A 50,498-nucleotide genomic window follows, 5' to 3' on the forward strand; every position below is an offset into this window, starting at 1 on the left:
GCCCGTTCCGCGCGCGAGGGCTTCCTCGAGGGATACGCCCTGGCCTCCGGCGCGGACCTGCGCAGCGAGGAGTCGGTCCTGGCGGCGCTCGAGCTCGACAAGGCCGTGTACGAGGCCATCTACGAGGCAAGGAACCGTCCCACGTGGGTCACGATCCCGCTGCGCGCGATCGCACGGCTCGTCGAGCGGCCGGCACCGGTCGCGTGACCGCGCGCCGTCAGGCGTCGTCGTCGAGCTCGGCCTCGTCGCCCTCGTCCGGGTCGTCCTCGTCGGACGACAGCGCGTACCACCGCCCCCACTCGTCCATGAGATGCCCGATGGCGGCGTGGAACCGGTTCGTGGCGGCGCCGGGCGAGGTGTCTCCGAAGTAGTGGCGCACCCAGTGCTCGAGGCGCGCAACCGCCTCGGGGTCGCCGAGGACGCGATCCGTCTCGGCGATGACGGATGCCGCGGCCGAGGCATCCAGCCACTCGCACGCCGAGAGGTAGCCGTGGGTGTCGATGGCGGCGGCCGGGTCGACGGGGCGGGTGACCAGCAGCGGCTTGTCGGCCGCGAGCCGGTCGTAGACCATCGCCGAGATGTCGACGACGGCCACGTCGGCGGCCGAGAGCTGCCACCCGAGGTCGGGCCCGTCGTCGTGAACGTGCCCCGCGGCAGGATCGGCCGCGTTCGCGGCGGCGATCGCGGCGACGATCCGGCGGTTCGCCGCGCCGTAGGCGGGATCGACCACGCCCGACCGCGGATGCGGGCGGTAGATCAGGCGGTGCCGCGGGGACGAGAGCACGGCAGCCGCCAGTGCCTCGCCGTGCGACGCGATCGAGCCGTAGTGGGCGGACGGGCGGTCGCCCTCCCACGTCGGGGCGTAGAGGACGACGATGCGGTCGTCGGGCGTGTACGGCAGCGAGCCCGAGTAGTGGTCGGCCTGCGGACGGCCGATCGCGATGGCGCGGCGGTCGACGTCGTAGTCCCACAGCACCCGCGAGAGCCGCTCGCGCGCGGCATCCCCCGCGATGAAGGCGAAGTCGTACGCCTTGTACTGATTGGTGGTCATGTACATCTTGTCGGACTCGCCGTGGTTGATGAAGACGTGCCAGCGACGCCCGTACCGGAACATCTGGAAGTTGCGGGTGTTCTGGTTGACGTAGAGCACCACGCGGATGTCCTGCTCGGCGAGAAAGGCCTCGAGGTCGCGCACGGTCGGGACGAACGCCACGGGCGGCGAATCCTCCGCGAGCAGAGCCCTCGCGCCGGTCGCGGAGCGGCTGAGCACGACGACGGGCCACGTCCGCGCGAGGTCCGCGAGCGGCTTGTACCACTGCCGCATCTGGTACATGTTCACGTTTCCGTCGGCGAAGTAGACGGCAACGCGGTAGTGGAAGCGTGGATGCTGCGGCCGGCCGGCGAGGGAGCGCCGGACATCGATGACGGCGCGGCGATTCTTCACCGCCTTGCGGACCAGTGCGACCGCCTTCTTGCCATCCGAGACCAGACCCACGCCTCCAGACTACCCAGGCGACACATGACATGATCGACGCGTGCAGGTCGATGAACGTGGGCGCCGTGATGCGCCGGACGTCCCTCCCGGGGCCGGCGTGACGTATGTCATGCCCGTCCTCAACGAGGCCGACTATCTCCAACGCGCCGTCGAGACCGTGATGGCGCAGGACGTGGACGGGCCGTTCGAGCTCATCATCGCCCTTGCCCCGTCCACGGACGGCACGACCGCACTCGCCCGCCGGCTCGCGGACGCCGACCCCCGCATCGTCCTCGTCGACAATCCCCGCGCCGACATCCCGGTCGGTCTGAATCTCGCCATCCGCGCCGGCCGGTTCCCGACGATCGTCCGCGTCGACGCCCACTCCGAGCTCGAGCCCGACTACACCCGCCGCGCACTGGAGACCCTCCGGCGGGTGCGCGCGGCCAACGTCGGCGGGGTGATGCGCGCCGACGGCCGCACACCGTTCCAGCGGGCCGTCGCGCGCGCGTACAACTCGCCGATCGGCCTCGGCGGCGGCGCCTACCACGGGGGCACCGAGGAGGGCGAAGCCGAATCGGCGTACCTCGGTGTGATCCGCCGTGCCGCCCTCGATGAGGTCGGCCTGTTCGACGAGTCGATCCGGCGGGGCGAGGACTGGGAGCTGAACCTGCGGATCCGCCGCGCCGGCTACCGCGTGTGGTTCGACCCGGCGCTGTCGGTGACGTACTGGCCGCGCGAGAGCTGGCCGCGCCTGGCCCGGCAGTTCTCGGCCACCGGTCGGTGGCGGGGAGAACTGGTTCGACGATTCGGGCGCGGCAACTCGCTGCGCTTCTTCGCACCTCCGCTCCTCGTGCTCGACATCTTCGTGGCCGCGGTCGTGGCCGTGCTCCAGCTGAGCGGCGTCCTGGGCGGCTGGTGGTCGGTGGCGGCCTCCCTCGTCTACCTGCCGGTGGCGGCTTACGCCGTCGTCATCGTCGGGGTGTCGCTCGGACCCGGCGGAGGCCGCGGATGGCGCGACAAGCTCTGGACGGCCGCCGTGCTGCCGACCATGCATCTCGCGTGGGGCTGGGGCTTCCTCGTCGGCGTGGTGCGCGGGGCGCACGACACCGTGGACACGTCGCGCCTCGGAGCCCGCAACACCCCGCTCCCCTGAGCCGCGTCCGCGGCCGCTCCTCACCCCGCGTCGACGAAACCCTGATCGAGGATGCGCGCGACGACCCGCTCGGCGGCGTGGCCGTCGTCCCGGGCGTTGAATGCGGCGCGCCAGGTCCGGTATCGCTCGTCGTAGTCGGAGGGCGGATCGGCGAGCGCGGCGACGAGCTCGTCCTGCGAGCGCACCACGGGTCCGGGTGCGCGCGCCACGAGGTCGAAGTAGAAGCCCCGCAGCTGACCGCGGTAGTGCTCCATGTCGGGCACCAGGAAGTACATCGGCTTCCCGGTGACGGAGAAGTCGAACATCACCGACGAGTAGTCCGTGACGAGTGCGTCCGCGGCCAGCAGCAGGAGCGAGGTGTCGGGGAACCCCGTGACGTCGATCACGCGCGGGCCTTCGGCATCCCTCCCCTCTCGCAGGGTGCGGGAGTGGCCGCGCACCAGCACGACCGCGTCGGCGGCGTCGGCCAGGGCCACGGGATCGACGAAGTCGACGATCTCGGAGCGGTCGTCGCGCCACGTCGGCGCGTACAGCAGCACCCGCTCGCCGGGGCGGATGCCGAGGGCCGCGCGCGTGGCGCCGCCGTCGCCGGTGACGAGCACATCGTTTCGGGGGTAGCCCTCGACCCACACGGGCCGGGAACCGAAGGCGTAGGCCTTGCGCAGGATGCCGGCGGCATACGGATTCTGCGCCAGCAGCACGTTCCACCGACGCGACTCCCGGAAGACCGCCGCCATGCGCCGCGGGTCGAATCCCGGGCGGTGCAACGCCAGCCGCTTGAGCGGCGTCCCGTGCCATGTCTGGAGCACGACCTGCCCGTTCCGGCGCGAGAACCGCCGTCGCAGCCAGTCGTTGACCACGAGGAGTCTGGCCGAGCCCCGCGCGCGCCACCACTCGGGGCTGCCCTCGACGATCGCGATGGCCCCGTCGGGCACCGCGACCGAGAGATCCACGACGCTCCAGTAGCGCGTGACGCCCGGCGCACGGCGGGCGAGTTCGCGATCGATCGCCAGCGGGTTGCAGCTGGCGTTGCGACCGTAGAAGCTCTCGAAGAACACGGCGTTCTCGGCGTTCGTGGAGCGGTGGGCGTAACGGCGCTCGAGCGCGTCCTGTCCCTCGCCCGAGTCGTACGCAGGATCGATCGGCGGCCCGACCCGCAGGGACCAGCCGGCGAGCTCTGCGCGCAGCGTGCCGAGCTGAGTCAGGGGCAGGTCGGGTGGCGCCGCGACCTCGCCCCCCTCGGCGCCGACGGCCTGCAGCGCATAGTCGCCGGCCGGCAGCGGCAGCTCCGGCCCACCCCAGCGCGCGGCCCGGAGCGGCACAACGGCCTTCCAGGTCTTTCCGCGACCGGTGAGCGCCGCGGCGACCCGTGCGCGCCGACCGACGAGCTCGATCGAGACCGGCCGGGGACCCGTGCCGGACAGGAGCAGGGCCGCACCGCCGTCCGAGGTGAAGCGTGCGTCGGTCATCGCGGTCCTCTCCCGGCGGCGTCGGCCGCACGCGTCGATCCCGCCAGAATCGCACGGTAAACGCGTCGCGCGCTGCCGCCGTCCCGGAATCGGTGCACTCTCGCGCTCAGTGCTCGCGCCGCATCGAGCCGGCGCGCGCGCTCCGCCTCGTCATCGAGGACCGCGTCCAGCTGCGCGAGCGCCTCACGCCAGCCGGTGGCCCAGTCCGTTCCCGCCACATCGGCATAGCGGCCGTAGAAGCCGCGGCGCCGGGCGTACTCGTCGACGTCCGGTGCGAGGTACACCACGGGGAGCGGCACGAGTGCCGAGTCGTACGCGAGCGACGAGTAGTCGGTCACGAGGACGTCGACGCCGGGGAGGAGCGGCGTGACGTCGGCGACCAGATCGCGTCCGAGCGGCCGCACGCGCTCGCTCGGACGCGGCGGGACGTACTCGCCGGCACCGAGGGGATGCGAGCGCACGAGGAGCACGGCATCCAGCCGCTCGAGAGCCTCGAGGATCCCCTCCCACTCGTCGCGGGACGGCACCGCCGGATCGGGGGCTCCGTCGCGCCACGTCGGCGCATACAGCACGAGGCGGGCGTCGGCCCCGAGCTCGCCGACCGCGCGCGAGATCTCCGCGCGGGCGAGCGTGCGACGGTCCTCCGCGCTGCCCCGCGACAGAACGTCCACGCGGGGCTCTCCCGTGACGGGAACCCGGTGATGGGGAAGCGAGAAGGCCGACTCGAGCCGCCCGCGGACGGCGTGCGATGCCGCCGGGACGATGTCGATGCGCCGGGCCGCGCCGCGGAACATCGCCCGCAGCAGGGTGCGCACGGGCTGCACGGCTCGCGACCGCGCGAGCGGACCGGGCAGCCGCAGCGTCTCGGGCGAATCGAGCCCGATCCGCTTGAGCGGGATGCCGTGCCACAACTGGACGATGAACGCCCCCGACACGGCGTAGCGGTTGACGTCGCCGAAGCCGTGGGTGACGACCACCACGCGCGCGCGGGCGGTGCGCCACAGGCCGTGCAGCGAGGACTTCGGGACGGTGGGGATGCCGCGGGCCGCGGCATCCGTCGCCTCCCGCCGCGACGAGACCAGCCAGACCGCTGGGCGCCCCTCGGCCGCAGCTTCCTGCCACACCGCGAGAGCTCCGTCGCCGATTCCCGCACCGCAGCCGAACACCCACTGGTCGCGGGATCGCGGGATCACGAGGGTCAGCAGGCGTCCGGCGGCGTAGAGCGGGAGCGCGGCCAGCTTGCGCGCGTTCCCCGCGCCGAACGAGAAGGACGCCACCCCGCGAGCCTAGCGCCCGCGGTTGCGGGCGAGCTGCGAGATGGCGTCCTCGTGCGTCAGTGGTCGTTACGGCTCGAGGGTTCCGAGCGTGACGTCGACGGTCTGGGTCTCGCCGTCGCGGACGAAGGTCACGGTCGCGTCGCTGCCGGCGGCTGCGGCGCGCACCTGAGCCGTCAGATCGACGGAGTCGGTCACCGGCACGTCGTTGAACGCCGTGACGATGTCGCCCTCGCGGAGACCGGCCGCGGCGGCTGCCCCGCCCTCCACGGCCTCCTGGATGTAGGCGCCGGCGATCGTCGAGCCCTCGACCTGGGCGGCCGACAGCACGTTCGCCCCCAGCAGACCGTGGGTCGCCTCGCCGTTCTCGATGATCTCTTCCGTGATGCGCTGAGCGATGTCGGACGGGATCGCGAAGCCGACCCCGATCGAGCCGGCTCCGCCGCCCGAGCCGCCGCCGGCGGTCGCGATGGCCACGTTGATGCCGATGAGCCGTCCCTCGGAGTCCACGAGCGCACCGCCGGAGTTGCCCGGGTTGATGGCGGCGTCGGTCTGGATCACGGCGATCTTGATCGACTCGCTCGGGGTCTGCTGCGACTGCCCCTGCCCGAAGTCGAACTGGAACGGGCTCCCCTGGTCCTGCGGGTCGGACGGCTGGTCCTCGTCGGCGTCGCCGGACTCGGGCGCCGCCGACGAGGCGATCTCGATGGACCGGTTCAGGGCGCTGACGATGCCGGTCGTCACGGTGTTGGAGAGCCCCAGCGGCGCGCCGACGGCGATCGTCTCGTCACCGACGTTCAGGTCGGCCGAGGACGCGAACTCGATGGGCGTGAGGCCCTCGGCGTCGGTGATCTTGATCACGGCGAGGTCGTACGTCGGGTCGGTTCCGACGACCTCGGCGTCGTACACATGACCGTCGGACGTGGTCACCCGGATCGACGCATCGCCGGTCGCGCCGTCGAGCGTGACCACGTGCGTGTTGGTGACGACGTAGCCGTCCTCGCTGAGCACGACGCCGGATCCCGTGCCGCTGCCGCTGTCGCTGGTGGCCGCGATCGTGACGACGCTCGGCACGACCTTCGCCGCGATCGCGGTGGTCTGGTTCACCGAGTCGGTGTCGTTGACGGTCACCGTGGTAGGACCGGCCGCGGGCGAGGTGCCGTCCGGGGCGAACAGCGTGACTCCCGCGTACGCGCCGCCGAGGCCGGCGGCCCCGCCGACGATCGCGGCAGCGAGGATGAGGCCGACGACCTTGCCCGAGCCGGACTTCTTCTTCTTCGCCGGCGCGGTGGGCGTGGTCCCTGTGGCGGCCGGACCGAATCCCGCGCCGGGAGCGGCCTGACCCGCGTACTGCGGGTACGGGGCCGTCTGGCCGGCGTAGCCCTGCGGACGGGCGTAGGCCTGCGCGTGAGACGGGTAGCCGGCGGGCGGGGCGGGCTGCGGGTTCAGCGGCGCCTGCTGCGCCGCCTGCCAGGCTGCGGTCGTGGGAGGTGCCGGCGGCACGGGAACGGTGGCCGCCTCGGCGGCGGGAGCCGTGGGGGCGGCCGGCGTTCCGGCGGCGGGAGCCGCCTCCGCGGCGGGAGCGGCGGGCGCGGTCTCGCCGCCCGGCGTGCTCACGATCGCCTCGTCGGGGGTGTGGTCTGCGGGGCCCGTGCCCTGGTTGTCGCTCATGTTCGCTCCTTCTTCAACGCACTGACCACACTGCCCACCGATGCTGTGCGTTTCTTATGCCGCGAATGGGACGCGTCTATGCAATCCACGTGAGGCGGTCGAGTACCGTGATCCGATGCGAGACATCCCTGGAGCATGGCGTCGCACCGCAGCGGGCGCCGGTCTGGTCGGCTCGGACGGATCCATCCACTCCACCATCTTCGCCGAGATGTCGGCTCTCGCGGCCGAAACGGGCGCGATCAACCTCGGCCAGGGATTTCCCGACGAGGACGGCCCGCCCGAAGTGCTCGAGGCGGCACGGGAGGCGATCGCCGCGGGCGCCAACCAGTACCCGCCGGGCCGAGGCATCCTGCAGCTGCGCAGTGCGATTTCCGAGCACCAGGAGCGCTTCTACGGACTCCGCCCCGACCCGGGCAGCGAGGTGCTCGTGACCGCGGGCGCCACCGAGGCGCTGGCGGCGACGCTCCTGGCACTGGTCGACGGTCCGGACGACGAGATCGTCGTGTTCGAGCCCCACTACGACTCCTATGCGGCCGTCGTCGCCCTGTCCGGAGCCCGGCTCGTGACTGTTCCGCTGCGCTGGCCCGACTTCCGACCCGACCTCGACGAGCTGCGCGATGCCGTGGGCGACCGCACCCGCGTCATCCTCGTGAACGACCCCCATAATCCGACCGGCGCCGTCTTCCCGCACGAAGTCCGCGAAGAGATCGTGCGGCTGGCGGAGCGCCACGACGCCGTCATCGTCACCGACGAGGTGTACGAACATCTCGTCTTCGACGAGCCTCACGTCCCGCTCGCGACCCTCCCCGGCGCGTGGGAGCGGACGCTCACCATCTCGTCCGCGGGCAAGACCTTCTCGGTCACGGGCTGGAAGATCGGCTGGGTGAGCGGCCCGGCCGCCCTCGTCGACGCCGTTCTGACGGTGAAGCAGTTCCTCACCTACGTCAACGGCAGCCCCTTCCAGCCCGCGGTCGCGGTCGGCCTGAGGATGGACGCCGGGTTCTTCCGCGGGATCGCGGACTCGCTGAGCGCGAAGCGGGACCTGCTCGGCGACGGGCTGCGCTCCGCCGGCTTCGACGTGTCGACTCCCGCCGGGTCCTACTTCACGGTCGCCGACGCCCGCGCCTTGGGAGCGACCGATGCCGGAGCGTTCTGTCGCGAGCTGCCCGCCCGCGCGGGGGTGGTCGCGATCCCGCTCACGGCCTTCACGACGTCGGAGCGTCGCGCCGAGTACGCGACTCTCGTGCGGTTCGCCGCGTGCAAGCGCGTCGACATCCTCACCGAAGCCGCCGCGCGGCTGGCCGGGGCCCGGTAGGCGGAGAGCTCAGTCCGTTCGCGGACCGACCGTGAACCGGCGCAGGCGCAGGGCCGGGTTGACGCGTCGGACGCGGGAGACGGCCGACGGATCGAGGTGCGCGACGACGACGTCGGTCGCGGTCCCGATGGACGCCACCTCCACCCCCTGGGGATCGATGACCGCCGAAAGCCCCACACCGAGGGGCGGCGGGTGGTCGGCGGCCGCGACGAACACCGTGTTCTCGATGGCCCGGGCGTGCAGCAGCGTGCGCCACTGGTGCTCCTTGAGCGGCCCGCGCACCCACTCGGCGGGCACCAGGAAAACGTCGGCGCCCGCGTCCACGAGAGTGCGCCCGACCTCGGGGAACCGCAGGTCGTAGCAGGTCATCAGCCCGAAAGTGAGCCCGGCGACGGCGAACGTCTGGGGCCGAGCCATCTCGCCCGGTTCGACCCAGTCCGACTCCCGCTGGCCGAACGCGTCGTACAGGTGGAGCTTGCGGTACGCGGCCACGACGCCGTCGTCGCCGACGGCGACCACCGTGTTGCGAACACGGCGTTCGTCGCCGGCGCGCTCGAGCAGTCCCGCGATCACGTGGACGCCGGACGCGCGCGCGATCGCGGTGAGCTCGGCGACGAACGGCCCGTCGATCGCCTGCGCGTTCTCTGCCAGCGTCGCATCGAACGGGTCGACGAAGTAGCTCGAATACTCCGGGAACACCACCACCCGCGCGGATCGGGCGGATGCCGTGGCCGTGAGCTGCCGGATGGTGTCCAGGTTCGCCCGGGTGTCGCCGGTCGGCGCGAACTGCGCGACCGCGACACCGACCCGTTCGACCCCGGTCATCGCGACCCACCGTTCCGCAGGCGCGCCCGCATGACCGCGGGTGCGACGATCCACAGCGCCACGATCAGCACAGACAGCGCTCCCAGCGCCCACCAAGCCGCCGACCCGCCGACGACGACGTCGAACACGAACGCCACGACACCGACGATCAGCACGGAGACGGTGAAGAGTGCGGTGATGAGGGCCGCGTGCCCGTAGGAGACCACTTCGGCTTTCGCGTGGTGCTGGAAGAGCACGCGGTGGAGCGCCACCGGCGCGAGCGCGATGATGGCGCTGAGGGCCGCGGCCACGACGAGCAGCAGGTAGATCGCCCGCTGCGACGCGCTCAGGTCGGCGAACGCGGGCTGGAACGCGAGCGCCAGGAGGAAGCCCGTCAGGATCTGCGTGCCCGTCTGCAGGACACGCAGTTCCTGCAGCACCTCGCTCCAGTTGCGGTCGGCTCGCTCCTCGGGCGTCTCGTCGCGTCCGCCTCGGCGTATGCTCGCCGGGTCGGCAACACCGCCTTCAACCATGCCCACATCCTCACCGCCCCGACCACTGCTCGGCAAGCGAACCGACCCGACGTGACGAACGCCTTCGAAAGCGTGCTAGGCTATCTTCTTGTGCCGCGGGGTGGAGCAGCTCGGTAGCTCGCTGGGCTCATAACCCAGAGGTCGCAGGTTCAAATCCTGTCCCCGCAACAAGAAGAAGAGGGTCCCCGCATCGCGGGGGCCCTCTTCTGCGTATGCGCTCCGTCGACGCGACGGGCCCAAGGTCCGCCCGTGTGGACACTGCCTCCCTTACCCTTGTACTATCGGACGCACCAGGTCGCTAGATAAACTAGCGAATGACACGGAGGATGCCGATGACTGATGCCGACCACGTAGTCCTCCTCGATGACGAGGGACGGGCGATCGGCACGGCCCCGAAGAGCAGCGTCCACGGCACCGACACGGCGCTTCACCTCGCCTTCTCGTGCCACGTCGTCAACGAGGAGGGGCAGGTTCTCGTCACCCGCCGCGCCCTCGACAAGAAGACGTGGCCGGGCGTGTGGAGCAACTCGTTCTGCGGGCACCCCAAGCCGGCCGAGCCGGTCCTGAGCGCGGTCCATCGGCGGGCGGAGTTCGAACTCGGGCTCACGCTGCACGAGATCGAGCTCGCACTGCCGCTGTTCCGGTACCGCGCGGTCGACGCGACCGGAATCGTGGAGCACGAGGTGTGCCCCGTCTACACAGCGCTGACCTACGACGAGCCCGTGCTCAACCCGCTGGAGGTCGTCGACGCACGCTGGGTCGACCCGGCCGAGCTCGCCGCGTCGCTGCAGACCACGCCGTGGGCCTTCAGCCCATGGCTGGTCCTCCAGGCCCAGCAGCTGCACCTGTTCGACCGGGTCTCGCAGCGACGACGCGCCTCATGATCGCCCTGCCCCCGGTGCCGGGGATCGACGCGGCGATCGATGACGCCGTTGCCGGCATCGTCGCCCGCGCCTCCCGGCTCGGACCCTCGTTCGGCGCGCTGGGTGAGGCGGTCGCGCGCGCCGCACACGGCGGCAAGCGCTTCCGGCCTGCGCTCGTGGCGGCGTCGTTCCGCGCCTTCGGGGGCGAAGACGATGCCGCGGCCGGAATGTACCCCGTCGCCGCGGCCTTCGAGCTGCTTCACACCGCGTTCGTCGTGCACGACGACGTCATCGACCACGACACCGAGCGTCGCGGCGTTCCCAACGTCGCGGGAGAGTTCCGCGGGCGCGCGCGGTCGCGGGGAGCGGATGCCGCGGGCGCGGCTCTCCTCGGAGACGCCGCCGGCATCCTTGCCGGCGACCTGCTCCTTCACGAGGCCCTGCGGCTCGTCGCGTTCGCCGACGTCGACCCCGTCGCCCGGGAACGGCTCTTCGCCCTCGTGGACGACGCGGTGTTCGTGTCGGCGGCCGGAGAGCTCGCCGACGTCGAGAACAGCGTCGCATCCCCCGGCAGCACACCGCAGGACGCCTTCGACACCGCCTTCAACAAGACCGCTGTCTACTCCTTCCGCGCACCGCTCCAGGCGGGCGCCGTCCTCGCGGGCGCACCCGACTCCGCGATGGAGGTGCTGGCCACGGCCGGCGGCAGGCTCGGTCTCGCGTTCCAGCTCGTCGACGACCTGATCGGCGCGTTCGGGACCGCGGCGCAGGCGGGCCGGGAGACGGGCGGCGACCTGCGCGAGTCGAAGCGCACACCGCTCGTCGCGCTCGCGAGTCAAACGCCGTCGTGGAACCGGGTCAGCGACGCCCTCGCCGTGGCTCACACGGGTCCGATCGCCGTCCGGGAAGCCCAGGTCGCGCTCGAGCAGAGCGGCGCACCGGTGCGGCTGCGCGCGGTCATCGAGCAGACGCTCGACGAGGTCCGAGAGGCGTCGCGCGAGCCGTCGCTCACCCCAGAGGCTGCGCGGCTCCTGTGCCGCCTCGCGGACGGCATGGCGGAGCGCATCCCGTGAGCGGGCGTACGAGAGACCGCGTCGCCACCGGCCTCGATCTCTACGACCGCACGGCTCGGGATGCCGCCGCGACCGTCATCGCAGCGTACTCGACGTCGTTCGCCCTGGCGTGCCGGCTCCTGGGGCCGCGGCCTCGGCCGCACGTCCGCGTCATCTACGCCCTCGTGCGCGTCGCGGACGAGATCGTCGACGGCCCCGCCACGGCCGCCGGCCTGTCCGATGAGGAGGCGGGGCGCGTGCTGGACGACCTCGAGACGGAGACTCTCGCTGCCATCCATCGCGGATTCAGCTCGAATCTCGTGGTCCACGCGTTCGCACGCACAGCCCGCGAATGCGGCATCGGAGAGGACCTGATCCGGCCGTTCTTCGCCTCGATGCGCACCGACCTGTCCACGCGCAGCCACGACGACGCCTCGCACGACGAGTACGTCTACGGATCCGCGGAAGTGGTCGGACTCATGTGCCTGCAGGCGTTCGTCAACGCGGGGGCGCAGCATCCCCAGCCCGCCGCACCGCACCTCGTGGACGGAGCGCGACGCCTCGGCGCGGCGTTCCAAGACGTGAACTTCCTGCGGGACCTCGACCACGACGCGGCCGCCCTCGGGCGCGACTACCTCGGGCTCGGGGCGGGTGCCGCCACGCGCGCCGACGTGCTCGACCGCATCGACGGCGACCTGGCCGCCGCGGCCGCGGTCATCCCCCGGCTCCCGGCGGACTGCCGCCGCGCGGTGACGGCCGCGCACGACCTGTTCGCCGAACTCGCCGCGCGCCTGCGCCGCACCCCCGAACCATCCGAGCGCATCCGCGTGCCCGACCTCGTCAAGGCGCGCCTGGCAGCGCGCGCCTGGCTGGGATTCGCACCCCGGGACTCCCGCGCATGAGGGGGCTGAACGGACGTGCACCGGGCCGCGCCGTGATCATCGGCGGAGGCATCGCGGGCCTGGCCACGGCGGCCCTGCTGTGCACGGAGGGCTGGGAGGCGACCGTCCTCGAGGCGCGGGACGAGGTCGGCGGTCGCGCCGGGTCCTGGGATCAGGACGGCTTCCGGTTCGACACCGGCCCGAGCTGGTACCTCATGCCCGAGGTGTTCGAGCACTTCTTCCGCCTCCTGGGGACGACGGCTGCCGAGCAGCTGGACCTCGTGCCGCTCGACCCCGCCTATCGCGTGTACTCCGATCCCGCCACCGGCCGGGTGCCGCTGGACGTGAGGTCGGGGCGCGAGGCCTCCACCGCGCTCTTCGAGTCCGTCGAGCCGGGAGCGGGCGCGCGCCTCGCCGACTACCTCGACTCGGCGGGCGATGCCTACGAGCTCGCGGTCAACCGATTCCTCTACGACACGTACGAGACGACCGCGGGACTGCGCGACCCGGCGCTGCTGCGTCGCGTGCCACAGCTCGCACCCCTGCTCACCCGCAGCCTCGCCTCGCACATCGACCGCCGGTTCACCGACCCTCGCCTGAGGCAGATCCTCGGTTACCCCGCCGTCTTCCTCGGCGGGTCCCCGTACGGCGTCCCGAGCCTCTACCACCTCATGAGCCACCTCGACCTCGACGACGGCGTGCTGTACCCGCGCGGCGGATTCACCGAGATCATCCGCGCGATCGAGCGCCTCGCCGAGGCATCCGGCGCACGCATCGAGACCGGCGCGCGCGTGACCTCCATCTCGACCGAGGGTGCCGTCGCCACCGGCGTCGTGCTCGACGACGGGCGGCGGATCGATGCCGACCTCGTCGTCTCCGCGGCCGATCTGCACCACACCGAGACCACGATGCTCCCACCCGCCCTGCAGAGCTATCCCGAGCAGTGGTGGGCCAAGCGCTCCCCCAGCCCCGGCGCCCTGCTGCTCCTCCTCGGCGTCGACGGCGAGCTCCCGGAACTCGCCCACCACACGCTGCTGTTCGCCGACGACTGGCGAACGAACTTCGAGGACATCTTCGGCGACCGTCCCCGTGTTCCCGATCCCGCCTCGCTGTACATCTGCCGGCCGAGCGCGACCGACGAGACGGTCGCACCGGCGGGCCAGGAGAACCTCTTCGTGCTGGTTCCCGTGCCGGCCGACCTGTCGCTCGGCCGAGGCGGCACCGGGGGTGCGGGCGATCCGCGGGTGGAAGCATCCGCGGACCGCGTGATCGCCCAGATCTCGCAGTGGTGCGGTATCCCCGATCTGGCGGAGCGGATCGTCGTGCGCCGCACGATCGCCCCCGCCGACTTCGCCGCCGACCTCGGCGCGTGGCGCGGCAACGCGCTCGGACTGGCCCACACGCTCAATCAGAGCGCGATGTTCCGTCCGCGAAACGCCTCGCGGAGGGTCGAGGGACTCGCGTACGCCGGCTCCTCGGCGCTGCCCGGCATCGGTCTGCCGATGTGCCTCATCTCGGCGGAGCTCGTGGTCAAGAGGCTGCGGGGCGACCGCTCGCCCGGGCCGATCGCGGAACCGGCGAGGGTGTGACGTGCCGGGCCTGTACCTGCTGACCCTGCTCATCTCGATCGCCGGCATCGCCGTCATCGACCGGCGGTTCACCCTCGCGGCGTGGCGAACGCCGGGAAGGACGGCGGCGGCGATCGCCATCGGCACCGTTTTCTTCCTGGCCTGGGATGCCGTCGGCATCACCGCCGGGGTCTTCCTGAAGGGCGACAGCGCGGCCCTCCTCGGTGTCGACCTCGCGCCGCACCTTCCGCTGGAGGAGCCGATCTTCCTGGCATTCCTGTGCTACCTCACCCTGGTGGTGCACGCGGGAGCGATGAGGATCGCCTCCGCGCGTCGCCGCCGGCTGGATGCTCCGGCCGGGCGCACGTCGGGAGGGCGAGCATGACGTACGCGCTCATCATCATCCCGTTCGCGCTCGCGACGGTGATCGTCGTGCTCTGCACGCTCGGGAGGCCGGGCTTCGGGCGGCGGATGGCGGCATCGGGCATCACGGCCGTCGTGCTGGTCCTGCTCACCGCGATCTTCGACAACCTCATGATCGCCGCCGGCCTCGTCGTCTATCCCGAGGAGCACCTGAGCGGCATCCGCATCGGCCTCGCTCCGATCGAGGACTTCTCGTACTCGATCTGCGCGGCATTCCTCGTCCCGGCGGTACACGCGCTGCTCACCCCCCGCGCCAGGGCAGAGGCTCCCGCATGACGGCGGCACCGCCCCTTCGAGCCGGGGTGGTCGCCCGGCAGCTCCTGCTCTCGTCGCGACCGGTGAGCTGGATCAACACCGCCTTCCCGTTCGCCGTCGCCTACCTCCTCACGACGCGCCAGGTCGACGCGACCCTCGTGATCGGAACCCTCTTCTTCCTCATCCCGTACAACCTCGCGATGTACGGGATCAACGACGTGTTCGACTACGAGTCGGACTTGCGCAACCCGCGCAAGGGCGGCGCCCACGGTGCGGTGCTGGATCGGCGGCTGCACGCCATCACCCTGTGGGCGTCGGGGATCGCGTGCGCTCCGTTCGTGGTGTACCTCATCGTCGTCGGCTCGCCCGTGTCGTGGGCCGTCCTGGCGGCGAGCCTCTTCTTCGTCGTCTTCTACAGCGCGCCCCCGCTGCGGCTGAAGGAGCGCCCGTTCGCCGACTCGCTGACGAGCAGCATCCACTTCTTCTCCCCCGCCGTGTACGGACTCGTCCTCGCCGGCGCGGTGTGGACGTGGCAGCTCGTCGCCGTGATGGTCGCCTTCGCGCTGTGGGGCGTCGCGTCGCATGCGTTCGGCGCCGTGCAGGACGTCGTGGCCGACCGCGAGGCCGGGATCGCGTCGATCGCCACCGCCCGCGGCGCACGCTGGACGGTGCGCTTCGCCCTCGGCTGCTACCTCGCGGCCGGTCTCGTGATGCTCGCGACCGCGTGGCCGGGGCCCCTCGCCGCCCTCGTCGCCCTCCCCTACGCGCTGACCGTGTGGCCGTTCCGCCACATCACCGACGACACAGCGACAGCGGCGACGAAAGGCTGGGACCGTTTCCTGTGGCTCAACCAGCTCGCGGGATTCCTCGTCACGCTGCTGCTCATCTGGTACTGGCTCCTCACGCAGTGATGCCCGGCCCCCTGAAGGGAGCCGGGCATCCTCACGCTGCGAGCGGGATCACTCCCCCTGCGCGCCGAGCTCGATGAGCCTCTCGACCGCGGCCGTCAGCTGCTCGTCCGCCTCGGCGAAGGCAGCCAGGTCACCGGCCTGGAGTGCGGCGTCACGAGCGACCATCGCCTCCTGGGCGTCCTGAAGGGCCGCCTCGTACTCGTCCGACGGGACGGTGGGCTCGGCGGGATCCGTCGGCTCGGCGGGATCCGTCGGCTCGGGGGTCGGTCCCGGAGTCGGGGTCACGTCGTCATCTCCCGCCGTGGCACCGGAGTCGCCGCCGAACAGGGTGTCGAGGGCCTCGCTCAGGGTGTCCTCGAACGCGATGTCATCACCGAACGACACCAGCACCTTCTGGAGCTTGGGGAGCTTCGTGGCGCCGGACGACTGCACGAACACCGGCTGCACGTAGAGCAGCCCGCCGCCCACCGGCAGAGTGAGGAGGTTGCCGTTCTGCACTTCGGACTGGCCCTGCTTGAGCAGGTTGATCTGCGACGAGACCAGCGGATCGGAGTTGAACGTGTTCTGCACCTGACCGGGACCGGGCACCGTGGTGTCGGCGTCGATCACCAGCATCCGGAGCTTGCCGTAGTCCTCGGCCTTCTTCCCCGCTTCACTCCCCGCGTTGGAGTCCACCGCGAGGTAGCCCATGAGCACGTTGCGGGCGTTGCCCGTGGTGGACGACGGGATGAAGGAAGTGAACATCGAGTACGTCGGCGACTCCTGTCCGGGCATCTGCATCGTGAGGTAGTACGGCGGCTGCAGCTGCTGGTCGGCCTGCGGGTCGTTCGGAGTCTGCCAGCGGTTGTCGCTCTGGAAGAACGACGTGGCATCGTCGACGTGATAGACCCCGAGGACGGTGCGCTGCACCTTGAACAGATCCGTCGGGTACCGCACGTGCCCCATCAGCTCGCCGGACATCTCGCTGATCGGGAGGACGGTCGAGGGGTACACGTTCTGCCACGCCTGCAGCAGCGGGTCCTCGTCGTCCCACGCGTACAGCTTCACCGAGCCGTCATACGCGTCGACCGTCGCCTTGACGGAGTTGCGGATGTAGTTGATGTCGTCGAGCGCGAAACGAGGCGCGGGGTTGCTCGAGTCTGAAATGGCCGACGCGAGGCTGACCGTCGAAGAGTAGGGGTAGTTCGCGCTGAGCGTGTAGCCGTCGACGATCCACACGATGCGGCCGTCGACCACGCTGGGGTACGGATCGCTGTCGAGCGTCAGGTACGGCGCCGCCTTCTGCACGCGCGTGAGAGGGTCGCGGTCGTAGAGGATCTGCGAGTCGGAGTTGACGTAATCCGAGAAGAGAATCTGCTCGGCCTGGAACTTCAGCGCGTAGATGAGCCGGTTGAACACGCTGCCCAGGCTCGGGCCGCCGTTCCCCTCGAACGTCGTCTTCGTCTCGCCGCCGCTGTCGCCGCCGGTCGGGTAGTCCAGCTCGACGGGCTCCGTGCCCTCCGGCGCCCCGACGATCGAGTAGGTCGGCGAGTACTCGCCGAAGTACACGCGCGGCTGGAAGTCCTCCTGGTCGGAGAGGAAGCCGGAAGCGGGGATGCCGCGCTCGAGGAACACCGGATCACCGTCGCCCGTCCGGTCGTTGCCCTTGGCCACGACGAGTCCGTACCCGTGGGTGTAGACGACGGTCGAGTTCTGCCAGTCCGCCGCCGCACCGAGCTCGTCGAGATCGAGCTCGCGCACCGACACGACCGTGTCCTGCGAGACGCCGTCGATGTCGTAGCGGTCGACGTCCAGCGGATCGGCGAACTGGTAGTAACCGCGGAACTGCTCGAGCTGGCGCACGTTCGGCGAGATGATCGCCGGGTCCATGATGCGCACCTGAGCCGTCGTCGCGGCGTCCTCGCGCAGCTGGCCGGCCTCGGCATCCGTCACCGCCTGGAAGTCCTGTTTGTCGAGATCGTCGACACCGTACGCCTCGTGCGTCATATCGACGTTGCGCTGGTAGTACGGCTTCTCGAGGGCCAGACGGTTCGGCTGCACCTGGAAGGTGTTGACGACCCACGGGTAGCCGATTCCGAGGACGATCGCCGAGACCACGAGCAGCGCCGTGCCGATCAGCGGGAAGCGCCACCGACCGATGACGGCGGTCACGAAGAAGAGCAGCGCCACGAAGACCGCCGCGATCGCCAGGATCGTCTGCCCGGGGATGATCGCGTTGACACCCGTGTAGCCGGGCCCGGTGATGCGGTCGCCGGGCTCGACGAGGGTCTTGTAGCGGTCGAGCCACAGGCTCGCGGCCTGCACGAGCAGGTAGAGCCCCGCGATCACGGCGAGCTGGATGCGCGCGGCCTTCGAGATGCGCAGCTCACGCTGGCCCACGCGCACCGACCCGTACAGGTACGACACGAGGGCCGTCACGAGCAGGCACACCAGCAGAACGGCCGAGAGGAAGCCCACGAGCGCGCTGTAGAAGGGCATCGCGAACAGGTAGAACCCGGTGTCGAGGCCGAACTCGGGGTCGGTCGTGGAGGTGGCGACCCCGTTGAGCCACAGCCACGTCGTCTCCCATTGCGCGGACGCCGCGAACCCGGCGAAGAAGCCGAAGAAGATCGGGATGCCCCACATCGCCAGGCGCCGCAGCGGCTCGACGACCTCCTGATAGCGGTCGAGCTGTGAGCTCAGCCGCGCATAGACCGGTCGCAGACGGTAGGCGAGCTGGATGGCCAGCCACACGGGGACCGCCATGCCGAGGAACCCGACCACGAACATCGTCACGCGTGCGATCCACTGCGTGATCAGCACCGAGTCGAATCCCAGCTGGTCGTACCAGAGGAAGTCGGCGTACAGATTCGCGAAGACGAAGAACGCGGCCACGAGGGCGGCGATGATCGCGAGCGAGATGGCGATGACGCGTCGGGAGCGCGAGGGTGTGGCCGAGGTCGGCGCTGAGGTCGTGGTCACCGTTCCATCCTAGGCGCGCAGTTCTGAGCGGCCGCCGAGTCCGCGCTGGGCGAACTCCCCGAGATCGCCCAGCGGGATCAGGTCGCCGCGGTGCACGTGGGGAGCGCGTCCACGTCCCCGTCGTCGCGCACGGCCTCGAGGGCGGCGAGCGCCTCCTCGAGCGTGCCCACGGAGAACACCTGAAGGCCGTCGGGAACGTGCCCCACCACCTCGTCGCAGTTGGCCTCGGGCGCGAGGAACCATTCGGCGCCGGCATCCTTGGCCCCCCACAGCTTCTGGCGGATGCCGCCGATCGGGCCCACGGTGCCGTCCGCGGTGATCGTCCCGGTGCCCGCGACATCCTGACCGCCGTTGAGCTGGTCGGGGGTGAGGGTGTCGATGATGCCCAGGGCGAACATCATCCCCGCGCTCGGCCCGCCCACGTTGTTCAGCTGGATCGTGACGTCGATCGGGAAGTCGTAGCGGGCCATGAGCGTGATGCCGAGCAGCAGCGCGGTCTCGCCGTCGACCTCGGTCTCCTTCGGAGTCACCGCGACGGTCATCTCCTCGCCGTCGCGCTCGATGACCAGCTCGACCGGAGCACCGCCGCCCTCAGCGACGATCTCGCGCAGGGCCGCGGCATCCGTCACGGGCTGACCGTCGGCCGACAGGATCGCGTCACCCTCCTGCAGCACACCCTCCGCGGCGGAGTCCTCGACGAAGGAGTGGACAGTGAGCGTCGCTCCGACGTCGTAGCCGAGCTCGGTGAGCGCGGCCGCGGTCGCCTCCTGCTGCGAGTCGATCATCATCGCGGCGCTCTCGGAGTTGCGCTGCTCGGTGGTGGTGCCCTCGGGGAAGACGGTGTCGATGGGCAGGACCGCCTTGGTGGGGTCGAACCACGCGAGCGCCAGCTCGAACCACGACGGCGTGCGCTCGCGGTTGCCGACCACCTGGACGGTGAGCAGGTCGAGCGCGCCGTCGGTGGGGTAGGTGTCGGCGCCCTCGACCGAGATGAGAGGAACCTGATCGCCTTCGGCCGACGCCGCCGTCCCCAGGGTGTTGTAGACCGGGCCCGGCCGCTGGATGACGTAGGAGGTCGGAAGGAACGTGATGACCAGCAGGACCACCAGGGCCACGGCGAGCGCCCAGACGCCGATCACCGCTCCGCGCGACACGCGTCGCCGTGGCGCGGGCGTGATCGTGACGTTCTCGTCGAACAGGGCCACGGGGACCTCTCTCTGCCTGGTCGTTCGCGACCGGCGTAAGGCGTTCGGGGCTCTGCCGGGGAGTGCGATGGATGCTGCCACTAGCGTAGAACGCACTCCCATGAACCGGCTGAAAGGCGGCAGAAGTGGCAGACGACGACCGCAGTCCCGAGGACGAGTTCCAGGAACTCATCCGTCAGCTGTTCGGCGGCGGGGCGGGCGGCATCGATCCCGAGCAGCTCTCGCGCCTGGCCGGGATGAACATCGACCCCGCGATGATGCAGACGGTGATGGCCCATCTCCAGGGCGCGTTCGCCGGCGGTCCAGAGGGCGGGATCTCGTGGGAGCTCGCGCAGCGTCAAGCCCTCCACATCGCCAATCAGGACGGGCTCGGCGTCACCGCGTCCCAGCAGACCGATCTCGATCAGGCGTTCGCTCTGGCGACGCTGTGGCTGAGCGAGGCGACGACGATCTCGGACCTCCCCGCGCCACCGAAGACGCTGACCCGCGGCGGCTGGGTCGAGGCGACGCTGCCGGTCTGGCAGCAGCTCGCGGAGCCCGTCGCCACGAGCATCGCCGATGCGCTGACCTCGGCGCTCAGCGACCAGGCGCCGGAGGACATGCAGGGTCTCGTGCAGGGTGCCGGCCGACTCATGCGCACCGTGGGAGGCTCGCTGTTCGCCTCGCAGCTGGGCCAGGTCGTGGGGAGCCTGTCGAAGGAGGTCGTCAGCGGCGGGGACGTGGGCATCCCCCTCATGCCCGACGGCGAGGCGGCGATCCTGCCCCAGAACTTCGCCGACTTCGGCCGCGACCTCGAGGTCCCGGAGGACCAGCTGGCCCTCTACGTGGCCACGCGCGAACTAGCCCACGCGCGGCTCTTCCGCCACGCCCGCTGGCTGCGACTGCACGTGATCTCGCAGGTCACCGAGTTCGCCCGAGGCGTGCATGTCGACACCGACGCACTCGAGGAGCTGGCCTCGCGCTTCGACCCCGCCGCACCGGAGGAGCTGCGCAGCGCGCTCGAGAGCGGCGCGCTGCTGCCGGCGCGCTCCGAGGCGCAGAACGCGGCGCTCGCCCGTCTCGAGAACCTCCTCGCGACCATCGAGGGCTGGGTCGACATCGTCACCGCCGACGCGACGTCGCGGCTGCCCTCCGCCGACCGCATCGCCGAGGCCGTGCGCCGCCGGCGAGCCGTGGGCGGCCCGGCGGAGCGCGCCCTCGGGTCGCTCGTCGGTCTCGAGCTGAGACCGCGCCGCATGCGCGAGGCCGCCGCGATGTGGCGCGCGGTGACGGATGCCGTCGGTCCGACGGGTCGCGATGCGCTGTGGGACTACCCCGACCTCATGCCCGGTGCCGCCGACATCGACGACCCGAGCGCCCTCGTCGCCAGGCTCGAGGCCCGCGCGCGCGGCGAGGAGCCCGCCCCGGACGAATTCGACGATGCTCTGGCGAAGCTCCTCGCGGGCGACGAACCCGGCGCGGATGCCGCAGAGGACGCCGGCGAGGGCGACTCACCGGAGGACGGCGCGCCCGACGATCACCGCCCGGTCTGAGGCTCCTCCCCAGCCCGGACGCCGTCCTCGCCGCCGTCGACCGACCTGTGGAGAGCGCTGGTCCGAGGGCGCGGCGGGACGAGACTCGGATCATGCTGCGCATCGATCCCGCGTTCCCGCCTCTGTGGAGCTCGGCGGACTCCCTCCAGTTCGGCGTCGACGCGCTCGTCGTGATCCCCGACCCGACCCCGTGGCAGCTGCGGCTCGTGCATCGACTCGAGCACGGGCTCGCCGCGCAGGCGGCGGTGCCGTTCGCTGTCGCCGACGGCGCCACTCGCCGCGCCGCCGAAGCCTTCCTCGTACTGATCGACCCGGTGCTCGAGCGGGAAGCCGCGCGCGTCGAGGCGGTCGTGCACGCCGCCGAGGGCGTGCCGCCGGCCCACGTCGAGATCGTGCGACGCGCGCTCGAGGCGGCGGGCTGCGAGATCGGCGGCGCTCCGGCGTCCGACCCCGCTCCCGTCGTGGTCGTCGCTCACCAGATCGTCCCGCCGGCCCTCGGCGCCGCCCTCATGGCGGCAGACCGCGATCATCTGCCGGTCGTCTTCAGCCCCTCCGCGGCGGACGTCGGGCCGTTCATCTCCCCCGGCCGGTCCGCCTGCCTCGCGTGTCTCGCTGCCGCACGCCGGGAGGCCGACCCCGCGTGGCCGGCGCTCGCGGCGCAGCTCCTCAGCCGCCCGGCCGCCGACATGGACGAATCGGTGCTGTGGGAGGCCGGCATCCTCGCCGGGCGCATGCTCAGCGCGCGCGCCCGCCACCCGGGGGCGATACTCGACCACTCGATGACCGTCCGCGCGGGGTCGCTGCACCGTGCGCTGCGGACGCACCGTCCTCACGAAGAGTGCGGGTGCCGATCTCCCGGAGGAACCGCGAAGGCTGACGTTCCCTCGCTCCCCGTGCCCACGACACCGAGAGCGTTCGCGCGGCCCGCGTGATGCCGACGTAGGCCAGTCGGCGCTCCTCGTCCACCTGCTCGAACGTCGTCGCGTACGCGATCGGGAGCAGGCCCTCGGCGAGTCCGACGAGGTGCACGTGGTCCCACTCGAGTCCCTTCGCCGCGTGGATCGTCGCGAGGGTCACCGTTCGCAGAGCGGGCTCGTCGTGCGAACGCGCCCGTGCCGTCAGCTCATCGGTGAAGGCACGCAGGGTCGTTCCCGGCGGCGCCTCCTCGGCGAGCCTCAGCAACGCCGCCCGCAGCTCCCACGCGTCGCGCAGCGCCCCGCCCGCCTGAGGCGGATCATCGGTGAGCCCCAGGGAGCGGAGTACGTCGCGCACGGTCTCCACGAATCCGCTCTCGATCGGGGCGACGGACGCCGCGCGCAGCGCCATGATCCCCTGGCGGACCTCGGGGAGATCAAAGAATCGCCGACCGCCGAGGACGGTGGAGGCGATCCCCTCGTCCGCGAGGGCGCGCACGAACTCCGCCGACTGCGCGTGGGACCGGTAGAGCACCGCGATGCGCCGGGGATCGATGCCGGAGGCGATCTGCGCCGAGATGCGCGCCGCGACCCCGCGTGCCTCGGCCTCCTCGTCCGCGTAGGCCCGGACGACGGGCGTGTCGACCTCGGAGGGTCGGCGGGGCTCGGCGACGAGGTGCAGGGCGCCGGGACGGTCGCGCATGAGTTCGTTCGCGACCGCGAGGATCGCGGCATCCGATCGGTAGTTGGTCTCGAGGCGCACCACACGCGCGTCGGGGTGCCGACTCGCGAAATCGAGCAGATAGCGCACGGAGGCGCCGGCGAAGGAGTAGATGGTCTGACTGGCGTCGCCGACCACGCACAGATCCCGCCGGTCGCCGAGCCACAGCTCGAGGAGCCTGTGCTGCAGTGGCGAGACGTCCTGGAACTCGTCGACCGTGAAGTGCCGGTACTGCTCGTGGACGGCCCGCGCGACGTGGGGCTCGGCCTCGAGCATGCCGGCGCAGGCGAGCAGCACGTCCTCGAAGTCGAGCTGACGCCGCTCGTCCTTGAGCTTCTCGTAGGCCCGCTGGAGGTCCGCGACCCGATCGACCGACAGCCGGCCGACGCCGTTCGGCCGCTGCGCGGCGTACGCGTCCAGGCTGAGCATCGAGACCTTGCGCCACTCGATCTCGCTCGCGACGTCCCGGAGGGTCGCGGTGTCCGGCTCGAGGCCGATCCCGTCGGCCGCGTGCGCCAGCAGGCGCACCTTGTTGTCGACGATCCCGGGAGCGCTGTCGCCCGCGAGCGAGGGCCAGAAGTAGTTGAGCTGAGCGAGCGCCGCAGCGTGGAACGTACGGGCCGACACGCCCTCGACGCCGAGCGCGCGCAGGCGTCCCCGCATCTCGCCCGCAGCCTTGGCGGTGAATGTCACGGCCATCACGCGTCCCGGTGAGTATGCGCCGGTGTCGACGCCGTGGGCGATGCGGTGCGTGATGACCCGCGTCTTGCCGGTCCCGGCGCCCGCCAGCACGGCCACCGGACCGCGAAGAGCCCGCACAGCCTCGAGCTGGCGCTCGTCGAGGCCGGTGAGCGCACGCCCGCTCACGCCGTCCCCCGGTGCCAGTCGCGGATCAGCCGGCGTGCGATCGACGCCGTCCCGGGCAGAACGAGGTCGCTCACGCCCGCGAGGCCGGCGCCGATCTCGTCACGCGAGAACCACCGCACCGCCACGATCTCCTCTCCGTCGGGGCGCGCCGCCGCCTCGGCGTCCGCCGTGGCGAGGAAGCCCACCATCAGCGAGCGCGGGTAGGGCCAGGCCTGCGAACCGCGGTACCGCACGTCCGACACCGAGACACCGGCCTCTTCGCCGACCTCCCGCACCACCGCCGCCTCGAGCGACTCGCCCGCCTCGACGAACCCCGCGAAGCACGAGAACCGGTCCGCTCCCCACAGCGCGTTCGAGCCGAGCAGCAGTCGGTCGGGGTCCTCCGGACTCGTCACCGCCACGATCACGGCCGGATCGGTGCGGGGGAAGTGCTGCCGACCGCACGACGGGCAGCGGCGCGACCAGCCGGCATCGACCACCATCGTCAGGGAACCGCACGCCGGGCAGTGTGGTGCGTCGAGGAGCCACCTGCCGAGGCTCAGCCCCGTCACGAAGGCCGCGGCGTCACCGTCGCCCAGGTCGCCGCCTGCCGTCCGGAGACTGCGCCATCCGGCGGGCGCGCCGAAGGGCTCCGCATCTGCGCCGGGGATCGCGGCGAGGAGGATCGGGTGCCCCCCGGCGGTCCGACCGAGGAGGGCCCAGGCGGCGGATTCGGGTGCGTCCTCGGGCGCCACCCAGTGGAGAGCACCCGACGAAGCGAGGGGGGCCCGATCGCCGTGGAGGACGAGTACCCGGCTTGCGCGATCGGTCCGGGCGGAGTCGAGCAGGCCGGGGGTCGAGCGTTCCTCGGCCGCGCGGTACAGGCTGCCCGCCGGGAGGGGCTCACGGCGGGAGCTGTCGGACGCCGTCATCGAGGATCTCCTGCTTTTCCGAGAGGGCGAGCCAGGGCGTGGCGCGTGGGAGGACGAGCGACGCCGACCTACCCTGGGCACATGGCACGCTCACCCCTCACTCTAGCCGCGTCGGTCACGTCGGCTCTCCCCCGGGTCGGCGTCGTCGGAGTCGGTGCGCTGACCGAGGGCGTCTCCGGTCGCTACGACTCCGCGGTCGCAGAGCTCGACGACGGCCGCCGGGTCGTCGTACGCGCTCCCGCGGACGCGACGGCACGGACCGAGCTGGCGGCCGAAGTGCGGGCCCTCCGCGCGCTCACTCCCGGTGTGCGGGGACTGCTGCCGTTCCGTGCGCCCGAACTGCTCGGCGAGGCCGGCCTCGGCGACACGCGAGCGGTCGTCGTCGACTTCCTGCCCGGCTATCGCGTCGATCCGGCGCACCTCCCCGCCGGACGTGGGGCCGCCACATCCGTCGGCGCGGCACTGTCGGCGCTCCACGCCCTGCCGCTGTCGATCGTGAGGACCGAGGGTCTGCCGGTGCGCACGCCCGCGCAGGTGCGCACCGACGCGTCCCGACTGCTCGATCGCGCTCTGGCGACCAAGCGCCTGCCCGTGGAGCTCGCCACCCGGTGGCGTCGGGCCCTCGACACCGACGAACTGTGGCGCTTCGAGGCGGCGGTCGTCCTGGGCGGCGCCGGGGGCGCATCGTTCCTGTTCGAGGACGTGGACGGCGCCCCCACCGTCACCGGGCTCCTCGACTGGCACGGGCTCTCGGTGGGAGACCCCGCCACCGACCTGCAGTGGCTCGCGTCCGCACCCGCCGCGGCGGACGACGTCTACGCCGCATACGTGGCGTCGAGCGGCCGCGCGCCGGACGGCCGGGCGCGCGAGCGCGCGCGGCTGTACGCCGAGCTCGAGTTCGCGTCGTGGCTCGTGCACGGCCACGAGACCGGGCGCGCCGACGTCATCGACGATGCGGTCGCCCTGCTCGACACGCTCGCCGTCGGTGTCGCCGGCGAAGACATCATGACGGATGCCCCACTCGGCGTCGACGACGCGATCGCCCTGCTCGACGGCCTGCCCGAAGCATCCGGTCCCGTCGCCGACACCTCCATGCACACCGACGCATACGACCCGGAGGAACTCTCGCTGTGGGTCACGTCGGATGACGCCGACGAGACCGATCCGTCCGACCCCGCCGCGCAGGACACCGCCGAGATCGCCGTCGAGGATCTGGCGACGTCGCCGATCGATCTGGCGGAGGTGCGAGAGGCCAAACAGGCACCCACGGCGGCGTCCGTGGTGCGCCCCGCTGCCCGCTCGCACGACGACGACCGCGACGAGGACGCCGCGACGGAGGCCGAGCGCGCCTCCGAAGCGGCGCTGCGGCGCTGGCTCGCGGAGTGACGTCCTGCGCGGCTGATCAGCCGCGCAGGATCACATCGTCCGCCACGTAGTAGAGCGCGACGTCGATGTCTTCCAGAGGAACCCCGTGCTTGGCGTGGTACGCACGGCGGTACAGCTCGAGCTGCAGCATCCGCTCCTCCCGCTCCTGCGGGGTCCGTGGAGCGGCGCCCGTCTTCCAGTCGACGATCTCGATGCGCCCGCCGCGGTCCTCGCGGCGGTAGACGGCGTCCAGCTTGCAGATGACCACGTGGGGGCGGCCGTCGAGGTCGTCGAGGGTGAAGTCGATCTCGGTCTCCACCTCGATCGGACGAAGGGTCGCCCACTCGGACGCGAGGAACCGCGCGCGCAGCGCCTCGAGCGCCTGCGCGTCCTCGACGGAGGACTCCGTGCCGGGCATCTCCTCGTCGCTCTCCCACAGTGCGTCGTCGATCGATCCCCCGAGTCCCGGACGCCCCGCCCGCTGCTCGACCCACGCGTGGAAGAGGGTGCCGAGCCTCGTCTGCCGGAACGGACGCTCCGGGAGGGGGCGTGCGATGGCGGCGACCGTGCCCTCGTAGTCCGACACGAACTCCTTGTAGCGCGACGCGGCGATGCGGATCGGCGCTGTGCGCTCGGGCGCCGCACGCCGTGATTCGCGCTCGGCGAGCAGCAGGGCCACGTCGGGATCGGGGGTCGCCCTCGGCGACGCGATCGCGGATGCCACGACTCCGGCCGCGCGCTGGACCACCCCGCGCCGCGCGCCGAGCGGGTCGACCGGCCACTGCATCACCCGCCGCTCCCCCAGGTACGGGTTCTCGCCCGCGTCGGCCTCGGGGAGCTCGCCGCCGACCGCGCGCACGACCTCGTCGAAGAACACACTGCGTTCACGCGGCCGCTTCGTGCCCGACCAGCTCGATCCGGTGAGCAGCAGGTGATCGCGCGCCCGGGTGACGGCGACGTAGGCGAGCCTGCGGTCCTCCTCAAGCTGACGCGCACGATTGGCCGCCACGAAGTCGTCCATCGCGCCCTTGAGCTCCTGCTGGGTCTGGGCCGATCGCCACGCCAGAGCCGGCAGCCAGGCGGCATCGCCGCGGAACGCGTACGGGAGCACGCCGAATCCGAGCCACGCCTTGGTGTCGCGCGGGGCGCTGGGCAGCTCGTCCTTGACCACACGGACGACGGCCACGGCATCCCACTCGAGTCCCTTCGACCCGTGGATCGTGAGCAGCTGAACCACATCGTCCTCGGGCGGCTCGGTGCGAGGTGCGAACTCGTCGAGCTGCTCGGCATGGTCGAGCCACGCGAGAAGGCTCGACAGCGAACCCGATTCGTCCGCGGCGAGGAAGGCGTGGAGCTCGTCGACGAAAGCGCGCAGCTGAGCCGAAGCGATGCGAGCGGGGCCGCGGGCCTCGTTCGCCGCCAGTTCGACGTCGAGGCGCAGCTCCACCTCGATCAGCCGCACGAGCTCGGGAATCGGCATCCCCACCGCCTGACGAAGGCCGGCGAACACGGCGGCGGCCTCGCGCAGGCGATCGCGGGCGGCGGGAGTGAAGCCCGCGAGCCACCCGTGGTCGACGGGGTGCCGCAGCACGAAGTCGAGCGCATCCACCAGCGACCCGTCGTCGTCGCCCGCACCGGAGCGGATCCGTTCGAGCACATCCGGGGCGAGCGGCTGCAGCGCCGCGTCGTGCCTCGCGATCCGCCGCGCAAGTGCCGCGAGCTCTCGAAGGTCCGGCAGTCCGATCCCCCATCGAGGCCCGGCGAGCAGGCGGATGAGCGCCGACCCGGCAGTGGGATCGCTCACGACGCGGAGGGCGCTCACGACATCGACGACCTCCGGGGTGGACAGCAGTCCCCCGAGTCCGAGGATGCGATGCGGGATGCCACGACGACCCAGGGCGTCGCCGAAGCGCACCATGTGCTTCTTGCTGCGGAACAGGATCGCACCGGTCGTCGCGAGCCCGCGGCGTCGCCGCTCGAAGCGCACCGCCTCGAACCACTCCGCAACGCGTTCCGTCTCGCCGTCCAGGTCGGCGTCGAAGGCGCACTCGACAGCGCCCACCGGCGCGTCCGGCCGTGCCCGGAGCTCCGTCACGGGCACGGCCGCGGACGCCGCGAGCGGTGCCAGAACGGCGTTGGCGGCATCGAGCACCCGCGCGCTGTTGCGCCAGCTCGTCAGCAGCGCGTACTGGGCGCAGTCGCCGTCCGGGGCGAAAGCGCGCCCGAACCCGCCGAGGTTTCCCGCGCTCGCCCCGCGCCACCCGTAGATCGCCTGGTGCGGGTCGCCGACCGCCATCACCCCGGTGCCGGCGAAGAGCGCGGAGAGCAGGTCGGTCTGGACCACCGAGGTGTCCTGATACTCGTCGAGGAGGATCACGCGATAGCGATCGCGGAGTTCCTCCGCGACGATCGGGTGGGCACGGACGACCTCCAGGGCGCCGGACACCTGATCGGAGAAGTCCAGGACGCCGAGGCGCCGCTTCTGCGCGGCGTACTCGTGGGCCAGCCCGGCGAGCATGGACAGCGCGCCCACCTTGTCGGCCGCTTCGGCGACGTCGGCGTAGACCACGGTGCGCGCGTTCGTCGAGGGCAGGTCCAGCACCCGCGCGAAGGAGTCGGGGAACGCGGCCAGCTCGTCGAGGTCGACCAGGTTGTCGACACCGTCGCGCGCGATCCGCAGGGCACCGTCGATGATCGTGCGCACGGCTTCGCCGCGCCCCTCGAGCCGCGGATCGTCTGAGGAGAACACGACGCGGCGCATGAGCAGCCAGGCGGCGGACTCCGAGAGGACGGCGGCTTCGGCATCCCTCCCGATCCGGACCGCGTGCTCCCGCACGATCTGGTCGGCGAAGCTGTTGTAGGTGGAGACGGTGGGTCGGTGGAGGAGCGCATCGTCGTCGGCCTCCTGCGGGACCGCCCCGACAGAGCGGGCAAGCGCGTCCATCGCCTCTGCGCGCGCGAGCGAGGCCCGGGCGCCCTCCGCATGACCGCGTTCGAGCTCGCCGAAGACGTCGAGCCGTCCTTCGCCGTGCAACCCGGCGAGCGCGGGGAGAAGCCCTCTCCGCTCGAACTCGGCCAGGCGCGCGAGCCGCCGCTGGATGCGCTCCGCCAGCTCGCCGGCCGCCTTGCGGGTGAAGGTGAGGCCGAGGACCTCGTCACGGCGGACGAGCCCGTTGGCCACGAGCCACACGACGCGGGAGGCCATCGTCTCGGTCTTGCCGCTGCCCGCGCCCGCGACCACCAGCGCCGGCGAAAGCGGCGCTTCGATCACCGCCGCCTGTTCGTCCGTGGGCGGGAACTGGCCGAGCGCGGCCGCAATGGTCCGCGCGGAGAGGAGCGTCGGTGGCGCTGACACCGTCATGAGGCGCTCACCGGACCGATCGTGTGGATGCGGCACAGGCCGTAGGAGTGGTCGTCGCGGCAGTGCTCCTCGTACGGCGCGGTGAACGACGTGCCGCGCATCGCCGTCACAGCGGCGCGCAGGCGCGCGAGGAACGCCTCGCGCTGGTCTTCGTCGAAGGGCCGCTGCCACGGCGTGACGTAGTCGGCGCGCGACGTGGGCCGCAGGACGAGGAGTTTGGCGCCGCCGGGCGGCAGTCCGACCGCGGCGGGGATCGCTCCGGCTTCGAACGCCAACTGGTAGGCGCCGAGCTGCGGGTTGTCGATGACCTTCGCATCGGTCTGCGGTTCGCGCTTGCCCGTTTTGAGGTCCGTGATCACCACGGTTCCGTCGGGCGCGAGCTCGACGCGGTCGATGTAGCCCGACAGGATCGCGCCGTGTTCGAACTCCTCCGTCCCCTCGAGCGCGATCGGCACCTCGAAGTGCGGTTCCGCGCCGATGAGGGTGCCGCCGGCGTCCTCGAATCGGCGCAGATAGAGGTGCAGGCGCCGGACGAGATCCTTTGCCCGCGTCCTCTCCGCCCTCTCGCGCCACTCCGCCTCGAAGACGAGCTCGCCCCAGCGGGCGTCGACCTGCGCCCACAGCGATTGCTCCGACGTCTCGTCGGCGTGCTCCAGCGCCGCATGGATGATCGTGCCGAGACCGGCCGTCGTCCCTCCCGGATCGCCGCCCAGGTCGCCGATCACCCAATTGAGCTGGCATTCCTCGAGCGCCTGCAGTCGGGACGGCGAGACGCGCACATCCTCCTTCGCGAGGTCGCGCAGCGGACCGCTGGAGGTCGGCGCCGACACCCCGTACCACTGCGAGGGCGCCGCCCCCGGCACACCGGCATCGGCGAGGAGCGCGAGCTGCGCCGCCGCGTGGAGAGCTGCCGGAGAGGCGGATCCAGCATCGCTGCCGGTGAGCGTGCGGCGGTGCTGCGCAACCAGCCCCCGCAGAGAGAGCGGATGATCCACGGTGTGGCGCTCGGGGTCGGGGAGGAATTCGAAGAACACGCTCGGACCGGTGTCGTCGTCGTCCACCGCGGTGACGATCACTCGCTCGGTCGCCCGCGAAAGGGCCCGTGCGAGCAGGCGCAGCTCGTCGTGCATCGCCGCGCGTCTCCGGTCGAGCACGCTCCCGGCCTCGCCTCCGGCGCGGGCCGAGGCATCCGCGAGTCGCCACGTGTCGAGAAGACTGCCGCGAAGCCGCGTGTTCGGCCACACGCCTTCCTGCACGCCGGCGATCACGACGGTGTCGAACTCGAGTCCGAGCGCGCCCGCCGGCGTGAGGATCTGCACCGTGTCCTCGCGCACGGGAGCCGTCAGGCGGTCCTCGGCGACGTCGGAGTCGAGGATGCTGCGCACGAACACGCGCGGATCGGCGTCGAGCGACCGCTCCACGAACCGCTTGGCCGCCTGGAACAGCGCCACGAGCGCGTCGAGGTCGCGCCCGGCCTGCTCGGCGAGGGGGCCGTTGCCCCGCGCGATCTCCGACCACGGACGCTGCAGGCCGCTGCGGTCCCACGCCGCCCACAGGAGCTCGTGGGCCGTCGCGCCGCGGGAGAGCTCGTCGGCCAGGTGGGAGAGCGTGCGGGCGAGCTGCGCCGCGCGGCGGGCCTCGCGCGTGTCGAGCAGGTCGAACTCGAGCGGCTGCCGCATCGCCGACAGGAGGAGTTCCTTCGCCGGCCGGTCGTCACCGCCGGCGAGCTCGGCGTGCCGCAGCGTGGACCGCAGCCGCCGCAGCTCGATGGGGTCGAGGCGGCCGTACGTGCCGAGCAGCGCCGCCGACACGTCTTCCGCGCTCCACTCGGCGCGGGAGGCCAGGTCGATCAGCCGCAGCAGATCACCGACCGGACGCAGAGCGCCGAGCGCCCTGCCCGGCCCGCTCGATCGCGCAGGGACATCGCGCGCCGAGAGCTCGGTCTCCAGTGCGGCGACCTGACGGTTGTCGTGCGCGATCACGGCGCACCTCCCCCACGGCACCCCGTCGTGCACGTGGCGCTCGCGCAGCAGGCGGGCCACGGCGTCGTACTCCTCCGCCGGCGATCGCAGCAGCAGTCCGCGCACCGATCCGTCGGGCTCCGCGTCGCGCGCCGCGCCGCGGTGGGCCACGACGCCGGAGGCTCCGATGCGCTGCGTGACGCGTCGCACGAGCTCGGCCTGCCAGGCCGTGCCGCGGTGGCGTTGCGAGAGCAGGTGCAGCTCGCCGAGCCCCGCCGCAACCCGGGCGAAGTTCTCGGGCGTCGCGCCACGGAACGAGCCCGAACCCACGTCGGGGTCGCCGAACGCCATGACCGGAATGCCGCGATCCCGCGCCGCCTCGAGCAGCTCCACACCGCCGAGGGTCAGCTCCTGCGCGTCGTCGACGAGCAGGACTCCGATGCGGTCGAGCGCGGGGATGCCGTCGCCCACCGTGCGCATCAGCCCGACCGCTTCGCGGACGAGCCCGGCCGCATCGCGGTGAGCTCCACGCATGTCGGCGCGCACGTCGAGGTATTCGCGGAGGAAGGACGACAGCGACACCCACGCGGAATTGCCGTCACGCTCCCCCAGCTCGCGAAGCCGTCCGGGATCGATCCCGAGCGTCGTGCACTCGGCGAAGAACGTGCGCACCTCGGTGCGGAAGCCCGGAGTCGCGCGGATCGCGGCGCTCAGCCAGTCCGGCCATCGCGACGGAGCGGATGCCTCGTCTTCGGCGTCGCCCTCGAGCAGATCGTGGATCAGCTGGTCCTCGTCGCCGCCGGTCAGGAGCTGGGGCGGGTCGGCATCCGCGGCGACCGCGTGCGCGCGCACCAGCTGGAAGGCGAAGGCCGCGACGGAACGCGCGAGCGGACCCGACGTGGCGCGATCGGTTGCAAGGGCGAGACGGTCGCGCAACGCGGTGGCCGTCTGCCGCGAGGGCGTGAGCACCAGCACCGAGTCGGGGTCGACGCCCCCGGCGACGAGCGCGGCCACCCGTGCGACCAGGGTCGTGGTCTTGCCCGTGCCAGGGGCGCCGACCACCACGCCGGACGCATCGCGAGCGAGCGCCACCACGGCACGCTGACGCTCGTCGAGCGTTGCCGTCGCGCCCGATCCGTCCCACGACACCATGGCTCGACGCTACCGCGCACGCACGACATCCCGTTCGCCGACAGCGTGCGACGCGCGGCCTGGGCCCCGGCACCCGTGTCGTAGAGTTGCTCTGCGCCCGGGAGCCGGCGCGCAGAGCACGAGAGAGGCAGTCACGTGGAGATCCGCATCGGCATCGCGAACACCGGACGCGAGCTCAGCTTCGAGACCAACGAGGCCGCGGCCGACGTCAAGAAGTCGATCGCCGCCGCGCTCGACGCGGGCGCGACGCACGTGACCTTCAACGACACCAAGGGCAACAACTACATCGTCCCGACGGCAGGTCTCGCCTACATCGAGCTCGGGACCGAGGAGTCCCGCCGGGTCGGCTTCGTCGCCTGACGACCATGCAGATCCTCATCGCCCTCATCGTGGGAGCGGCCCTCGGCCTCGCGGTCCACTTCCAGATCCCCGACCGCGCCACGCGCGGTGTGGTGGTCGGACCCATCGTCGGCGCGTTCGCAGCCGGGCTTGCGTGGATGATCCTCACGTGGGCGGGGGCCGGGCTCGACAGCATCTGGCTGTGGCTCTCGATGTGCGTCGCCCCGCTGGTGGTCACCTACCCGGTGATCATCCTCCTGCGGCGGGCCCGGGTGGCCCACGACGCGGCCGAGCGCACGCGGCTCAAGATCGGCTGAACGCGCTCCGTCAGGCCGCGAGGTCCATCGCATCCATGCGCTTGGAGTGAGCCGCCATCAGTTCGGTGAACACCGGCTCGACTTTTGCCTCGTCCACGGCGCCGAGTTCGGCGGGGCGCAATGCCGCGCGAGCGATGAGCAGCGTGTCTCCGACGAGCCGGCGACCCCACAGCGCGAGCAGCGACGCCCACTGAGCGTCCTCGTCGATCGTCCGCAGGATGATCGCGACGATCGCATCGCGGTCGTCGTCGGCCTGCAGGATGCGTGCCACACGACGACCCGTCTCGCCGTAGCTCGCCGAGAGGGCGAGATAGAAGTCGTCGAGCATGCCGGCGGTGATGTGCACCGAGAGGAGCGTCTCCGGCGGGCGCACGCCGTGGGTCGCTGTTCGGAAAGCGTCCAGGGGCTCACGGAAGGGCAGCATCAGCTCCGTGGGGTCGTCCCCACGCTCACGGATGAGTGCGACGAGCTCCTCGTGCTTCGTCAGGGCGGCGCCGGCCGCGCGCGACAGGGCCTCCTTGTCCGACAGCGCGGGCGTCAGCGCGATGAGCTCGCTCAGGGTCTCGAAGTACCCGAGCTGAAGGTACGCGGCCTGTCCGAGGTAGGTATCGATATCGGGGGCGAGCTCCTCGAAGTCCACCCGCGTGGCGTCGCCGCTGTCCTCCCGCGACCGCAGCTGGAGCTTGCGCCCGGGCTCGCGCCGCTGCCAGAACCACTTCACCACGGGCTACAGCCTAGGGTCGCACGGCCCGAGGTGAGGCATCCATCGGCGCGGAAACGCCGTCGGGCGCTCTCCTCCGGTATCGTGGACGCGTCCCCGGCGTCGGATCGGGGCTCCCGCGCCTGTGGCTGAGAGAGGGCGTGGAACTTATCCCCGCCCGCGCGACGGCATCCGCTGCCGATGCGCCAGGGCACGGACCAGGCAGCATCTCACTGCCGGACAGGCACACATCGTGACGACCTTCGCCGAACTCGGCGTGGACCAGGACATCGTCGACGCGCTCTCCGCGAAGGGCATCGTCGACGCGTTCCCGATCCAGGAGCAGACCATCCCCCTCGGCCTCCCCGGCCAGGACATCATCGGCCAGGCCAAGACGGGCACCGGCAAGACCTTCGGCTTCGGCATCCCCGTCGTCCAGCGGCTCGGGCAGGCGCCCGAGCACGGCGTGAAGGCGCTCATCGTGGTTCCCACGCGCGAGCTCGCGGTCCAGGTCTACGAGGACATGGACATGCTCACCTCGAACCGCCCCACGAGCGTCGTGGCGATCTACGGAGGCAAAGCCTACGAGGGTCAGATCGACCAGCTGAAGGCCGGCGCGCAGATCGTCGTGGGCACCCCTGGTCGGCTCATCGACCTCAACAACCAGCGCCTGCTCGACCTCTCGAACGCGACCGAAGTGGTCCTCGACGAGGCCGACAAGATGCTCGACCTCGGATTCCTCGCCGACATCGAGAAGATCTTCCAGAAGGTGCCGCCGGTGCGGCACACTCAGCTCTTCTCGGCGACCATGCCCGGACCCATCGTCGCGCTCGCGCGGCGCTTCATGACGAACCCGATCCACATCCGGGCCACCGATCCCGACGAAGGCCTCACCCAGGCGAACATCCGTCACCTCGTCTACCGCGCGCACTCGCTCGACAAGGATGAGGTCATCGCGCGGATCCTCCAGGCCGAGGGCCGCGGCAAGAGCGTCATCTTCACCCGCACGAAGCGCGCGGCGCAGAAGCTCGTGGACGAGCTCGGCGACCGCGGATTCAACGCTGCGGCCGTCCACGGCGACATGAGCCAGGAGGCGCGTGAGCGCTCGATGGCCGCCTTCAAGGCGGGGAAGCGCGACGTCCTCATCGCCACCGACGTCGCCGCACGAGGGATCGACGTCGACGATGTCACCCACGTCATCAACCACACGATCCCCGACGATGAGAAGACCTACCTCCACCGCGCGGGCCGCACCGGCCGCGCGGGCAAGACCGGCATCGCCGTGACGTTCGTCGACTGGGACGACCTGCACAAGTGGGCCCTCATCAACCGCGCGCTGGAGTTCGGTCAGCCCGAACCCGTCGAGACGTACTCGTCGAGCCCGCACCTCTACACCGATCTCGACATCCCCGCGGGCACCAAGGGCCGCATCGCGACGGCGCCGCGCACGCAGACGGTCAAGACGACCGACGGTGAGCGTCCTGCGACCGCTTCCTCCGAGGACGCGCCGCGACGTCGGCGTCGGCGTCGCTCCGGCGGCGCGAGCGCGTCCGGCGAGACCGCCGCGGCCGACCGGCCCGCCGACCGCGGCGCGGACGGCGGCGGGACCCACGACGGCGGCGGCAAGGAGCACCACGACGGCAAGCCCGCCCCGCGTCGCCGTCGCCGGCGTCGCGGCGGCTCGGGCGCGGCCGGGGGCGGCGCGCCGGTCAGCGCCTGACGCGGAAACACCTTCCGAAATCCCGTGAATCCGCGCGGGACGCGCGCTATCTTGATCGCAGACGGGGAACCTCGCCCCGCCCCCTCGCAGAAAGGCACGCATCGTGCGATTCATCGACGCCGTCACAACGGGCTATCAGTACCAGGGCTTCTGGGGCTCGCTCGGAGACCTCATCTGGTGGTTCCTCTGGGTCTTCGTCTTCGTCGCCTACCTCTTCGCGCTGTTCGCGGTGATCAGCGACCTGTTCCGTGACCACGAGCTCAGCGGTTGGTGGAAGGCGGTGTGGATCATCTTCCTGATCTTCGTTCCGTTCCTCACTCTGCTGGTGTATCTCATCGCACGCGGCAACGGCATGGCCAAGCGGGGTGCGGCCGAAGCGAACCAGATCCAGGCAGCACAGGACGCCTACATCAAGTCGGTCGCGACCTCCGCGAGCCCGTCCGACGAGATCGCGAAGGCCAAGGGCCTGCTCGACTCGGGCACCATCACGCAGGCCGAGTACGACGCCATCAAGGCCAAGGCTCTCAGCTGAGGCATCCGCTCCACGCGCGAAGCGCCCTCGTCCGCCTACGGGTAGACGGGGGCGCTTCCCGTTGCGCGATCGATGATGCGTCGCGTCGTCGGTGATCTCAGCCCTGCGGCAGCGGTGCTTCCCGGAGCAATCTGGCATCGATCAGTCGATCGGCTCCGATGATCTCGAACCCGACAAGCTTCCCGTCGACGCCGATGTCGGCGTTGAGGAGGGTCCCTTCGACCAGCGATTCGAGCTCGACCGTGTGATGGAGTGAACCGGGCGCGATGTCGTCCCCGAGCAGGACATAGGCCGCATTGGCCTCAGGATCGTACGTGAGTTTCACACTCCACCTCCGCATCCGCCACCACCCGCGTAGTAGACGGTGATCACGTTTCCGGTCTTGCTGTTTACGACAGCGGTCACATTCCCGAGCCGGATCTTCTTGACACCGTTAGCGGAGTAGATCACTTTCCCATCATTCAGCACGCGCTTCATCGTTGCCTCAGAGACCCTGTACTGGCTCATCCGCTGCAACGCATGCTTTGAGAATGTGATGAAACAGCCGGAGGATACCGGACCAGAAGTGCTTGACGATGATGGGACCCGCGATCTGCGGGGACACCTGCCGTACCCCGACGTGCGCCGACGCGGATGCGGTGGCGCCGAGCGGTAGCAAAGCTGCCACCAGGGCGAGTGCGGTTGCTGCAGTGATGGATTGGAGTGTTCGCTGCTTCTTCAAGGTCGTTCCTTCGATCGATCAGCGGCGGCTGCTACTGCCTGTCGAACCGGCAGACGGATGGGCCCCGTCATCAACCGCGCTACAGGAGAGGACTCAGTTCCGCCGATTCATGACGGCGCTCCGGAGGAGCAGCAGACGTGGAGTCTGACGAGTCGGACGGGCCTTCGTGCCAGGCGCCGGTCGCATCCGCTCCACGCGCGAAGCGCCCTCGCCTGCCTACGGGTAGACGGGGGCGCTTCCCGTTGCGCGATCGATGATGCGCTCGACCATCGCGTCGTCGGTGGTGTTCTCCCCCGGCTGATTGGGTTTGCCCAGCCCGTGATAGTCGCTCGATCCGGTCACGACGAGGTCGCGCTCCTGGCACAGGGCTCGCAGGGTGCGCAGCCCCGAGCCCACGTTCTCGCGATGACCCAGCTCGAACCCGGCGAGGCCGGCGCGCAGCATCCGCTCCATCAACGGCATCGGGAGCAGTCCCGCCCGCCCGGCCGGATGCGCGATGATCGGCACCCCGCCGGCACCGGCGACGAGCTCCACCGCCGTGACGGGGTCGGGCGCGTAGAGGGCGACGTAGTAGTCGCCGCGCGGGCTCAGGATGCTGGAGAACGCCTCGGCCCGATCCCGCACGAATCCCCTGGCGATGAGCGCGTCGGCGATGTGGGGGCGACCCACCGTGGCACCGTCGCTCGTCTGGGCGAGGATGTCGTCCCACACGAGGTCGTAGTCGCGCGAGATGCGATCGGCCATGAGACGCGCACGGTCGAGCCGGGAGGACCGGATGCGCTCGGTCATCGCCCGCAACTCGGGATCGTCAGGATCGATCAGGTAGGCCAGCACGTGCACACTGCGCCACTCGTGCCGCGCCGACAGCTCCATTCCCGGCACGAACGTCATGCCCAGGGATGCCGCGGCCTCGGCCGCCTCCGCCCACCCCCCGGTCGTGTCGTGGTCGGTGAGCGAGGCGGTGCGCAGTCCGTGCCGGTGCGCCGCGGCCATGACCTGCGCCGGCGATTCCGTGCCGTCGGAGAGGACCGAGTGCAGGTGAAGATCGCTCGGCCCCTCGAAGAGCGGAGACGACGGCATCCTCCGAGGGTAGCGCGAGACCAGCACGCCATCGGCGCCGCACGCTGACCGATCTCCCAGCCTGCTCGCATAGAGTCGCCGTCGTGCTGCGCCTGCTGGGAATCCTCGTCGCGGTCCTGTGCGCGATCGCGGCGGCGGTGCTGACATGGCCATCGTTCTTCCGCGTCGAACGCTTCTACCCCGTGGCGCAGATCGTCTCCTTCCGGGGCCTCGTGTGCCTGGCGTTCGTGATCGCGGCGGTCGTTCTCCTCGTCTTCTCCCTCGCCCGACCGCTGCGCGCGCTCTCGCTCACCCTGGCGGCCGTCGCCGGCGCCGCCGCCATCGCGAACGGCGCGATCCTCCTGTCGCGCGGAGGGATGGGAACCGAGGCGCTCCCAGCGAAGACCGACAGTTCGATCCGCGTCATGACCTGGAACACCGCCGGCCCGGCCACACCGCCGGGCACGATCGCCAAGATCGCCGTCGCGATGGACGCCGACATCGTCGCCCTGCCCGAGACGACGATCGAAACCGGCGAGGAGGTCGCCGTGATCATGCGCGAACTCGGTCACCGGATGTGGGCCCACCACGCCGAGGATCCCTCGACGGAGTGGGATGCCGGATCGACCACCCTGCTCATCTCGCCCGATCTCGGAGACTACGCCGTGATCGAGTCCTCCCTCGACGGCACCAGCAACACCTCCACCGTCCCGAGTGCGGTCGCGATGCCCACCGACGGGCAGGGGCCGATCGTCGTGGCCGCGCACGCCGTCGCCCCTCGCCCGAGCTACATGCAGGAGTGGCGCGACGACCTCCAGTGGCTGGCTGACCAGTGCGGCACCGCCAGCGTCATCATGGCGGGCGACTTCAACGCGACCGTCGACCACATGACCGATCTCGGAGTGGACGGCGGCGACCTCGGCCTGTGCCGCGATACGGCGGTGCAGACGGGCAACGGCGCCGTCGGCACCTGGTCTGCGACGATCCCCGCGCTCCTCGGCACCCCGATCGACCACGTGATGACCTCGAGCCACTGGGAAGCCACCGGTTCGCTGGTGCTCCGGTCGATGGACGCCTCCGGGTCCGACCACCGTCCGTACATCGTGCAGCTCGAGCCGGCCGGCTGAGCCGGTGGCGTCGCGGCTCGTGCGTGTCAGACTGGAGGCATGAGCACCGCAGGCGAAAGCGACACGATCGCGACCACCGACGCCGATACCCCCGCAACGACCAGCACCAACCGTCGACAGCCGTACGGTCAGGGCTTCCTCGACACCATCTCACAGGGGTGGGCCGAGCGTCCCGAGACCATGCCACCCGCGCGCGCGCAGGCCGCCTACACCGCCGCACGCCGAGATGCGGTGTCGGCCGCGTTCCCGGGAAAGCGCCTCGTGATCCCCGCCGGCGAGCTGCGTCAGCGCAGCAATGACACGGACTACCCGTTCCGCGCGCATTCGGCCTTCTCGCACCTGACCGGATGGGCCTCCGATGCCGAGCCGGGCTCGGTGCTCGTGTTCGAGCCTCGAACCGAGGGCGGGCACGACGTCACCCTCTACTTCCGCGAGCGCGCCGACCGCACGACGGCCGAGTTCTACTCGGACGCGTCGATCGGCGAGTTCTGGATCGGCCCCCGGCCGGCTCTTCGCGGCGTCGCTGCCGATCTCGGCGTCGCGACCGCGCACATCGACGACCTCGAGCGGCGTGACGGCGATGTCGTGCTCGACGAGGACGATAGCCTCACCCGGTTCGTCTCGGAACTGCGGCTGGTCAAGGACGACTACGAGATCGCCCAGATGAGGCTTGCCGTGGATGTCACCGCCCGCGGGTTCGATGACATCGTCGCCCACCTCCCCGAGATCGTGGCGCATCCCCGCGGCGAGCGTCTCGTCGAGGGCGTGTTCCACCAGCGCGCGCGCAGCGACGGCAACGCGGTCGGCTACGACACGATCGCGGCCTCCGGCCCCCACGCCTGCTATCTGCACTGGACGCGCAACGACGGTGCGGTGATGCCTGGAGATCTGATCCTGATCGATGCCGGGGCCGAGGTCGACAGCCTGTACACCGCCGACATCACGCGGACACTCCCGGTGAACGGCCGGTTCACCGACATCCAGCGGCGCATCTACGAGACAGTCCGCGAAGCCGCCGACGCGGCGATGGCGGCCGCACGCCCGGGCGTGAAGTTCCGCTCCGTGCACGAGGCGGCGATGCAGGTCATCGCGACGCGCGTCGCCGAGTGGGGTCTGCTGCCGGTGACCGCTCAGGAGGCCCTCGATGCCGACTCCGGCGGACACCACCGCCGCTACATGGTTCACGGCACGAGCCATCACCTCGGCATCGACGTGCACGATTGCGCCCAGGCGCGCCGCGACATGTACTACGACGGCCTGCTCGAGCCGGGCATGGTGTTCACGATCGAGCCGGGCCTCTACTTCCAGATCGACGATCTCACCGTGCCCGAGGAGTATCGCGGGATCGGTGTGCGCATCGAGGACGACATCCTCATGACGCCGGAGGGGCCGGTGAACCTGTCGGCCGACATCCCCCGCACGGCCGACGAGGTCGAGGCCTGGATCGCCAGGCTCTCGGCGTGACCTTCACACCGCCGCCGACCTTCACCACGCGCCCGACCCTGTCGGGATCGTTCGGCATGTCGGCCTCGACGCACTGGCTGGCCACCGCGACCGCCCAGTCCGTGCTCGAGCGCGGCGGGAACGCCTTCGACGCCTCCGTCGCCGCCGCGTTCGTCCTCCACGTCGTCGAGCCGCATCTGAACGGCCCCGGCGGCGATCTCGTGGGGATCTTCCACGCGGCGGATGCCTCGCACCCCGAGATCCTCATGGGCCAGGGGCCGGCCCCCGCCGGGGCGACGATCGAGCACTTCCGCGCCGAAGGGCTCGACCTCGTCCCCGGGGCGGGCGCGCTCGCCGCAGCGGTCCCCGGAGCGGTGGACGCGTGGCTCCTTCTGCTGCGCGACCACGGTACGTGGGAGCTCGCGGACGTGCTCGCCTACGCCATCGGCTACGCCCGGGACGGACACCCGCTCCTCCCGCAGGCGGCTGCGACGATCGCGAGGGTGGCTGAGCTGTTCCGCGACGAGTGGACCACGTCCGCCGACCTGTGGATGCCCGAGGGGGCACCGCCGGAAGCGGGATCCATCGTGCGCAATCCGGCGTATGCGGACGTTCTCGACGGCCTCATCCACGCGAGCTGCACGGTGCGCGACGATGGACCGGTCGGCCGGGCCGCGCGCATCGACTCGGCGCGCCACGACTGGCGGACCGGCCAGGTCGCCCAGGAGGCGGCGGCCTTCGCCGCGCGGCCCCATCGCCACTCCGCCGGCGGACACCATGCGGGGCTCATCACCGCGGACGACTTCGCTCGCTTCGAGGCCGGCTACGAGCCGGCGTCGTCCGTGACGTTCCGGGGACGAACGGTGGCCAAGGCCGGAGCGTGGACGCAGGGCCCCGCGCTGCTGCAGGCACTCGCGATCCTCGAACCGCTCGCCGACGATCTTCTCGATCCGTCCACGGAGGCGGGTGCGCACACGCTCCTCGAGGTGCAGAAGCTCGCCCTCGCCGACCGCGATGCGTGGTTCGGCGACGACGACGTCGATCTCGACACCCTGCTGGACGAGGACTACCTCGCCGAGCGCCGCGCGCTTCTGACGGGCGAGGCGTCGGTGGAGTTCCGTCCCGGCTCGCCGGGCGGCGCGACGCCGTTCCAACCGCCGCTGCGCACCGATCGCGGCGTGGTCGAGGCATCCACCGGGGAGCCCACCGTCGCCCGCACGGGCGCGACCCGCGGCGACACCTGCCACCTCGACGTCGTCGATCGGTGGGGCAACATCGTGTCGGCGACGCCCTCGGGCGGGTGGCTGCAGTCCTCGCCGACGATCCCCTCTCTCGGTTTCTGTCTCGGAACGCGACTCCAGATGACCTGGCTCGAACCCGGCGCGCCCTCGTCACTGCTGCCCGGCCGCCGCCCGCGCACAACGCTCTCCCCGACCCTGGTCCTGCGCGACGGCATGCCGGAGTTCGCCGTCGGAACGCCCGGGGGCGACCAGCAGGATCAATGGCAGCTTCCCGTCCTGCTGCGGATGATCGTCGGCGGCTACACCGCCCAGGAGGCGATCGACTCCCCTTCGCTGCACACCACGGCGATGCCCGAGTCGTTCTGGCCCCGCACGTGGACCCCCGCGGGAGCCGTCGTCGAGGACCGCCTCGGCGACGCGGTGATCGAGGGCTTGGAGCGACGGGGTCACCGGATCACGCGCGCCGGTGACTGGTCACTGGGCCGCGTCTCCGCGGTCGGGAGGCGAGCCGACGGCACCCTGTGGGCCGCCGCGAATCCCCGCGGGATGCAGGGCTACGCGGCAGGTCGCTGACGGCGCCGGCGCATCCACTCGATCACGATCGGCGCGACGTCCGCTCCGACCTCCTCCGCCGCCCGCTTGCGCCCCTTCACCTCGAAGGAGTGCCCTCCTCCGTCGACCCATGCGACCTCCGCGTCCTGGCAGGACGCCACGGCTTGCGCGAACTGCTCGTGGGGATCGATGAACGGGTCCTTCGAGCCCTCCACGAACAGCTGCGGCTGCCCGATGGACGGCAGGTGCGCGCTGCGCACCTTGTCCGGCGATCCGGGCGGATGCAGCGGATACCCGAGATAGACCAGTCCGGCCGGGTCGATGGCCGACTCCGCCGCCGCCATCGACGCCATCCTGCCGCCGTAGGACTTGCCCGCCGCCCAGAACGCAAGGTCCTCGGCCAGCTCGGCGCCCACCGCCTGAACGGCAGCCCACGTCGCGATCGCGTGCGGGGCCGGTCCCGGCATCCGGCGCCCGGCCTCGAGATACGGGAAGGTGAATCGGAGCGTCGCCACCCCGGCCGACTGCAGGCCGCCGGAGAACCCGGTGAGGAAGGGATGCCGCATCCCGGCCCCCGCGCCGTGAGCGACCGCGATCAGCGCCCACGCGCCGTCGGGACGACCGTACAGCGCCGACACTTCGACGGGGCCGGTGGGAAGCGCGACCGGGATGCGCACGTCGTGCTCGGGCACGCGATCAGCGCTCGGCGGGCGGCCGGTCCGGCGTCGCAGGATCCGCGGGCGGCTCGGGCTCGCCCCGCCCGCCCCGGGCGTCTCCGGACTCGGGCTCGGGGGCGACACGCTCCCCGTAGCGGGGCGGCTCGCTCACCTCGGCTGCGGTCTCCCGCGCCGGCGGCGCCGACTCCGGAGCGGCCTGCGGCCCGAGGATCTGTCGCGCCCGATGGATGCTCGCGGGAGTGACGGTGACCTCGTACCGATCGGCCACGACCTGCATCACCGAGGCGTAGTCGCGGCGCCGACGGACGAAGGAGTAGGTGATGATACTCAGCAGCATCCCGATCGCGATGCCCACGAAGAGGACGCCGACGAATGCCTGGATCGGCACCGAAGGGGAGCCGATGACCAGGATCGCCGAGAAGAGCAGCCCGAGGAGCAGCCCGTTGATCGCCCCGGAGCGGGCCGCAGACGCGTAGCCGAGACGCCCGGTGACCTTCTCGACGGATCGGAGGTCCTGCCCGACGATCGCGATATCGCGCGCGGGCACCTCCCCCGCGATCAGCGACGACACGGCCTTCTGTGCGGCGTCGTACGTCGGGAAGCTCGCGACCGGCTGGCCGACCTCGTCGGAACCCTGCGGAAAGCGTCCGCCCATCATGGTCATCTCCCCATCCTCCCACGGCGTCCGGACTACGCTGAGAAGTGTGAGCACGCAGAGGGTATTCGTCGCGCGCCTGTCCGGGTGCTTCGTCTTCGACCCCGCGGGCGACCGTCTCGGCAAGGTGAGAGACGTCGTCGTCATCTTCCGAAAGGATGATCCTCCGCGCGTGATCGGCCTCGTCGTCGAGATTCCCGGTCGCCGTCACGTGTTCGTCTCGATCGGCCGGGTCACGTCGATCGCCACCGGCCAGGTCATCACGACCGGACTCATCAACGTTCGCCGCTTCCAGCAGCGCGGCGGCGAGGTGCGCGTAATGGCAGAGCTCCTCGGACGCAAGGTGTACCTCAACGACGGATCGGGCACCGCCGTGATCGAAGACGTCGCCATCGAGCGCAACCGCCTCGGCGAGTGGGACGTGGGCCAGCTCTTCCTGCGACGCCCCCGCACCAGCGCTTCGCCGTTCGCGAAGGGCCCGACGACGTTCGCCTCATGGTCAGACGTGCGCGAGCAGCAGAACCCCGGCGAAGCGCAGTCCGCGGAGCAGCTCGTCGCGACGTACTCCGACCTCAAGCCCGCCGATCTCGCCAACACGCTCCTCGACCTTCCCGAGGACCGCCTCATCGAGGTCGCCGAGGAGCTTCCCGACGACCGTCTCGCCGACGCGCTCGAAGAGATGCCCGAAGAGGAGCAGGTGCACATCCTCGAGGCGCTCGGCGACGAGCGGGCCGCCGACATCCTCGATGCGATGGAGCCCGACGACGCCGCCGACCTCCTCGGTCAGTTGCCCGAGGAGCGCTCCGAAGAGCTGCTCGATCTCATGGAGCCCGAGGAGGCCGAGGATGTCCGCGCCCTGCTGAAGTACGGTCCCGACACCGCCGGCGGACTCATGACGAGCGAGCCGATCGTGCTGTCGGCGGATGCCACGGTCGCCGAGGCCCTCGCGCTCATCCGCCGCCACGAGCTGCATCCTGCGCTCGCCGCGGCGGTGTTCGTCACGCTGCCGCCCTATGAGACGCCCACCGGGAGGCTGCTCGGCACCGTCCACTTCCAGCGGATGCTGCGCTACCCACCGCACGAGAGGCTCGGCGCCATCATCGATGACACGCTCGACCCGATGCCGGCGGCGGCATCGGCCGCCGAGGTCGCCCGTCTGCTGGCCAGCTACAACCTGGTCTCGGTGCCCGTCGTCGATCAGGCGCATCGCCTCGTCGGCGCGGTGAGCATCGACGATGTGCTCGACTACCTGCTGCCGGACGACTGGCGCTCCCATGACGGCGAGCCGCCGGCGGCATCCGCTCACCCGACGACCGCGACCATCCCGCGGAGGCGCTGATGGCGCGGAAGTCACGCTCGCCCGCTCTCGACGCGCCCCGGGGTCGCGGCGGAATGCTGCAGCGCACGCCGCAGCCGTCCCGCGACCGCTTCGGCCGGTTCTCCGAGTCCTTCGCTCGTGCGATGGGCACTTCGGGCTTCCTGCTCGGGATGACCATCTTCGTTCTCCTGTGGCTCAGCTGGAACATCTGGGCACCGCCCGCGCTGCAGTTCGACCCTGCGGCGACGAACTTCACCCTGCTGACGCTGATCCTGTCTCTGCAGGCCTCGTACGCGGCCCCGCTCATCCTGCTCGCGCAGAACCGTCAGGACGACCGCGATCGGGTGCAGATCGAGCAGGATCGCCAGCGCGCGGAGCGCAACCTCGCAGACACCGAGTACCTCGCCCGCGAGGTCGTCGCACTTCGCATGGCGGTCGCGGACTTCTCCGAGGAGGTCGTGACGCGAGAGGTGCTGCGGGCCGAGCTGCGCGCGATGCTCGAGAAGCTCGAGCATCGCGACTCCGACAACGGCGCACCACGATGACGGCCACCATCGAGGACGCCGTCCGGAGCGCCGTCGCCGCCGTCACCGACCCCGAGCTGCGACGTCCGATCGGTGAGCTCGACATGGTGCGCGACATCGGCGTGACCGCCGGCGTCGCGCACGTCGCGATCGTGCTCACGATCGTCGGCTGCCCTGCCGCCGACCGAATATCAGCCGATGTCCGGGCGGCCGCGGCATCCGTCGCCGGTGTCGAGTCCGTCGCACTCGAGGTGGGGGTGATGACCGCGCCCGAGCGACAGGCCCTCACCGAGCGCCTGCGCGGCGGCCGGCCGGCCCGCGAGATGCCGTTCGGCCCCGGGAGCCTCACGAGGGTGATCGCCGTCACCAGCGGGAAGGGCGGGGTGGGCAAGTCCACCGTGACCGCGAACCTCGCGGTCGCACTCGCCGCGCGCGGGCTCGCCGTCGGACTCGTCGACGCCGACGTGCACGGGTTCTCCATTCCCCCGCTCCTCGGCCTGGTCGAGCCGGACGGCTCCGTGCCGCAGCCGACCCGCATCGACGATCTGATGCTGCCGCCCGTCGCTCACGGAGTGAAGGTCATCTCGATCGGGATGTTCCTTCGCCGCCGCGAGGGTGACGCGCCCCTCGGCGCCGTCGCATGGCGTGGGCCGATGCTCCACCGCACGGTGCAGCAGTTCCTCACCGACGTGTACTTCGGCGACCTCGACGTCCTCCTGCTCGACATGCCGCCCGGCACGGGTGACGTCGCGATCTCGGTGGGTCAGCTGCTGCCCAACGCCGACGTGCTCGTGGTGACCACACCGCAGGCCGCGGCGTCCGACGTCGCCGTGCGCAGCGGCCTCGTCGCCAGGCAGACCGGGCAACGCGTCGTCGGCGTCGTCGAGAACATGGCCGCGATGACACTCCCGGACGGCACCCCCTTCACGCTCTTCGGGTCGGGCGGCGGCGCCGCCGTCGCCGACGCGCTGTCGGATGCCGAGGCCGTGGTGCCCCTGCTCGCATCCGTTCCCCTCAGCCCGAGTCTGCGCGCGGACGCGGACGCGGGCGTCCCCGCCGTCGTCGCACACCCCGAGGATCCGGCATCCGTCGCGATCACGGGGATCGCCGCGACGATCGCGGGAGAACCTCGCGGGCTCGCCGGACGCTCGCTCCCGCTCCGGCCGAACTGAGCCGGACGACGCCGTCGACACGGCCGGGCCGGCTCAGGTCGCCTCGGAGTCGAACGGCGTCGGGCCGTTGTCGGGGCCGCGGAAGGGAGACTTCACCGGCCCGGACGGCGGGGTGCCCGTAGAGGCAACCGCTGCGCCGGCCTGCGCAGCCCGCACGGTCGGGACGGGCGCATCGTCGAGCAGAGCCTCGCGGATGATGCGGCGCGGATCGTACTGGCGGGGATCGAGCGTCTTCCAGTCGACGTCGTCGAAGTCCTCGCCCATCTCCTCCCGCACCCGGGTCCGCGCCGACGAGACCCAGTCTCGCGCGCGGCGCGTGAAGCCCGCCAACGCCTCGGCATAGCGCGGCAGACGCTCGGGACCCACGATGAACGCCGCGATCACGCCGATGAGCAGCAGCTTCTCGATCGTGAGCCCGAAGAACATGAGATCAGGTTACCGCCGCGCCTGAGCAGGGTACGCACGCCGCCCGCGTAGGCTTTCGCGTGGAGGCACACGATGGGAGAGCAGAACGCGATTCAGCGGTTCGCCGACGAGGCGACCGTGGAGCCCGACCACATCTCGCGAGCGCGGGCGCACGCCCTCGAACTCGGCGCGACGCCGATCAGCGCCCCGGTGGGTGCACAGTGCTCCGTGATCGCCGCGGTGTCGCAGGCGCTCAACATCGTCGAGATCGGGACGGGTGCCGGTGTCTCCGGTCTCTGGCTTCTGCACGGCTCGCCGCGCGCGACGCTCACCACCATCGACAAAGAGCCCGAGCACCTCGGAGCGGCCCGGCAGGCTTTCGCGGATGCGCGGATCCCTCCCGCCCGCGCGCGCTTCATCACCGGACGCGCCGCCGAGGTCCTGCCCCGAATGAACGAGGCCTCCTACGACATCGTCCTCGTCGACGCCGACCCGGAGGGGGTCATCGAGTACGTCGAGCACGGACTGCGTCTGGTGCGCGCGGGAGGAACCGTCCTGATCCCCCGCGTGCTCGCCGGGGGCGCGGTCGCCGATCCCGTGCGCCGAGACGGCGTCACCACGGCGTACCGCTCCCTCATCCAGGAGACGCAGGCATCGCCTGCCGTGATCGGGGCACTGTCGATCGTGGGAGAAGGCCTGCTCCAGCTCACGACCGTTCCGCAGGCCTGACGCGGGCGGGCGATTGCCCGCGACACGCAGAACGGCCGGTCGGGCGACCGGCCGTTCTGCGGAACGAATGTGCCTCAAGCTGCTGCGACGACCCCACCCAGAACGTCGTACAGCTCCTTCGCCTCAGCGTCGTTGACAGAGACGACGAGTCGACCGCCACCCTCGAGCGGCACGCGCACGATGATGAGTCGCCCCTCCTTCACGGCCTCCATCGGCCCGTCTCCGGTTCTCGGCTTCATGGCTGCCATTGCGGCTCCTTTTCATCGATGGTCTGCAAGGACAAGTTTATCGTGAGCGTGGGACGAAGGGTCCCATCCCCGGGTACCCCCGATCGCGTCGCCCGATCAGGGGATCTGCCAGATCGCATTCCCGAGCGCGTACATATTGTAGATCCACCACCACTGCCCCACCAGGCACGCCACCAGCACGCCGCCCCGCCACACGGGCGAGCGCGGCACCGCGAAGGCGCCCCACAGCGGCGACAGCGGAACCAGGAGGCGGAAGATGCTCGACTGGGGGAAGAAGACGAGGAGAAGGTAGATGAGATAGCTCACGCTCCAGAGCCGCAGCTCGACCCCGAGTCGCTTCACCTGGGGCACGAAGAGCAGAACCGCCGCGATGGCGATCACCAGGGTCACCAGCACGACGTAGCCGGTCACCGCTCCCAGCCTCCAGACGGTTCCGAACCAGAACGCGGCCGCGCTGACGAAACCCTCGAGCGGGAAGAAGGAAGCCTCACCCGGTATCCAGTTGCGGCGCCACGCGAGCTCGGTCGCGAGGTACGCGCCGCTCTCTCCGGTGACCCATCCCGCCAACAGCTGCCACGAGAACCCGACGACGACGGCGAGGATTCCGAGCAGAACGATGTGCACGATCTCGCGCCCGGGCAGAGGTTCGCGGGCTCGGGTGAGAAAACGCCAGCACCCGAACAGTGCCAGAAAGAGCGCGAAGGCCAAAACGCCGGGGCGCGTGAACCCCATGAGCGGAACGAGAAGGTAGAGCCACGCGTACCGGCGACGCAGGACGCATCGCAACGCGAGGAGCAGCCACACCAGGAACAGCGCCTCCGCATAGCCCACCTGGAAAAGCGCGGCGAGGGGGCCTGCGGCGAAGAACACCACCGCCCACGTGGCTGCGGTGTCGTCGATCTTGTCGCGAAGCAGCGAGAAGAGGACGAGGGATGCCGCGTACCCCGCGACGATCGAGACCACGAAGGCTCCGACCGCCCAATTGCCGAACGGGAGGGAGATCAGTTTGGCAAGATATGCGAAGACGGGCATGAATGCCCACTGATTCTCCGCGACCGCGCCGGACTCCGTGCGGGGAAGTTCGCTCGGGTATCCGGTTTCGGCGACGATCCAGTACCAGCGGGCGTCCCACCCCAGGACGAGATCGACCAATCCGGCATCAGCGCCGAAGCGCGATGAGGGCCCCGACAGTTCGGCGGCGACGATGAGAAAGACCGTCGTGACGACACGCGCCGAGATGTAGATGAGCGCGATCCGCAGGGCGATCGCGCCGAGCCCCGCGCGGGCGGGTGCGCTGCCGGTCAGTGACCGCTCAGCCACGCACGAAGTCCCTGCTCGACCGCCTCGATCTGGGCGATCGGCACGCGCTCCTCGTCGTGGTGGGCGAGGTGCGGGTCGCCGGGGCCGTAGTTGACCGCGGGGACCCCCAGAGCGCTGAAGCGCGCGACGTCGGTCCACCCGTACTTCGGGCGTGGCTCGGCGCCCACCGCGGCGACGAACTCCTGGGCGAGCGCCGCATCCAGACCGGGACGCGCACCCACGGCGAGATCGACGATGTCCACGTCGAAGCCCGTGAAGACGTCACGCACGTGTCGATCGGCCTCGGCTGCATCCCGGCTCGGCGCGAAGCGATAGTTCACCTCGACCTCGCACAGGTCCGGGATCACGTTGCCGGCGACGCCGCCGTTGATCCGCACCGCGTTGAGTCCCTCCCGGTAGACGAGACCCTCCACTTCGATCTCGCGAGGACGATACTCCGACAATCGGGCGAGGATGGGCGCCGCGCTGTGAATGGCGTTCTCGCCGATCCACGCACGCGCAGAATGCGCTCGCACGCCGCGCGTTCGCACGATCACGCGCATGTTGCCGTTGCAGCCGCCTTCGACCTGACCGTTCGAGGGTTCACCGAGGATCGCGAAGTCCGCGCTGAACAGCTCCGGGCGTGTAGCCGCGAGCCGGGTGAGACCGTTGAGGTCGGCATCCACCTCCTCATGGTCGTACCACATCCAGGTGATGTCGACGCGAGGATCGGTCAGCTCGGCCGCGAGCTTCAGTTGCACCGCGACGCCGGCCTTCATGTCGACGGTGCCCCTGCCCCAGATGTACGACTCTCCGTCGACCTGCACGTCGCGCGTGGGCACGTTGCCGTTGATCGGCACGGTGTCGATATGTCCGGCGATCACGACGCGCTGTGCGCGACGGCCGTTGGTCCGGGCGACGATCGTGTCTCCGTCACGATAGACCTCGAGGTGCGGCAGGACGGAAACGGCCTCGTGGATGAGATCGGCGAGACGCGTCTCGTCGTCGGAGACGCTCGGAATGTCGCAGATGGTGCGAGTGAGATCGACGGATGTCGCGGACAGATCGAGCGTCGGCATCCCTCGAGTCTACCGACCTCGTCCTCGCGGCGTTCGCGCGCC

45 protein-coding genes and 1 tRNA gene (1 of these 46 cut by a window edge) are annotated in these 50,498 nt (G+C 71.1%); 24 read left to right on the forward strand and 22 right to left on the reverse strand.

All coding sequences use genetic code 11. The features are described from left to right. On the forward strand, positions 1–207 hold the 3' portion of the coding sequence (locus ACFQ0P_RS16160) for a maltokinase N-terminal cap-like domain-containing protein (RefSeq protein ID WP_204979660.1). The gene continues 1,173 nt to the left of window position 1, outside the view; only the last 207 of its 1,380 coding nucleotides appear in the window; its start codon lies beyond the left edge, outside the window; it ends in the stop codon at positions 205–207. 10 nt (positions 208–217) lie between these two features. On the opposite strand, the gene ACFQ0P_RS16165 is transcribed toward ACFQ0P_RS16160, so the two are convergent. After that, complete coding sequence (locus tag ACFQ0P_RS16165) at positions 218–1,495, reverse strand: CDP-glycerol glycerophosphotransferase family protein (protein ID WP_204979661.1); 1,278 nt, start codon at positions 1,493–1,495, stop codon at positions 218–220. A 109-nt stretch (positions 1,496–1,604) separates the two neighbouring features. On the opposite strand from ACFQ0P_RS16165, the gene ACFQ0P_RS16170 reads away from it, so the two are divergent. Then, positions 1,605–2,630: a glycosyltransferase family 2 protein gene (locus ACFQ0P_RS16170; RefSeq protein WP_204981461.1), complete on the forward strand. Its 1,026-nt coding sequence runs from the start codon at positions 1,605–1,607 to the stop codon at positions 2,628–2,630. Positions 2,631–2,650: 20 nt separating this feature from the next. Here the strand turns inward: ACFQ0P_RS16170 and ACFQ0P_RS16175 are convergent, their stop codons facing one another. From ACFQ0P_RS16175 to ACFQ0P_RS16185, 3 genes are all read right to left on the reverse strand, one after another. Next, complete coding sequence (locus ACFQ0P_RS16175) at positions 2,651–4,099, reverse strand: CDP-glycerol glycerophosphotransferase family protein (RefSeq protein ID WP_204979662.1); 1,449 nt, start codon at positions 4,097–4,099, stop codon at positions 2,651–2,653. Beyond that, complete coding sequence (locus ACFQ0P_RS16180; RefSeq protein WP_204979663.1) at positions 4,096–5,376, reverse strand: CDP-glycerol glycerophosphotransferase family protein; 1,281 nt, start codon at positions 5,374–5,376, stop codon at positions 4,096–4,098. Before ACFQ0P_RS16180 ends, ACFQ0P_RS16175 begins: the two co-directional genes overlap by 4 nt. 66 nt (positions 5,377–5,442) lie before the next feature. Beyond that, the gene (locus tag ACFQ0P_RS16185) at positions 5,443–7,044 is read right to left on the reverse strand and encodes a S1C family serine protease (RefSeq protein WP_204979664.1); all 1,602 of its coding nucleotides are present in this window, start codon (positions 7,042–7,044) and stop codon (positions 5,443–5,445) included. A gap of 115 nt (positions 7,045–7,159) precedes the next feature. Between ACFQ0P_RS16185 and ACFQ0P_RS16190 the strand changes: the two genes are divergently transcribed. Further along, the gene (locus ACFQ0P_RS16190; protein WP_204979665.1) at positions 7,160–8,359 is read left to right on the forward strand and encodes an aminotransferase class I/II-fold pyridoxal phosphate-dependent enzyme; all 1,200 of its coding nucleotides are present in this window, start codon (positions 7,160–7,162) and stop codon (positions 8,357–8,359) included. A 9-nt stretch (positions 8,360–8,368) separates the two neighbouring features. On the opposite strand, the gene ACFQ0P_RS16195 is transcribed toward ACFQ0P_RS16190, so the two are convergent. Next, positions 8,369–9,184 (reverse strand): carbon-nitrogen hydrolase family protein, encoded by an 816-nt coding sequence (locus ACFQ0P_RS16195; RefSeq protein ID WP_204979666.1) that lies wholly within the window; start codon positions 9,182–9,184, stop codon positions 8,369–8,371. Then, a complete protein-coding gene (locus tag ACFQ0P_RS16200; protein WP_204979667.1) occupies positions 9,181–9,696 on the reverse strand; it encodes a DUF6328 family protein in 516 nt (171 codons plus the stop codon). The genes ACFQ0P_RS16195 and ACFQ0P_RS16200 overlap by 4 nt, the downstream gene beginning before the upstream one ends. A 94-nt stretch (positions 9,697–9,790) precedes the next feature. Between ACFQ0P_RS16200 and ACFQ0P_RS16205 the strand changes: the two genes are divergently transcribed. The 8 genes from ACFQ0P_RS16205 to ACFQ0P_RS16240 all read left to right on the forward strand — a co-directional run bounded on the left by ACFQ0P_RS16205 (position 9,791) and on the right by ACFQ0P_RS16240 (position 15,649). Continuing rightward, a tRNA-Met gene (locus ACFQ0P_RS16205) sits at positions 9,791–9,864 on the forward strand. Positions 9,865–10,028: 164 nt separating this feature from the next. Continuing rightward, entirely contained in the window at positions 10,029–10,580 is a 552-nt protein-coding gene (idi, locus tag ACFQ0P_RS16210; RefSeq protein ID WP_204979668.1) for an isopentenyl-diphosphate Delta-isomerase, read from the forward strand. After that, positions 10,577–11,632, forward strand: coding sequence for a polyprenyl synthetase family protein (locus ACFQ0P_RS16215; protein ID WP_204979669.1), 1,056 nt, complete (start codon positions 10,577–10,579; stop codon positions 11,630–11,632). Before idi ends, ACFQ0P_RS16215 begins: the two co-directional genes overlap by 4 nt. Continuing rightward, entirely contained in the window at positions 11,629–12,513 is an 885-nt protein-coding gene (locus ACFQ0P_RS16220; RefSeq protein WP_204979670.1) for a phytoene/squalene synthase family protein, read from the forward strand. Before ACFQ0P_RS16215 ends, ACFQ0P_RS16220 begins: the two co-directional genes overlap by 4 nt. Continuing rightward, entirely contained in the window at positions 12,510–14,081 is a 1,572-nt protein-coding gene (crtI, locus tag ACFQ0P_RS16225; RefSeq protein WP_204979671.1) for a phytoene desaturase family protein, read from the forward strand. Before ACFQ0P_RS16220 ends, crtI begins: the two co-directional genes overlap by 4 nt. 1 nt (position 14,082) lies before the next feature. Next, on the forward strand, positions 14,083–14,445 hold the full coding sequence (locus tag ACFQ0P_RS16230) for a lycopene cyclase domain-containing protein (protein ID WP_204979672.1): 363 nt from the start codon (positions 14,083–14,085) through the stop codon (positions 14,443–14,445). Next, entirely contained in the window at positions 14,442–14,759 is a 318-nt protein-coding gene (locus tag ACFQ0P_RS16235) for a lycopene cyclase domain-containing protein (protein ID WP_204979673.1), read from the forward strand. Before ACFQ0P_RS16230 ends, ACFQ0P_RS16235 begins: the two co-directional genes overlap by 4 nt. Further along, positions 14,756–15,649: a prenyltransferase gene (locus ACFQ0P_RS16240; protein WP_204979674.1), complete on the forward strand. Its 894-nt coding sequence runs from the start codon at positions 14,756–14,758 to the stop codon at positions 15,647–15,649. The genes ACFQ0P_RS16235 and ACFQ0P_RS16240 overlap by 4 nt, the downstream gene beginning before the upstream one ends. 48 nt (positions 15,650–15,697) lie before the next feature. Here ACFQ0P_RS16240 and ACFQ0P_RS16245 read toward each other — a convergent pair whose 3' ends face one another. Both ACFQ0P_RS16245 and ACFQ0P_RS16250 read right to left on the reverse strand, forming a co-directional pair. Continuing rightward, positions 15,698–18,610: a UPF0182 family membrane protein gene (locus tag ACFQ0P_RS16245; RefSeq protein ID WP_204979675.1), complete on the reverse strand. Its 2,913-nt coding sequence runs from the start codon at positions 18,608–18,610 to the stop codon at positions 15,698–15,700. 77 nt (positions 18,611–18,687) lie between these two features. Further along, positions 18,688–19,815: a YlbL family protein gene (locus tag ACFQ0P_RS16250; RefSeq protein WP_204979676.1), complete on the reverse strand. Its 1,128-nt coding sequence runs from the start codon at positions 19,813–19,815 to the stop codon at positions 18,688–18,690. Positions 19,816–19,940: 125 nt separating this feature from the next. Here ACFQ0P_RS16250 and ACFQ0P_RS16255 point away from each other — a divergent pair, with 125 nt between their 5' ends. Next, positions 19,941–21,347, forward strand: a complete 1,407-nt coding sequence (locus ACFQ0P_RS16255) for a zinc-dependent metalloprotease (protein WP_204979677.1) — start codon at positions 19,941–19,943, stop codon at positions 21,345–21,347. 735 nt (positions 21,348–22,082) lie between these two features. On the opposite strand, the gene ACFQ0P_RS16260 is transcribed toward ACFQ0P_RS16255, so the two are convergent. Together ACFQ0P_RS16260 and nudC are read right to left on the reverse strand one after the other, a co-directional pair. After that, positions 22,083–23,849 carry an ATP-dependent helicase gene (locus tag ACFQ0P_RS16260; RefSeq protein WP_204979678.1) on the reverse strand — a complete coding sequence of 589 codons (1,767 nt, stop codon included), beginning with the start codon at positions 23,847–23,849 and terminating at the stop codon, positions 22,083–22,085. Further along, positions 23,846–24,760, reverse strand: a complete 915-nt coding sequence (gene nudC, locus ACFQ0P_RS16265; RefSeq protein WP_204979679.1) for an NAD(+) diphosphatase — start codon at positions 24,758–24,760, stop codon at positions 23,846–23,848. The genes ACFQ0P_RS16260 and nudC overlap by 4 nt, the downstream gene beginning before the upstream one ends. Before the next feature lie 81 nt (positions 24,761–24,841). Between nudC and ACFQ0P_RS16270 the strand changes: the two genes are divergently transcribed. Further along, entirely contained in the window at positions 24,842–26,146 is a 1,305-nt protein-coding gene (locus ACFQ0P_RS16270) for a phosphotransferase (protein WP_204979680.1), read from the forward strand. Positions 26,147–26,162: 16 nt separating this feature from the next. Here the strand turns inward: ACFQ0P_RS16270 and ACFQ0P_RS16275 are convergent, their stop codons facing one another. Next, complete coding sequence (locus ACFQ0P_RS16275) at positions 26,163–29,486, reverse strand: UvrD-helicase domain-containing protein (RefSeq protein WP_204979681.1); 3,324 nt, start codon at positions 29,484–29,486, stop codon at positions 26,163–26,165. Beyond that, a complete protein-coding gene (locus ACFQ0P_RS16280) occupies positions 29,483–32,599 on the reverse strand; it encodes an ATP-dependent helicase (RefSeq protein ID WP_204979682.1) in 3,117 nt (1,038 codons plus the stop codon). Before ACFQ0P_RS16280 ends, ACFQ0P_RS16275 begins: the two co-directional genes overlap by 4 nt. Before the next feature lie 135 nt (positions 32,600–32,734). On the opposite strand from ACFQ0P_RS16280, the gene ACFQ0P_RS16285 reads away from it, so the two are divergent. Both ACFQ0P_RS16285 and ACFQ0P_RS16290 read left to right on the forward strand, forming a co-directional pair. After that, complete coding sequence (locus ACFQ0P_RS16285) at positions 32,735–32,959, forward strand: DUF3107 domain-containing protein (protein WP_204979683.1); 225 nt, start codon at positions 32,735–32,737, stop codon at positions 32,957–32,959. A gap of 5 nt (positions 32,960–32,964) precedes the next feature. Beyond that, positions 32,965–33,255: a hypothetical protein gene (locus tag ACFQ0P_RS16290; RefSeq protein WP_204979684.1), complete on the forward strand. Its 291-nt coding sequence runs from the start codon at positions 32,965–32,967 to the stop codon at positions 33,253–33,255. 10 nt (positions 33,256–33,265) lie between these two features. Here ACFQ0P_RS16290 and ACFQ0P_RS16295 read toward each other — a convergent pair whose 3' ends face one another. Beyond that, the gene (locus ACFQ0P_RS16295) at positions 33,266–33,979 is read right to left on the reverse strand and encodes a ferritin-like fold-containing protein (protein WP_204979685.1); all 714 of its coding nucleotides are present in this window, start codon (positions 33,977–33,979) and stop codon (positions 33,266–33,268) included. A gap of 229 nt (positions 33,980–34,208) precedes the next feature. On the opposite strand from ACFQ0P_RS16295, the gene ACFQ0P_RS16300 reads away from it, so the two are divergent. Together ACFQ0P_RS16300 and ACFQ0P_RS16305 are read left to right on the forward strand one after the other, a co-directional pair. Then, entirely contained in the window at positions 34,209–35,675 is a 1,467-nt protein-coding gene (locus ACFQ0P_RS16300) for a DEAD/DEAH box helicase (RefSeq protein ID WP_204979686.1), read from the forward strand. Between the two features lie 103 nt (positions 35,676–35,778). After that, positions 35,779–36,207, forward strand: coding sequence for an SHOCT domain-containing protein (locus ACFQ0P_RS16305; protein WP_204979687.1), 429 nt, complete (start codon positions 35,779–35,781; stop codon positions 36,205–36,207). 97 nt (positions 36,208–36,304) lie between these two features. Here ACFQ0P_RS16305 and ACFQ0P_RS16310 read toward each other — a convergent pair whose 3' ends face one another. The 3 genes from ACFQ0P_RS16310 to ACFQ0P_RS16320 all read right to left on the reverse strand — a co-directional run bounded on the left by ACFQ0P_RS16310 (position 36,305) and on the right by ACFQ0P_RS16320 (position 38,008). Then, entirely contained in the window at positions 36,305–36,532 is a 228-nt protein-coding gene (locus ACFQ0P_RS16310; RefSeq protein ID WP_204979688.1) for a DUF2283 domain-containing protein, read from the reverse strand. Beyond that, positions 36,529–36,897, reverse strand: coding sequence for a DUF4258 domain-containing protein (locus tag ACFQ0P_RS16315; RefSeq protein WP_378772938.1), 369 nt, complete (start codon positions 36,895–36,897; stop codon positions 36,529–36,531). The genes ACFQ0P_RS16310 and ACFQ0P_RS16315 overlap by 4 nt, the downstream gene beginning before the upstream one ends. 247 nt (positions 36,898–37,144) lie before the next feature. Next, on the reverse strand, positions 37,145–38,008 hold the full coding sequence (locus ACFQ0P_RS16320) for a PHP domain-containing protein (RefSeq protein WP_204979690.1): 864 nt from the start codon (positions 38,006–38,008) through the stop codon (positions 37,145–37,147). A gap of 83 nt (positions 38,009–38,091) precedes the next feature. Between ACFQ0P_RS16320 and ACFQ0P_RS16325 the strand changes: the two genes are divergently transcribed. Genes ACFQ0P_RS16325 through ACFQ0P_RS16335 form a run of 3 tightly spaced genes read left to right on the forward strand, consistent with a single transcriptional unit; the run spans position 38,092 to position 42,371 of the window. Then, positions 38,092–39,114, forward strand: coding sequence for an endonuclease/exonuclease/phosphatase family protein (locus ACFQ0P_RS16325; RefSeq protein ID WP_204979691.1), 1,023 nt, complete (start codon positions 38,092–38,094; stop codon positions 39,112–39,114). A 39-nt stretch (positions 39,115–39,153) separates the two neighbouring features. After that, a complete protein-coding gene (locus ACFQ0P_RS16330; protein WP_204979692.1) occupies positions 39,154–40,578 on the forward strand; it encodes an aminopeptidase P family protein in 1,425 nt (474 codons plus the stop codon). Further along, positions 40,575–42,371 (forward strand): gamma-glutamyltransferase family protein, encoded by a 1,797-nt coding sequence (locus tag ACFQ0P_RS16335; protein ID WP_204979693.1) that lies wholly within the window; start codon positions 40,575–40,577, stop codon positions 42,369–42,371. The genes ACFQ0P_RS16330 and ACFQ0P_RS16335 overlap by 4 nt, the downstream gene beginning before the upstream one ends. Here the strand turns inward: ACFQ0P_RS16335 and ACFQ0P_RS16340 are convergent. Together ACFQ0P_RS16340 and ACFQ0P_RS16345 are read right to left on the reverse strand one after the other, a co-directional pair. Further along, complete coding sequence (locus tag ACFQ0P_RS16340) at positions 42,353–43,042, reverse strand: alpha/beta hydrolase family protein (protein WP_378772878.1); 690 nt, start codon at positions 43,040–43,042, stop codon at positions 42,353–42,355. The two genes, ACFQ0P_RS16335 and ACFQ0P_RS16340, sit on opposite strands and share 19 nt — an antisense overlap. A gap of 4 nt (positions 43,043–43,046) precedes the next feature. Then, the gene (locus ACFQ0P_RS16345; protein WP_378772881.1) at positions 43,047–43,691 is read right to left on the reverse strand and encodes a general stress protein; all 645 of its coding nucleotides are present in this window, start codon (positions 43,689–43,691) and stop codon (positions 43,047–43,049) included. 40 nt (positions 43,692–43,731) lie between these two features. On the opposite strand from ACFQ0P_RS16345, the gene ACFQ0P_RS16350 reads away from it, so the two are divergent. The 3 genes from ACFQ0P_RS16350 to ACFQ0P_RS16360 are packed head-to-tail and all read left to right on the forward strand — an operon-like array spanning position 43,732 to position 46,696. Then, positions 43,732–45,021 (forward strand): magnesium transporter MgtE N-terminal domain-containing protein, encoded by a 1,290-nt coding sequence (locus ACFQ0P_RS16350; RefSeq protein WP_204979694.1) that lies wholly within the window; start codon positions 43,732–43,734, stop codon positions 45,019–45,021. Further along, positions 45,021–45,545 carry a DUF1003 domain-containing protein gene (locus tag ACFQ0P_RS16355; protein ID WP_204979695.1) on the forward strand — a complete coding sequence of 175 codons (525 nt, stop codon included), beginning with the start codon at positions 45,021–45,023 and terminating at the stop codon, positions 45,543–45,545. The genes ACFQ0P_RS16350 and ACFQ0P_RS16355 overlap by 1 nt, the downstream gene beginning before the upstream one ends. Then, positions 45,542–46,696 carry an Mrp/NBP35 family ATP-binding protein gene (locus ACFQ0P_RS16360; RefSeq protein WP_204979696.1) on the forward strand — a complete coding sequence of 385 codons (1,155 nt, stop codon included), beginning with the start codon at positions 45,542–45,544 and terminating at the stop codon, positions 46,694–46,696. The genes ACFQ0P_RS16355 and ACFQ0P_RS16360 overlap by 4 nt, the downstream gene beginning before the upstream one ends. A gap of 33 nt (positions 46,697–46,729) precedes the next feature. On the opposite strand, the gene ACFQ0P_RS16365 is transcribed toward ACFQ0P_RS16360, so the two are convergent. Continuing rightward, positions 46,730–47,122 carry a Sec-independent protein translocase TatB gene (locus tag ACFQ0P_RS16365; RefSeq protein ID WP_204979697.1) on the reverse strand — a complete coding sequence of 131 codons (393 nt, stop codon included), beginning with the start codon at positions 47,120–47,122 and terminating at the stop codon, positions 46,730–46,732. 72 nt (positions 47,123–47,194) lie between these two features. On the opposite strand from ACFQ0P_RS16365, the gene ACFQ0P_RS16370 reads away from it, so the two are divergent. Then, positions 47,195–47,830, forward strand: coding sequence for an O-methyltransferase (locus tag ACFQ0P_RS16370; protein WP_204979698.1), 636 nt, complete (start codon positions 47,195–47,197; stop codon positions 47,828–47,830). A 74-nt stretch (positions 47,831–47,904) separates the two neighbouring features. On the opposite strand, the gene ACFQ0P_RS16375 is transcribed toward ACFQ0P_RS16370, so the two are convergent. From ACFQ0P_RS16375 to dapE, 3 genes are all read right to left on the reverse strand, one after another. Beyond that, positions 47,905–48,078, reverse strand: a complete 174-nt coding sequence (locus ACFQ0P_RS16375) for a DUF3117 domain-containing protein (protein ID WP_082569411.1) — start codon at positions 48,076–48,078, stop codon at positions 47,905–47,907. 96 nt (positions 48,079–48,174) lie between these two features. Beyond that, positions 48,175–49,398: a hypothetical protein gene (locus ACFQ0P_RS16380; protein ID WP_204979699.1), complete on the reverse strand. Its 1,224-nt coding sequence runs from the start codon at positions 49,396–49,398 to the stop codon at positions 48,175–48,177. After that, positions 49,380–50,456, reverse strand: a complete 1,077-nt coding sequence (dapE, locus tag ACFQ0P_RS16385; RefSeq protein WP_204979700.1) for a succinyl-diaminopimelate desuccinylase — start codon at positions 50,454–50,456, stop codon at positions 49,380–49,382. The genes ACFQ0P_RS16380 and dapE overlap by 19 nt, the downstream gene beginning before the upstream one ends. Positions 50,457–50,498: the final 42 nt, after the last annotated feature.

Source organism: Microbacterium insulae, from assembly GCF_042677065.1.
In the GTDB taxonomy this organism is placed as follows: Bacteria; Actinomycetota; Actinomycetes; order Actinomycetales; family Microbacteriaceae; genus Microbacterium; species Microbacterium insulae.

Excerpts from the sequence above, each read along its gene's own strand:
- ACFQ0P_RS16170 (WP_204981461.1), top strand. The coding sequence starts at position 1,605 with ATGCCCGTCCTCAACGAGGCCGACTATCTCCAACGCGCCGTCGAGACC.
- ACFQ0P_RS16175 (WP_204979662.1), bottom strand. The coding sequence starts at position 4,099 with ATGACCGACGCACGCTTCACCTCGGACGGCGGTGCGGCCCTGCTCCTG.
- ACFQ0P_RS16185 (WP_204979664.1), bottom strand. The coding sequence starts at position 7,044 with ATGAGCGACAACCAGGGCACGGGCCCCGCAGACCACACCCCCGACGAG.
- ACFQ0P_RS16190 (WP_204979665.1), top strand. The coding sequence starts at position 7,160 with ATGCGAGACATCCCTGGAGCATGGCGTCGCACCGCAGCGGGCGCCGGT.
- ACFQ0P_RS16195 (WP_204979666.1), bottom strand. The coding sequence starts at position 9,184 with ATGACCGGGGTCGAACGGGTCGGTGTCGCGGTCGCGCAGTTCGCGCCG.
- ACFQ0P_RS16200 (WP_204979667.1), bottom strand. The coding sequence starts at position 9,696 with ATGGTTGAAGGCGGTGTTGCCGACCCGGCGAGCATACGCCGAGGCGGA.
- idi (WP_204979668.1), top strand. The coding sequence starts at position 10,029 with ATGACTGATGCCGACCACGTAGTCCTCCTCGATGACGAGGGACGGGCG.
- ACFQ0P_RS16215 (WP_204979669.1), top strand. The coding sequence starts at position 10,577 with ATGATCGCCCTGCCCCCGGTGCCGGGGATCGACGCGGCGATCGATGAC.
- crtI (WP_204979671.1), top strand. The coding sequence starts at position 12,510 with ATGAGGGGGCTGAACGGACGTGCACCGGGCCGCGCCGTGATCATCGGC.
- ACFQ0P_RS16235 (WP_204979673.1), top strand. The coding sequence starts at position 14,442 with ATGACGTACGCGCTCATCATCATCCCGTTCGCGCTCGCGACGGTGATC.
- ACFQ0P_RS16240 (WP_204979674.1), top strand. The coding sequence starts at position 14,756 with ATGACGGCGGCACCGCCCCTTCGAGCCGGGGTGGTCGCCCGGCAGCTC.
- nudC (WP_204979679.1), bottom strand. The coding sequence starts at position 24,760 with ATGACGGCGTCCGACAGCTCCCGCCGTGAGCCCCTCCCGGCGGGCAGC.
- ACFQ0P_RS16270 (WP_204979680.1), top strand. The coding sequence starts at position 24,842 with ATGGCACGCTCACCCCTCACTCTAGCCGCGTCGGTCACGTCGGCTCTC.
- ACFQ0P_RS16275 (WP_204979681.1), bottom strand. The coding sequence starts at position 29,486 with ATGACGGTGTCAGCGCCACCGACGCTCCTCTCCGCGCGGACCATTGCG.
- ACFQ0P_RS16280 (WP_204979682.1), bottom strand. The coding sequence starts at position 32,599 with ATGGTGTCGTGGGACGGATCGGGCGCGACGGCAACGCTCGACGAGCGT.
- ACFQ0P_RS16290 (WP_204979684.1), top strand. The coding sequence starts at position 32,965 with ATGCAGATCCTCATCGCCCTCATCGTGGGAGCGGCCCTCGGCCTCGCG.
- ACFQ0P_RS16320 (WP_204979690.1), bottom strand. The coding sequence starts at position 38,008 with ATGCCGTCGTCTCCGCTCTTCGAGGGGCCGAGCGATCTTCACCTGCAC.
- ACFQ0P_RS16330 (WP_204979692.1), top strand. The coding sequence starts at position 39,154 with ATGAGCACCGCAGGCGAAAGCGACACGATCGCGACCACCGACGCCGAT.
- ACFQ0P_RS16345 (WP_378772881.1), bottom strand. The coding sequence starts at position 43,691 with ATGACCATGATGGGCGGACGCTTTCCGCAGGGTTCCGACGAGGTCGGC.
- ACFQ0P_RS16355 (WP_204979695.1), top strand. The coding sequence starts at position 45,021 with ATGGCGCGGAAGTCACGCTCGCCCGCTCTCGACGCGCCCCGGGGTCGC.
- ACFQ0P_RS16360 (WP_204979696.1), top strand. The coding sequence starts at position 45,542 with ATGACGGCCACCATCGAGGACGCCGTCCGGAGCGCCGTCGCCGCCGTC.
- ACFQ0P_RS16365 (WP_204979697.1), bottom strand. The coding sequence starts at position 47,122 with ATGTTCTTCGGGCTCACGATCGAGAAGCTGCTGCTCATCGGCGTGATC.
- ACFQ0P_RS16370 (WP_204979698.1), top strand. The coding sequence starts at position 47,195 with ATGGGAGAGCAGAACGCGATTCAGCGGTTCGCCGACGAGGCGACCGTG.
- ACFQ0P_RS16375 (WP_082569411.1), bottom strand. The coding sequence starts at position 48,078 with ATGGCAGCCATGAAGCCGAGAACCGGAGACGGGCCGATGGAGGCCGTG.
- dapE (WP_204979700.1), bottom strand. The coding sequence starts at position 50,456 with ATGCCGACGCTCGATCTGTCCGCGACATCCGTCGATCTCACTCGCACC.